General features: G+C 35.8%; 43 protein-coding genes and 4 pseudogenes (2 of these 47 cut by a window edge). 21 read left to right on the plus strand and 26 right to left on the minus strand.

Going from position 1 to position 57,671, the window contains the following annotated elements; translation table 11 throughout:
* The 11 genes and pseudogenes from IPH11_09320 to IPH11_09370 all read left to right on the plus strand — a co-directional run.
* Positions 1–342 carry the final stretch of a transferase gene (locus IPH11_09320; GenBank protein MBK6913844.1) on the plus strand. Its footprint begins 921 nt before the window's first position, so only the last 342 of its 1,263 coding nucleotides appear in the window; its start codon lies off the left edge, out of view; the stop codon is at positions 340–342.
* Positions 343–344: 2 nt separating this feature from the next.
* A pseudogene (rsmB, locus tag IPH11_09325) lies at positions 345–1,705 on the plus strand (16S rRNA (cytosine(967)-C(5))-methyltransferase RsmB).
* 18 nt (positions 1,706–1,723) lie between these two features.
* The gene (locus IPH11_09330; GenBank protein MBK6913845.1) at positions 1,724–2,605 is read left to right on the plus strand and encodes a DUF4115 domain-containing protein; all 882 of its coding nucleotides are present in this window, start codon (positions 1,724–1,726) and stop codon (positions 2,603–2,605) included.
* Positions 2,602–4,635 (plus strand): NAD-dependent DNA ligase LigA, encoded by a 2,034-nt coding sequence (ligA, locus tag IPH11_09335; GenBank protein ID MBK6913846.1) that lies wholly within the window; start codon positions 2,602–2,604, stop codon positions 4,633–4,635. Before IPH11_09330 ends, ligA begins: the two co-directional genes overlap by 4 nt.
* Positions 4,632–5,162 (plus strand): hypothetical protein, encoded by a 531-nt coding sequence (locus IPH11_09340; GenBank protein ID MBK6913847.1) that lies wholly within the window; start codon positions 4,632–4,634, stop codon positions 5,160–5,162. Before ligA ends, IPH11_09340 begins: the two co-directional genes overlap by 4 nt.
* A 9-nt stretch (positions 5,163–5,171) precedes the next feature.
* Entirely contained in the window at positions 5,172–5,525 is a 354-nt protein-coding gene (locus IPH11_09345; GenBank protein ID MBK6913848.1) for an STAS domain-containing protein, read from the plus strand.
* A gap of 131 nt (positions 5,526–5,656) precedes the next feature.
* Complete coding sequence (locus tag IPH11_09350; protein MBK6913849.1) at positions 5,657–7,417, plus strand: ABC transporter ATP-binding protein; 1,761 nt, start codon at positions 5,657–5,659, stop codon at positions 7,415–7,417.
* Between the two features lie 99 nt (positions 7,418–7,516).
* Positions 7,517–9,292, plus strand: a complete 1,776-nt coding sequence (locus IPH11_09355; GenBank protein ID MBK6913850.1) for a hypothetical protein — start codon at positions 7,517–7,519, stop codon at positions 9,290–9,292.
* Positions 9,293–9,300: 8 nt separating this feature from the next.
* Positions 9,301–9,894, plus strand: a complete 594-nt coding sequence (locus IPH11_09360) for an alpha-glucosidase C-terminal domain-containing protein (protein ID MBK6913851.1) — start codon at positions 9,301–9,303, stop codon at positions 9,892–9,894.
* Between the two features lie 144 nt (positions 9,895–10,038).
* A complete protein-coding gene (locus tag IPH11_09365; GenBank protein MBK6913852.1) occupies positions 10,039–11,265 on the plus strand; it encodes a hypothetical protein in 1,227 nt (408 codons plus the stop codon).
* Positions 11,266–11,279: 14 nt separating this feature from the next.
* Complete coding sequence (locus IPH11_09370) at positions 11,280–12,416, plus strand: AI-2E family transporter (GenBank protein MBK6913853.1); 1,137 nt, start codon at positions 11,280–11,282, stop codon at positions 12,414–12,416.
* On the opposite strand, the gene IPH11_09375 is transcribed toward IPH11_09370, so the two are convergent.
* The 13 genes from IPH11_09375 to IPH11_09435 form a co-directional block, all read right to left on the minus strand.
* Positions 12,417–13,415 (minus strand): DUF4922 domain-containing protein, encoded by a 999-nt coding sequence (locus IPH11_09375; GenBank protein MBK6913854.1) that lies wholly within the window; start codon positions 13,413–13,415, stop codon positions 12,417–12,419.
* A 211-nt stretch (positions 13,416–13,626) separates the two neighbouring features.
* Positions 13,627–13,896: a hypothetical protein gene (locus tag IPH11_09380; protein MBK6913855.1), complete on the minus strand. Its 270-nt coding sequence runs from the start codon at positions 13,894–13,896 to the stop codon at positions 13,627–13,629.
* A gap of 172 nt (positions 13,897–14,068) precedes the next feature.
* The gene (locus tag IPH11_09385; GenBank protein MBK6913856.1) at positions 14,069–14,707 is read right to left on the minus strand and encodes a response regulator transcription factor; all 639 of its coding nucleotides are present in this window, start codon (positions 14,705–14,707) and stop codon (positions 14,069–14,071) included.
* Between the two features lie 79 nt (positions 14,708–14,786).
* Positions 14,787–18,029 (minus strand): hypothetical protein, encoded by a 3,243-nt coding sequence (locus tag IPH11_09390; GenBank protein ID MBK6913857.1) that lies wholly within the window; start codon positions 18,027–18,029, stop codon positions 14,787–14,789.
* Positions 18,030–18,165: 136 nt separating this feature from the next.
* On the minus strand, positions 18,166–18,807 hold the full coding sequence (locus tag IPH11_09395) for a response regulator transcription factor (protein MBK6913858.1): 642 nt from the start codon (positions 18,805–18,807) through the stop codon (positions 18,166–18,168).
* Complete coding sequence (locus IPH11_09400; protein ID MBK6913859.1) at positions 18,800–20,257, minus strand: PAS domain S-box protein; 1,458 nt, start codon at positions 20,255–20,257, stop codon at positions 18,800–18,802. The genes IPH11_09395 and IPH11_09400 overlap by 8 nt, the downstream gene beginning before the upstream one ends.
* Before the next feature lie 46 nt (positions 20,258–20,303).
* On the minus strand, positions 20,304–21,911 hold the full coding sequence (locus tag IPH11_09405; protein ID MBK6913860.1) for an MFS transporter: 1,608 nt from the start codon (positions 21,909–21,911) through the stop codon (positions 20,304–20,306).
* A 140-nt stretch (positions 21,912–22,051) separates the two neighbouring features.
* Positions 22,052–23,935, minus strand: coding sequence for a PAS domain S-box protein (locus IPH11_09410; GenBank protein ID MBK6913861.1), 1,884 nt, complete (start codon positions 23,933–23,935; stop codon positions 22,052–22,054).
* On the minus strand, positions 23,932–26,568 hold the full coding sequence (locus IPH11_09415) for a PAS domain S-box protein (protein ID MBK6913862.1): 2,637 nt from the start codon (positions 26,566–26,568) through the stop codon (positions 23,932–23,934). The genes IPH11_09410 and IPH11_09415 overlap by 4 nt, the downstream gene beginning before the upstream one ends.
* A gap of 56 nt (positions 26,569–26,624) precedes the next feature.
* A complete protein-coding gene (locus IPH11_09420; protein ID MBK6913863.1) occupies positions 26,625–27,575 on the minus strand; it encodes a 1-aminocyclopropane-1-carboxylate deaminase/D-cysteine desulfhydrase in 951 nt (316 codons plus the stop codon).
* Positions 27,576–27,614: 39 nt separating this feature from the next.
* Entirely contained in the window at positions 27,615–28,070 is a 456-nt protein-coding gene (locus tag IPH11_09425) for a hypothetical protein (protein MBK6913864.1), read from the minus strand.
* Between the two features lie 12 nt (positions 28,071–28,082).
* Positions 28,083–28,439 carry an MmcQ/YjbR family DNA-binding protein gene (locus IPH11_09430; protein MBK6913865.1) on the minus strand — a complete coding sequence of 119 codons (357 nt, stop codon included), beginning with the start codon at positions 28,437–28,439 and terminating at the stop codon, positions 28,083–28,085.
* 9 nt (positions 28,440–28,448) lie between these two features.
* Positions 28,449–29,213 carry an FKBP-type peptidyl-prolyl cis-trans isomerase gene (locus tag IPH11_09435; GenBank protein ID MBK6913866.1) on the minus strand — a complete coding sequence of 255 codons (765 nt, stop codon included), beginning with the start codon at positions 29,211–29,213 and terminating at the stop codon, positions 28,449–28,451.
* Positions 29,214–29,297: 84 nt separating this feature from the next.
* On the opposite strand from IPH11_09435, the gene IPH11_09440 reads away from it, so the two are divergent.
* The gene (locus tag IPH11_09440; GenBank protein ID MBK6913867.1) at positions 29,298–31,607 is read left to right on the plus strand and encodes a DNA polymerase II; all 2,310 of its coding nucleotides are present in this window, start codon (positions 29,298–29,300) and stop codon (positions 31,605–31,607) included.
* Positions 31,608–32,133: 526 nt separating this feature from the next.
* On the opposite strand, the gene IPH11_09445 is transcribed toward IPH11_09440, so the two are convergent.
* The 5 genes from IPH11_09445 to IPH11_09465 form a co-directional block, all read right to left on the minus strand.
* Positions 32,134–33,117: a T9SS type A sorting domain-containing protein gene (locus tag IPH11_09445; GenBank protein MBK6913868.1), complete on the minus strand. Its 984-nt coding sequence runs from the start codon at positions 33,115–33,117 to the stop codon at positions 32,134–32,136.
* Between the two features lie 728 nt (positions 33,118–33,845).
* Positions 33,846–35,531, minus strand: a complete 1,686-nt coding sequence (locus IPH11_09450; protein ID MBK6913869.1) for a T9SS type A sorting domain-containing protein — start codon at positions 35,529–35,531, stop codon at positions 33,846–33,848.
* 611 nt (positions 35,532–36,142) lie between these two features.
* Positions 36,143–36,712 (minus strand): outer membrane beta-barrel protein, encoded by a 570-nt coding sequence (locus IPH11_09455; protein MBK6913870.1) that lies wholly within the window; start codon positions 36,710–36,712, stop codon positions 36,143–36,145.
* Positions 36,713–36,747: 35 nt separating this feature from the next.
* Positions 36,748–36,948, minus strand: a complete 201-nt coding sequence (locus tag IPH11_09460) for a hypothetical protein (protein MBK6913871.1) — start codon at positions 36,946–36,948, stop codon at positions 36,748–36,750.
* Positions 36,949–37,091: 143 nt separating this feature from the next.
* A complete protein-coding gene (locus IPH11_09465) occupies positions 37,092–38,828 on the minus strand; it encodes a sigma-54-dependent Fis family transcriptional regulator (protein MBK6913872.1) in 1,737 nt (578 codons plus the stop codon).
* 149 nt (positions 38,829–38,977) lie between these two features.
* On the opposite strand from IPH11_09465, the pseudogene IPH11_09470 reads away from it, so the two are divergent.
* The 5 genes and pseudogenes from IPH11_09470 (at position 38,978) to IPH11_09490 (ending at position 43,230) form a co-directional block, all read left to right on the plus strand.
* Positions 38,978–39,590 (plus strand): annotated as a pseudogene (locus IPH11_09470) (DedA family protein).
* A gap of 38 nt (positions 39,591–39,628) precedes the next feature.
* Positions 39,629–40,117, plus strand: coding sequence for a thioredoxin family protein (locus IPH11_09475; protein ID MBK6913873.1), 489 nt, complete (start codon positions 39,629–39,631; stop codon positions 40,115–40,117).
* Between the two features lie 18 nt (positions 40,118–40,135).
* Positions 40,136–41,137, plus strand: a complete 1,002-nt coding sequence (locus IPH11_09480; GenBank protein MBK6913874.1) for a radical SAM protein — start codon at positions 40,136–40,138, stop codon at positions 41,135–41,137.
* Positions 41,138–41,192: 55 nt separating this feature from the next.
* Positions 41,193–41,693, plus strand: a complete 501-nt coding sequence (locus tag IPH11_09485) for a DUF456 domain-containing protein (GenBank protein ID MBK6913875.1) — start codon at positions 41,193–41,195, stop codon at positions 41,691–41,693.
* A 55-nt stretch (positions 41,694–41,748) separates the two neighbouring features.
* Positions 41,749–43,230 (plus strand): M20/M25/M40 family metallo-hydrolase, encoded by a 1,482-nt coding sequence (locus tag IPH11_09490; GenBank protein MBK6913876.1) that lies wholly within the window; start codon positions 41,749–41,751, stop codon positions 43,228–43,230.
* 3 nt (positions 43,231–43,233) lie between these two features.
* On the opposite strand, the gene IPH11_09495 is transcribed toward IPH11_09490, so the two are convergent.
* On the minus strand, positions 43,234–44,196 hold the full coding sequence (locus IPH11_09495; protein ID MBK6913877.1) for a lytic transglycosylase domain-containing protein: 963 nt from the start codon (positions 44,194–44,196) through the stop codon (positions 43,234–43,236).
* A 158-nt stretch (positions 44,197–44,354) separates the two neighbouring features.
* Here IPH11_09495 and IPH11_09500 point away from each other — a divergent pair, with 158 nt between their 5' ends.
* Both IPH11_09500 and IPH11_09505 read left to right on the plus strand, forming a co-directional pair.
* Complete coding sequence (locus tag IPH11_09500; GenBank protein MBK6913878.1) at positions 44,355–45,275, plus strand: cation transporter; 921 nt, start codon at positions 44,355–44,357, stop codon at positions 45,273–45,275.
* Between the two features lie 111 nt (positions 45,276–45,386).
* Positions 45,387–45,593: a DUF2892 domain-containing protein gene (locus IPH11_09505; protein ID MBK6913879.1), complete on the plus strand. Its 207-nt coding sequence runs from the start codon at positions 45,387–45,389 to the stop codon at positions 45,591–45,593.
* Between the two features lie 759 nt (positions 45,594–46,352).
* Here the strand turns inward: IPH11_09505 and IPH11_09510 are convergent.
* The 6 genes and pseudogenes from IPH11_09510 to hydF all read right to left on the minus strand — a co-directional run bounded on the left by IPH11_09510 (position 46,353) and on the right by hydF (position 54,633).
* Complete coding sequence (locus tag IPH11_09510; protein ID MBK6913880.1) at positions 46,353–46,820, minus strand: T9SS type A sorting domain-containing protein; 468 nt, start codon at positions 46,818–46,820, stop codon at positions 46,353–46,355.
* 974 nt (positions 46,821–47,794) lie between these two features.
* Entirely contained in the window at positions 47,795–49,069 is a 1,275-nt protein-coding gene (locus IPH11_09515; GenBank protein MBK6913881.1) for a PQQ-like beta-propeller repeat protein, read from the minus strand.
* Between the two features lie 122 nt (positions 49,070–49,191).
* Entirely contained in the window at positions 49,192–51,108 is a 1,917-nt protein-coding gene (locus IPH11_09520; GenBank protein MBK6913882.1) for an iron hydrogenase small subunit, read from the minus strand.
* Positions 51,095–52,787, minus strand: a pseudogene (locus tag IPH11_09525) (NAD(P)H-dependent oxidoreductase subunit E). Before IPH11_09525 ends, IPH11_09520 begins: the two are co-directional and overlap by 14 nt.
* 2 nt (positions 52,788–52,789) lie before the next feature.
* Positions 52,790–53,172, minus strand: a pseudogene (locus tag IPH11_09530) (response regulator).
* Between the two features lie 231 nt (positions 53,173–53,403).
* Entirely contained in the window at positions 53,404–54,633 is a 1,230-nt protein-coding gene (gene hydF / locus IPH11_09535; GenBank protein MBK6913883.1) for a [FeFe] hydrogenase H-cluster maturation GTPase HydF, read from the minus strand.
* 448 nt (positions 54,634–55,081) lie between these two features.
* Between hydF and hydG the strand changes: the two genes are divergently transcribed.
* Both hydG and hydE read left to right on the plus strand, forming a co-directional pair.
* The gene (gene hydG, locus IPH11_09540) at positions 55,082–56,473 is read left to right on the plus strand and encodes a [FeFe] hydrogenase H-cluster radical SAM maturase HydG (protein ID MBK6913884.1); all 1,392 of its coding nucleotides are present in this window, start codon (positions 55,082–55,084) and stop codon (positions 56,471–56,473) included.
* A gap of 11 nt (positions 56,474–56,484) precedes the next feature.
* Positions 56,485–57,540: a [FeFe] hydrogenase H-cluster radical SAM maturase HydE gene (hydE, locus tag IPH11_09545; GenBank protein MBK6913885.1), complete on the plus strand. Its 1,056-nt coding sequence runs from the start codon at positions 56,485–56,487 to the stop codon at positions 57,538–57,540.
* A 39-nt stretch (positions 57,541–57,579) separates the two neighbouring features.
* Here the strand turns inward: hydE and IPH11_09550 are convergent, their stop codons facing one another.
* A protein-coding gene (locus IPH11_09550; GenBank protein MBK6913886.1) for a protein kinase crosses the window boundary here: on the minus strand, positions 57,580–57,671 show its end. The gene runs 3,538 nt beyond the window's last position; 92 of the gene's 3,630 nt are visible here — the last part of the coding sequence; the start codon falls outside the window, past its right edge — the gene reads right to left on this strand; its stop codon occupies positions 57,580–57,582.

Below are 57,671 nucleotides of genomic sequence, written 5' to 3' on the forward strand. Positions count from 1 at the left end.
GTGAAAATAAATAATGAACCTGTTGATACAGGATTGCAGTTCGTCGGACTAATTATGGGTGACCACTCCAAAACGGGCATTAACACAATGCTGAATACCGGAACAATAACTGGATTCTGCAGCAACATTTTCGGCGCCGGATTCCCCGCAAAATTTATCCCGTCGTTTTCTTGGGGCGGGGGTGATTCTTTTGTTGAATATGAAATCAGTAAAGCAATTGAAACTTTCAAAATTGTTTGCAAGCGTAGAAACGTGACTTTAACAAATACCGATGAAATTATGACTAGAAAAATATTCGAACTAACTGCTCAAGAAAGAATTAATTTGAAAGTGAAGGTTTAAAAGTGCTGCTTGAAGAACATAAAGTTGAACATCTCTACGAAGGTGTACGTGGGTTGGCAGTAAAAATTCTTAATAAGGTCGAAAGAACTGATTCCTACCTTGAGCGATTACTTGACAATGAAATGCGCAATTCCGAATTAGGCGGGGCAGATAAAGCCTTGCTCTATGAAATTACTCACGGAGTAACAAGGTGGATGGGAAGGCTTGATTGGATATTAAATGGGTTTTACAAAGGACAATTCTCTAAAGCAATTCCCAATCTTAAGAATGGTTTAAGAGTTGCGCTTTATCAGATACTGTTTCTCGACAGAATCCCTGATCACGCTGCTGTGAATGAAGCAGTTGAGTTTGTTAAAAAATTGCAGGGACAAAAGCCTGCTGACTTCACCAATGCTATTTTAAGAAATATTATCCGAAGTAAAACTGCCATTAGATATCCTGACCCGGAGGAAGACCTCGTTGGGTATTTTACAGCTTACTTATCCCACCCCTCCTGGATGGTAAAAAGATATATTCAACGATTTGGTAGAGAAGATACCGAAAAACTTCTAAATGCTAATAATGAAAAACCATATCTAACTCTCAGGATTAATGCACTCAAAGCTACGCCCGAAGAATTTGCTTTACTCATGAATTCTGTTAATCTAAAATTTTCTCAGGGAAATTATCTACCTGAATTTTTTAAACTTCAGAATCTAACAAATATAACCGGTTGGGAATATTTTACTAAAGGATATTTTAATATTCAGGATGAAAGCGCGGGGCTTGCCTGCCGGCTGCTTGATGTAAGTGAAGATATGAGAGTGCTTGATCTATGTGCTGCACCCGGGGGTAAAACTGCTTATCTCGCATCCATTATGAAAGATAAAGGCGAAATTGTTGCAATAGATAAATATGAAAGCAGATTAAATTTGGTCAGAAAGAATTTGACAAGACTCGAAGTTAAATCAGTTAGAACTGTTGAAGCCGATGCACTCGAATTTGCTGATCAGCAATTTGACCGTGTCCTGGCAGATGTCCCTTGCTCTGGAACCGGGACACTCTCTAAAAAACCGGATATTAAATGGAAAAAAAATATTTTTGATATAAGAGCCAATACAGAGCTACAATACAATATTCTCCTGAAAGCTGCTTCGCTGGTTAAGGTGGGTGGTGTTGTTGTTTACAGCACCTGTTCTATTGAACCGGAAGAGAACTTTGATTTGGTAAAGCGGTTCTTAGAAAATAATCCTGATTTCGAATTTGAATCTGCAAAAGATAGATTTCCCCGGAACTCGTTGATGCGAATGGCTGCATACAAACTCTACCCCATATTCATCAACTAGATGGGGCTTTTGCAGCAAAATTAATTAGAAGAAATTAAAAATTATCAAGTAGATATATGCTTACTAAATTTGCCGAAGAATTAAAACAAGTCAGATTAAATAGCAATGTCACTCTACAGCAAATGGCTAATAAAACAAAAATTGATTTCAAATTTCTTGAAGCAATTGATGAAGGCAACTTTGCCTTTCTTCCAGATCTTTACATCCGCGCATTTATTAAAGAGTATGCATCATTTATTGGTCTTAATCCCGACAGTACAATTAAAAAATTTGAGGCTGCTAAAAAAGGAGAATATCCCGCTGAAGGAACTGATAAACCATTCTTACAGTCAATTATAGAAAATGAACAATCCGAACAAAAGAAATTACCTTTATCCACTAGACCTCTTATTTCCTATTCTGATATTAGAGAGAATGAAACACGTAATTCTTCGGATCAAAAAAGGGCTCAGATTCTTTTTGCACTAATCGCCGGGATAACAATTATTCTAAGTGCTGTTATTTATTTTCTATTTTTTAACGGCGGCGATAAAATTATTATTTCAGAAAGACCCTACGAAGAAAGTATTGAAGAAAACTCCAGATATGTTGAACAACCCGTATTGGATACCTCAAAAATTGAATCATCAGATAGTGTTCTAACAATAGTATCAGGGGATAGTCTTTTGTTAAAAATAACCAGCACAAATCAATGCTGGGTAAATGTAATTAAAGATGATAATTCGGAAATAGAGTTTACACTTCCCCCTGCTTCTTCTAAAATTATTAAAGCAGCTAATAGCTTTAAGTTAATACTGGGAAACTCGGGCGGAATACAATTATCGGTAAATAATAAGCCGCTGCAGTTTGAAGGAATCCCTGGTGCAGTTCGCTATGTAAAAATCACTACTGCCGGAGTGGAGTATCTGACTACCCGCCCCTTAGTCAATCCTCAATGAAGTCTATATCGGCTAAAGACAGAATAGAATATCTTCGTGTGCAAATAAGAGAACACGAACACAAGTATTATATTCTTGCTGAACCATCAATAAGTGATTACGAATACGATTTATTAGTTAGTGAATTGGAACGGCTTGAAAAAGAAAACCCGGAATTAATCACCCCAGATTCCCCGACTCAAAGAGTAGGAAAAGACCTCACTAAAGAATTCAAATCCATACAACACAAAGTTCCTATGTTGAGTCTATCTAATACTTACAGTGAAGGAGAACTTTTAGAGTTTGATAGAAGGGTGCGGGAGGGGTTGCCCGAAAATGAAAAAATCGAATATGTAGTTGAATTTAAAATTGACGGCGCTTCTGTTAGTTTGAATTATACTGATGGAATACTAAGAACAGCAGCAACTCGAGGGGATGGGATCGTTGGTGAAGAAATTACGGCAAATGTTAAAACAATAAAATCAATTCCGCTTAAAATAAATATTCCTAAAAATTTTCATTATAAGCTGCGCAGTATCGAAGTTCGCGGCGAAATATTTATGAAGATTTCCGATTTCATAAATCTAAACAATCAAAGAGCCGGGCAAGGAGAAAAACTTTTTGCGAATCCAAGAAACTCTTCTGCTGGAACTTTAAAAATTCAGGACCCGAAGATAGTTGCAAAACGACCGTTGAATATTTTCACTTATTTTTTAATAAGTACTGAGGAAGAATTTAAATCGCAATCTGAAAATCTTGAGATATTAAAAATACTTGGTTTTAATGTTAATCCGGCTTATAGAGTTTGCAAAAACATACAAGAGGTAATTCGGGTTTGCAGGGAATTTGAAGCGCAAAGAAATTCACTCGAATATGAAATTGACGGCGCTGTTATAAAAGTTAATTCAATTCGTCATCAAAAAATATTAGGCAGCATCGCTAAATCACCTCGATGGGCAGTCGCCTTTAAGTTTAAAGCTAAGCAGGCATTTACACTAATAAATAATATTACATGGCAGGTGGGGAGAACCGGCGCAATAACTCCAGTAGCAGAATTAGAACCGGTGCACCTGGCAGGTTCAACTATCAGCCGTGCTACTTTACACAACTATGACGAAATTGTGAGAAAAGATATCCGAGTTGGCGATAAGGTTGTAATTGAAAAGGGTGGTGATGTAATTCCTAAAGTTGTTGCCGTAGTTCTAAGCGAAAGGAAAAGTGAAATATCGCCTGTAGTAGCTCCTGAATATTGTCCTGTGTGTAAATCAACTGTTATTAAACCTGAAAACGAAGTTGCCATTTATTGTGATAATTCTGAATGCCCCGCACAAATTAAAGGCAGGCTCGAACATTTTGCTTCACGCGGGGCAATGGATATAGAAGGGCTCGGAGAAGCATTAGTAGATTTATTCGTAGAAAAGAAATTTCTAAAAACCTATGCTGATATTTTTCAGTTAAAACAAAAAAGAGAAAATCTGATAAGCATTGAAAGGCTGGGTGAAAAAAGTGTAGACAACCTTCTCAAAGCGATTGAGGAAAGTAAAAAACAGCCGTTTGAGAAAGTACTATTTGCTCTCGGGATAAGGTATGTCGGGGCAGGTGCTGCAAAAAAACTTGCTTCTCATTTTTTAACCATTAATAATCTTTCGAACGCATCGGAGGAAGAGATTATATCGGTTCCCGAAATTGGTCCAAGCATAGCAAAAAGTGTTGTACAATTTTTTTCAAACAAGGGCAATCAGCATATAATAGAACTACTAAAAGAAGCTGGCATCAATTTTAAAACCGCTAAGAAAAAGATAGAAGACAATTTTTTCACAAATAACACTTTTGTTTTAACCGGCACGTTAAAAAAATTTTCAAGGGAAGAGGCAGCAGATAAAATATCAGCGCTTGGAGGGAAGGTTACTTCTTCGGTAAGTTCTAAAACGAATTACGTAATCGCAGGCGAAAACGCAGGATCAAAATTAACTAAAGCTGAATCTATCGGTGTAGCTGTGCTTACTGAAGAGGAGTTTCTTCAAAAGCTTTATGAAGCAGGAAATAAATGATCAAACTATTTAAGGATATTGCTGCGAAGGTTGTCCTGAAAAAAATTTCAAAACAGACAAAGCTTCCTGAACAGCGATTTAATTTGTTCTTTCAAAAATCTTATTCGTTTTTATTAGTAATGCCCGAAAATGAAGATGATTTCACTAACTCGTTTTTAATTTTGGAATATCTGGAAAAAAACAAGAAAAATATTTCAATCCTAACTTATGATTATCGTGTTAGTAAGCTTCCTGTAAAGTTTAAATCAAGGGTGATTGATCACGGTGTAAAAGATATGAATAAATTTGACCTGCCGGTAAAAGATTTCACAAATAGACTTAATGAAAAAAAATTCGATGTGGTTCTTGATTTAAGCAAAGATGGAAATTATTTTCACAAAATTTTGGTTTGTAAAATTAAATCATTATTAAAAGTTGGATTTGAAAAACCTAATGGCGATAAATTTTATAACGTTATGATTAGAATTGAGGAAAACAATTCTGAAAATTCTTATCAAAATTTCTTAAATTGCCTTCGAATGTTTTAAGGATTTACAATGAATTATGAGATAAAAAAAGTAGAAGATATCACTATCTTTAAATTGAATGAAAAGCGGCTTGACACAAATATTTCTGGGCTGTTAAAAGGGGAGTTTACAATTTTATTAAAAGTTGAAGGAGTAAAAAAATTAATCCTTGATTTAGCTGAAGTAGAATCCTGTGACAGTTCGGGTTTGAGTGCAATACTTGTTGGTAATCGGATTATTCATTCGAACGAGGGAAGTATGCGTATAGCTTCTCCTTCCGAAAAAGTGTTATCCTTAATCAAAATTACTCAGCTTGATCGTGTGCTGCCGGTTTGTTCTACTGTTGATGATGCGATGACAGAACTGCGTGACGAGCAGGATTGATTAACAGCACTCGAGCTTGTCGGTAAATTTTTATTACTAATAGCCCTTCCTTCTATTTACTCAGATATAAGTTGAATCATTAATCTACTACTTTTATTTGAGGGGTATTTCTAAATCATTAATTATTATCAATGAAACTACTTTACAAATACTTAAAGAACTATAACAAGCTGATTCTAATTGCATTATTGCTTGCTTCGATAAATCAGATTTTCTCCATGCTTGATCCCTGGATTTACAGAATTGTAATTGATAATTATGCAACAAAGTTTGAACACTACACAGTAAGTGAATTTATTAGTGGTGTGTTATTATTACTCGCAGCGGCTGTTGGTGTTGCATTTGTTTCCCGTGTGGCAAAAAATTTTCAAGATTACTATTTGAATGTAATAACGCAAAAACTCGGTGCAAAAATTTATTCTGATGGAATAAAGCACTCCCTCCTTTTGCCTTATTCTGAGTTTGAAGACCAGCGAAGTGGGACCACACTTGGCGTTTTACAAAAAGTTAGAACTGATGTTGAGAAATTAATTTCTGCCTCTGTAAATACTTTATTTACAACTCTTGTTGGTGTGGTGTTCGTTACCGTTTATTCAATCAATGTTCACTGGGTTATTGCGCCGGTTTTCTTTTCAGCAATACCAATACTTGGTTTTATTAGCTCTGTTTTGAGTAAAAAAATTAAGGAGATTCAAAAAATTATTGTTGGTGAAACAACAGCACTCGCAGGCTCTACTACTGAATCATTACGAAATATCGAACTTGTAAAAAGCCTCGGTCTCGGAAATCAGGAAATCAACAGACTAAACTTAACAACTGAAAAAATACTTGGCTTGGAGTTAAAGAAAGTCAAATATATTCGAACACTTAGTTTTATCCAGGGTACGGTTGTCAACTTCATCCGAACTTCGATAATATTTTTGTTGTTGTATTTAATTTTTGTAAAAGAAATTTCTGTCGGTGAATTCTTTTCATTATTCATTTACTCATTTTTTCTATTTGGACCTTTGCAAAGTTTGGGTGAGATAATAAATATCTATCGTGAAGCAGAAGTATCCTTAAATAATTTTGAAGAATTATTAAATAAACCAATCGAGTCAAAACCACAGAAGCCTGTAAAACTTGGTGAAATTAAAGCTCTGCAATTCGATAGAGTTTCATTTAAACATCAATCCTCCAATCGAAATGCTATTAATAGTATTTCTTTTTCTGTTAAAAAAGGAGAAACTATTGCTTTCGTTGGTCCATCCGGCTCCGGGAAAACAACATTGGTGAAATTACTGGTGGGACTTTACTCCCCTTTGCAAGGAAAAATATTTTATAATAATTTCTCCGGTGATCAGATTGACTTTGATGAATTCAGAGAACGAATTGGTTTTGTAACACAAGATACCCAATTGTTTTCCGGAACGATAAGAGAAAATCTTTTATTTGTTAATCCGATTGCAAGCGATAATGATTGCTTGCAAGTATTAGAAAAAGCCGCCGCACAAGGATTATTGAGCAGAGCAGAAAAAGGATTGGATACTCTAATCGGCGAAGGTGGAGTTAAAGTTTCCGGCGGCGAAAAACAAAGACTTTCAATTGCACGTGCACTATTGCGTCGCCCCAATCTGCTTGTGTTTGACGAAGCTACATCGGCACTCGATTCTTTAACAGAAGAAGAAATCAGCAAAACAATTAGAGAAATTTCACATAGTAAAGATCTAATAACAATATTGATAGCGCACAGACTTTCTACAGTAATGCACTCGGATAATATCTTTGTTCTCGAAAGAGGTAAAATTATTGAGTCAGGGAATCATGAAGAACTATTAGAATTGAAAGGATTGTATTTTGCAATGTGGCGTCAGCAAATCGGAGAAGCTGAAAGTTTATTTAATAATTACTAAAACTAAATGTTAATAATTCGACTAATCAATTGTTAATTTTAAAAACGATTTTCATGTTACCATAAAAATAATTATCACGAATTATTTATTTGAATAGAAATGAAAAAAATAATCTTCTTATTAATACTTTTGGCTTGTTCCTTCGGCGAGGCACAATCAATCAGAGATTTGATTCAACCAATAAGCCTTGAAGAAGGAAAGACAAGCATTTTTGTACTTAGTGATTTGTTTTATACTGATGATTACAAAATCAATTTATTGCCAAATGAAAACGTTGCTGCAGCTTTAAATAAAGTAGGAGATACAATTTCGTTCACTCCTAATTTAGGTTTCACCGGGCTGGATATTATTTCCTTTAAATTAAAAGATGAAGTACTCCAAATCCCTGTCAAACTTGATAAAAAGGAAAAATATCTTTTTACTTATAAACCAGATAGCAAAGCAAGCAGCGTAAATTTATTCGGACAGTTTAATGGATGGGACCGAAACAATCTTCCTATGAAGGACGAGAACAATGATGGAACTTATGAGCTAATGATTCCGCTTGACGCCGGGAGATACGAGTACAAATTTTTTGTGGATGGAAAAGAACTTGTTGATTCACAAAACTCAATAAAAGTTCCAAACGGAATGGGCGATTATAATTCAGTTCGAATAATTGAACCACTCATAAAAGAAAAATTTTATTTGCATATTCTTGATTATCAAAAGAACACGAATTCAATTTCCCTCTCCTTCTTTTGTGAAAAGATTAATAAAAAATCTTTACTCAAAAATGAAGTAGTTGCTTTATTGGATAACAAAATAATTGACCCGAGTAATGTTGAGATCGCAGGCAGCAAAATAATTTTGACGTTGAACCAATCACTATTAGCCGACAGACATACTGTTCGCGTGGCGGTTAATGAAAATGGCAGAGCCACAAATATTCAAACTATATTTATTGAAAATGGAATTCCTTGCGGCAAAGAGAAATTTCAAAATTGGAATGATGCCGTTATTTATTCTTTGATGGTGGATAGATTTTATGATGGGGACAAGTCAAACAGCACTCTAATCATTCATCCTGAACTTTCTGAAAAAGCTAATTACAATGGGGGAGATCTGCAGGGGATAATTGACAAGATTGAGGAAGGATATTTTGAGCATCTCGGAGTAAATACTTTGTGGCTGACTCCTGTGGTTGATAATACAGACAGCGCTTATAAAGAGTATCCTCCCCCCCAGCGGTATTATACCGGTTATCACGGTTATTGGCCTGTTGCTTCTGGAAAAGTTGAAGAAAAATTTGGAAGCATGGCTTTATTGAAAATACTTACTGATACAGCACACGAGCATGGAATAAAAATCCTGCTCGATTTTGTTGCCCACCATGTTCACATCGAAAATCCATTATGGGATGAACATCGCAATTGGTTCGGTAAACTTGAATTACCTGACGGTAGACTGAATCTTCGACTCTGGGATGAATACAGGTTAACAACCTGGTTTGAACCCTACATGCCTTCATTCGATTTTGTGAACTCGACTGAAGCAAGAGAATTTATGACCGACAATGCTTTATGGTGGTTAAAAGAAAGTGGCGCTGATGGATTTCGTCACGACGCTGTTAAGCATGTTCCAAATGAATTCTGGCGCTTGCTCACAAAAAAAATTAAACAGCAAATTGAATTACCCCAAAACAAAACGGTTTATCCAATTGGTGAAACATTCGGGAGTTTTGACCTAATAAGTTCGTACGTTAATAATGGACAACTCAATGCGCAATTTAATTTTAATCTGTACGACACAGCAATAAATGTTTTTCTTGATTCAACAAGCTCCTTTTCGTTGCTGAATTATCAACTGCAAAAACATTTTCTGTTTATGGCGTAAATAATTTGATGGCAAATATTATGGACAGCCATGATAAAATTCGCTACATGGCTTATGCCGATGGCGATCTTCAAATTAACGATAGCCGTGCAAGCGAGATTGGATGGACTAATCCCCCCACGGTTGACAATGAATCAAGTTACGATAAACTAAAACTTTATCTCGCTTATGAGATGACAGTTCCCGGCATACCGATACTTTACTATGGTGATGAAATTGGAATGACCGGGGCTTCCGATCCCGACAACAGAAGAATGATGAGATTTGATAATGGGCTTTCAAACTTTGAAAAGGAAACCTTTAGTCAAATTAGTAAGCTTGTCGAAATTAGAAATAATAATTCTGCTTTAAGATACGGCGATTTTTTAACTTTACTTGCAGATGAAAATATTTTTGCATACTTCCGTTCCGATATGAATCAACGTGTACTTGTAATCCTTAATAAAAGCAATAAAAACAAGACAGTTGAAATTGAGTTACCTCCAAATTATAATTTATCTGAAGCAATAGATCTTTTAAATGGTGAAACAAAGAAAATAAATAATAATCGTTTGGTCTGTAACGTTAATTCTATTGGTTACCTTATATTCAAAATGAAGTAATCAATTATATTACAATACACATTGAAAATCATGAAGCTATTTTATAATAAATTATTTTTAATAATCTTTACAGTTTTACCGGTTGTTTATACCTCTTGTAATCAAAATACATCACCGGTTAACACAGATAAATTGGAATTTAAAATGAACACAATAGCTGAATCTTATGTAAAACTTGTTTTAAAAGTTGGACAGTTTGACCCCAATTATGTTGATGCTTATTATGGTCCTGAAGATTGGAAACCGAAAGAAAATCTAACAGAAAACACTTCTGCGCTTCAATCATTATTTAATGAATCCGATGCAATACTTGATCCTTTGGACGCCCTTTCAAAGTATGACTCCGACGAATTACTTACACTAAGATTTAGATTTCTTTACAAGCAAATTCTTGCAGTTAAAGCTAAAATATTTTTACTGCAAGGCGGAGTGTTGTCTTTTGATGAAGAAGCCAAATCACTTTACGATGCGGCGCCGCCTGTTTATGATAATCAACATTTCCAAAATATCATAAGCGAACTTGATAAAATTTTGCCCGGCAGTGGAAATGTTTCGGACAGACTCGATACATTTAGAAATAAATTTATTATCCCTAAAGATAAACTTGATACTGTATTTACAGCGGCGATAAATGAATGCAGAAAACTAACTCTCGAGAACATTAAACTTCCTGCTGAGGAAAATTTCAAAATTGAATATGTTACGGGAAAATCCTGGGGCGCCTACAATTGGTACAAAGGAAATAGCTTCAGTATAATTCAAGTTAACACTGATCTGCCAATTTATATTGATCGTGCAGTTGATCTTGCTGCCCACGAAGGCTATCCCGGGCATCATGTTTATAATACACTGCTTGAAAAAAATCTCTTTAAACAAAAAGGTTGGGTGGAGTTTTCAGTTTATCCTCTCTTCAGTCCTCAATCATTGATAGCCGAAGGAACTGCTAATTATGGTATTCATGTTGTGCTTCCCGGTGAGAGCAGAATTAATTTTGAAAAAAAAGTATTGTTCCCGCTTGCAGGATTAGATTCTTCTTTAGCGGATGAATACTATAAAGTACTCGAACTCATGAGCAAGATGAATTACTCATCAAATGAAGCAGCAAGGAATTATCTTGATGGGAAGTGGACGAGAGAACAAACAATAAACTGGCTTATTAAATTTGGACTGCGTTCGAAAGAACGAGCGGAACAAAATTTAAAGTTTATCGAAACATACAGAAGTTACGTCATCAACTATAACTTAGGCGAGGATATCGTAAAAAATTATATCCAAAAAAACGGCGGTACTGAAAATCATCCTGATGTAAGATGGAGACTTTTTGAGCGGCTGCTTTCTTTACCTCAAACTCCTTCCGGAATAATCAAATGAGTTAAGAAAAACAAATGCAACAAAAAATAAACATAGATTCTTCAATAAAATTTTTTATTTCTGTAATCGGAATTATCGCAATTGTTTTAACATTAAAAGAACTTAGTCATATCTTTATTCCGTTTGTAATTGCATATTTTTTATTTTTCATATTTTCTCCACTTAATAATTTTTTAGCACGTAAATGGCTACCTGAAGCAGCTATCATATTAATAGATATCTTAATAACAGGATTTGTAATCTGGGGGATATTCAAATTAATCATTGATTCGTTTATCCATTTTACAGAAGGATTGCCAATATATTTAAATAAACTTGACAGAATAATCAGCGAATCTGCTGTATCATTTGGAATAAGCGATCCAAACTTTACAAATTTTTCGATTCAAAATTTTATTAAATCAATTGATTTATCAAAAATTGCCGGCGGTCTGTTTGAATCAACATTTTCTTTTTTTGGAAGTGTATTTTTTATCCTTTTCTTTTTTGTATTTATTGTCCCTGGGCATAAAATAATTTATGAAGCAATAAAAAGACGCTACCTAAAGTCTGATAAGACTGACCGGAGAAGTGAGTCATTAAATTACCCCGACCTTAATGAAGGTAAAATCTATTTAGGTGAAAAATCAAATAAAGAAAACAACATTAAAGAAGAAAAATTAGCTTCGGCGTTCAATTTGATTACTGAGCAGATTCAAAAATATATAATTACTAAAATTGGATTAAACCTTGCGTGCGGTGTTGCAGTAACGATATTACTTTCACTGCTTGGTGTAGATTTCCCTATTGTTTGGGGTTTGTTCACGTTTCTTTTCAATTTTATTCCAACAATTGGATCAGCAGCCTCATTAGTACTTCCAGCATTAATGGCACTTGTTCAGTTTGAATCAGTTAGCTTTATGCTGCTTGTTGCTGTAACGATGGGGTCGCTGCAAACATTGTTCTTTAATCTTTTTGAACCTGCAATCATTGGGCGAAAATTAAATCTAAATCCATTGCTGGTTTTAATTTCGCTGCTTATCTGGGGCTATATTTGGGGAATAGTCGGCATGCTTCTTTCTGTACCGCTTACTGCAATTATAAAAATAATTCTGAATAATTCTGATTCTCCGAATATGAAATTCATCAGCGATTTGATGAGTAACGAATGATCAGGCTATCGCTGAAATTATTTTATTAAATTCAATCTCTCGTGGAAATATTTCAGAAAATATTTCTTTAATGGATTCAGTACCAATCTTCGCATAGTCTTCTTCACGGGGGAAAATGCATATTCCTCCCAAATCTACTGATGCGGGGCTTATTACTATTTTACTCTCTCCACTATTAAAATAATGAGATGATCTGTGTTGTGATCGTGAAAAGACTAAAACAGTCCATCCGGTATCTCCATTATACGTGCAGAGAATATTCAACATCGGTTCATAATTCTCGTCATCGTTTTTATTTAACACAGTGTAAATTTTATGAAAATAATTTTCGATCAATTGCATATTTAATGATTGCAGTAAAATAAATTTTCTTAAGCCGTCATCAATCGAATGCACGGAAATATTTGGTTGGCTTTTATGAAGTTTGCCAAACTTATTTTTAATAAGATTTAATTGATCGAAGATTGGTAAACATTTTTTTTCCACAGTTTGAAAATGTAAATGATCAGGAGCAGAAGCGCCGCATTGAGGTCCGTTGTAAAACACTGCAAAACGATCATTCATTTTTTTTGCAAGAGACAATAAATCCAAAAAATGATTATTAATTAATTGAGGCTGATGTTCGGTATAAATAATTGTAAAATGATGATTAAAAATTGGAAATGGATTGCAGAGCAAAATGAATTTATCTTCAATTAAAATTCCTTTTTGTTCTTCAGGAAGATTATTTAGACATAAAAAACATTTTCTGCTTTTGATTGCCCTATCTGAAACATCCGTTGTGCTTGAAAGCAGCCTTTGCGGATTAAACTGAAAATGGATTTTATAGCCATTAAACTGAATAGATCTCTGCTTTACATTTTTGAGGGCGCTGGAATTATCTGAAAATATTTTCCATTCTTTCTTTTGAAGAAGGTTCAGTTTAATCGCTGCATCGCTATAACGATTTGCATTTAATAAAGCATTTATCTTTGAGTCGGAAATGATTTTATTCTTCAATTGGGTCTTCATCAGCAAAATCAGATATTAATTCTTTGCTAAGATAGGATTATTATTTTAATATCTTAAGGGGGGTTTGACCAGAAAAGTAAAAGAAGAGTTGGGGCATAGCCTTTCATCTTTTATCGCATAACAAATGTAATCAACAAAAATAATTATAGAGCGCTATTACACTTGGCTAATTGACAACTCTTCTTTTAATATAAATATATTATGCGCTGCAAGAATATTTAGGCGGATTGTGAACGATTTTTCTAATCGTATCAAACTGTAGATATGGGTATTCTGACTGCAGAGATTCAATTGCATCACCCGTGCGGATTTTCTGCTCGCGAAGTCTTTTAAACTTTTTCCTAATATGATAATCACGGACGGAGCGCTCATCAATTAATCCATGTTGATTAAGCAGGTTATAAATATCATCACTGATAAGTTCTGCAAGCGGATTGCTCAATTCAGTTTCGATTATTTTATCTTGCATTTTGTTCTCCTTTCGGATAAGTAATTATTAAGTCTTGCTTCCGGTGCTAAAATGAATCAAGATCATTACTAAATCAACCGCACAAGTATGCTGTTTTTATTTCAGAAATGTGGGAAAAGTGGCTTTTGTAGCAGAATTATGCGGGGGAGGTAATAAATAGAAAAGATTAGTACTAAATTATTTTTTTTCTAATCGCTTTTGCAACAGCTTCTGATTGAGAATGGACGTGTAATTTTTTATAAATATTTCTAATGTGATGCCGGATTGTATCAACACTAATAAAAAGTGCATCCGCTATTTCTTGATAATTATTTCCCTCAGCTAACTGAAATAGTACTTCCTTCTCTCTTGATGAAAGCGCAGCAGCTTCTTCATCGGTGACAGCGGGGCGACCTGCCTGGAAAGTTGAAATAACTTTACGGGCAATATTAGAACTCATCGGTGAGCCGCCTTCGTGAGCATCTTTAATGGCTTCGAGGAGCCGGGTTGGGGGGGTCTTCTTCACGAGGTAACCGCAAGCTCCGGCACAAAGTGCTTCGAATATAATTTCACTTTCTTCGTAAATGGTCAGCATCAAAATGTCAACTTCTGTATTAATAAACTTTGCTTTTTTAACTGCTTCAATACCGTTCATACCCGGCAAGCCAATATCCATAAGTATAACATCGAAATTATTTGATTTTAATTCAGCAAGAAACGATTCAGCGTTTTGATATGCCGCTGCGCATTTATAACCGTCTGTCGCATCTATTAAAGCTGCCAACCCGTTCCTTATTGTATTATTATCTTCTACTATTGCTACGTTAATCATTTAACAAAATTATTTTTATTATGGTGGCATAATGAATGGAAAAAATAGTTCAATTTCAAACACAAAAATTTTGACAATATTATTTGTTAAAGAAAGAAAGCAGCCTTGATTGATTTGATATTTTACCTATAAACTTTACTGTTGTGCCTTTATTCAAAACCGATTTCATTTTAATTTTGCCCCCGATTGCCTCCGCACGATTGCTCATATTTGTCAATCCATTTCCGTTTGAAACGGCTTGCATGTCAAAGCCGATTCCATTATCAACCAAATTTATCTCCAAAACATCGCTGTGAAAATTTACATCTAAAAAGATGTTCGAGCACTTACTGTGTTTGATCGCATTATTTATTGATTCTTTAAATATCAGAAATAAATTTTGCCTGTATTCCATTTGAAGTTTTATGTCTTTTATTTTTTCAAGATTACTTGTTTTAAAAGAAATCCCCAAATTGTACAGCGGCTCTTTGTAAGTATCTTTTAACCTAAGAATTAAATCATAGAGCGAATCGCGTTTTGGATTTACCATCCAGACTATATCACTCTCATATTTGTCAACGAGTGTTCTTGCTGTATCACTAATAAGTTGAAGTTCTTCAGAAAGGTTGACGGAATTCTTCAAGTTGTTTTTTGCAGCAACTTCACTAAGAATTGAAATCTCAGTCAAACCTGATCCAACATTATCATGAAGATCTGCAGCAAGTTTTGATTTTAATTTTTCGATAGCTAAAAGATTATTAACCCTAATCGTGCTTACATAATAGATGGCTGCAGCAGCAGTAATAATTAATAGCAAAGAGAACCACCATGTCCGCCAAAAGGGAGGAGTAATAATTATGCTTATTGTGGCGGTATTCTCGCTCCATACATTATCGTTGTTTGAACCTTTAACTTCAAATGTATATTTCCCTGGAGGAAGATTGGTATAGTTAGCAAATCTCATTGAGGCATCAACAGAATTCCATTCTTCTTCCAGCCCTTGCAATCTGTATTGATAATTATTATCAGAGGGATTGGTATAATCAAGAGATGCAAATTCAAATGTGAGGAAATTCTCGTTATATTTTAATTGCAGTGATTTTTTTTCGCCTTTAACAAGCTTATTCAAAATTCTTACTGAGGTAATTACAATCGGGGGTTTATACGGGTTATCTTTAATACTATCCGGGAAAAAATAATTTACTCCGTTGATTCCACCAAAAAACATTTCGCCAAGCTTGCTTTCATAATACGCCCCCCCGCTAAATTCCATACTTTGCAGTCCATCCTGAAGATCATAATGTGAAAAGAACTGATCACGAATTCCAAATTTATAAATACCATCATCAGTACTCATCCATAAATTGGAATGATTATCTTCAAGAATGCCATAAACTACAGAGCTGTTCAGACCTTCATCTTTCGAGAAATTAAAAAACTTCCCGCTCTTCCTATCGAATTTATTTAAGCCGCCTCCAAATGTTCCTATCCAGAGATTGCCATCTTCATCTTCGTAAATGGACATAACCCTGTCATCACTCAATGAATTTTTGTCAGCCTGATTGTGCTGGAAATGATAAAATTTTTCACTAACAGGATCGAATTTATTTAGACCCCCACCAAATGTAGCTATCCAAAAAATACCTTGTTTGTCTTTGTATATTTTATAAATACGGTTATCACTTATACTAAATTGATTATTCGGATCGTGTATGTATCTTTTAAAAAAGACACCGCTTCGCCCCTCACCCTGTTGTACAATTAATTTATTCAAGCCGCCGCCAAAGGTCCCAATCCAGATAACAGAATTGTTATCGTATAAAATATCCTGCACTTGATTTGAACCTATTGAAGTTTCTTCTTCAGGGTTATTCTTAAAAGCTGTGAATGTTTTAGTTTTCTTGTTGAACTTCACCAATCCGCCGGAATAAGTTCCAATCCAAAGATTATCAGCATCATCTTCTTCGAGCGAGCGAATATGATTATCACTTAGTGAATTAGAATTATGTTCGTCAAATAAGTAATGCGAAAATTTATTTTCAGACCGGTGATAATAATTCAATCCACCGCGATATGTTCCGAACCAAAAATTATTATTTCTATCTTCATGAATTGCCCAAATTACATTATCGTTTAGGCTGTTCATTTCACCGGGTTTATTTCTAAGTATATTAAACTTTGCGTTATTCATTTCAAGTCTGCTAATACCTTCACCGACATGAGTCCCAATCCATAGTATCCCTGACCTATCCTGATAAAGAGAGATAACATCATTATCAACTAAAGAATTATCATTATTAGGATCATTTACAAAGTGCCTGAAACTATTTGAAGAAAAATCAAATCTATCAAGTCCCCCCCCAAGTGTTCCAAACCAGTAATAGTTATCAGAGGTTTGGGTGATTGCCATTACAGTATTATTGCAAAGGCAATTGGAAGTATTCTCTTCTAATCGAAAGTGTTTGAAAGAAATGTTACGAGAATCAGAAATTTTTAATGATGCAGAGAGAAAATTAACACCTCCGAAATAAGTACCGATCCAAAGATTATCTTTATTATCAAGGTAGAGGGAAATTATTTTATCATCAGAAATGGAATTTATATTTTGTTTTGAATGTTGGAAGGAGGAAAATTCATAGCCGCCGTTATTATCAGGAATAATTTTATTTAATCCGCCGCCAAATGTTGCGATCCAAATTGAATTGTTCTCATCAACTACGATTTTAGTAATTCTATTATGGGAAAGCGTTCCTTTATTATTTTCCTGAAAAAAGAAGTGCTGCTTCTCACCGGTTTTTTTATTGAATCGAAAAACACCCTTCCCCCACGTGCCAATCCATAAGTAGTTACTATTATCTTCTGCAATAGATGTAATCGTGTTGGTCAGGTTTCGAGAAAACACTATCGGGTATTCATAATAATCATTTAAACCTGAAGCCGGCAGCTCATTTTTATCTGTAATAAAAAATCGTTTAAATGTTTCATTATCTCTATTCAACAGATTAATATTACCGTCAACTGTCCCCACCCAAAGTTCGCCGCTTCTTCCTTCCATCATTGAAGTAATTCCGCTGCTCGAAATAGAATTTTTATCATTTGGATTATTAGAATAAACAGTAAAATTATAACCATCATATTTATTTAAACCATTCACGGTTGCAAACCAGATGTATCCTATTTTATCTTGAAGAATTTCAACAATTGTGCTCTGCGAAAGCCCGTCTTCAATTTTAAGCTGCTTGAAAATATAATCACCCATGGAATTACTTTTGGGTGAATATGCAAAGCAAATTCCGAAGACAGAAATTATTAGTGCGGCTAATATGTTTGAGAAGAATTTCATTTTGATAGTTCGTAAAGCTGATTTTGATTTGCTTCAAAGATATGATTGATAGCGCTTCTTATCAAGCATAATAATTATAGCATAAAAGAGTAATTATTATTAGAAATTTATAATCCATAGAGATTTACCAACTAAACTAAAAATCAATAAGTTTGTTCTGAATTACGTATTGAGTTAATTCAACATTGGATTTAAGATTGATCTTTTCAAACACACGGTTTCGGTAGGAATAGACTGTGTGAATACTAATGCTTAACTCTTCAGAAATCTCCTCAGCACTTTTACCTGCTGCTATCATGCACATAATTTGGAATTCCCTATCAGAGAGATTTTCGTGAGGCAGGGGTTTAGATTTGTGCGTGATATCAATAGCGAGTTTTGCGGCAAGAGCATCGTTAATATATTTATTGCCCGAAACAATTTTCCGGATTGCAATTACTAATTCTGCCGGAGCACTAACTTTTTTTAAATACCCATCAGCTCCGGCTTTTATCGCGCGAAGTCCATATTGTTCCTCGCTGAACATACTTAAAATTAATACCGGTAGATCAGGATAAAAACTTTTTAAAATTTTTAAAACTTCTAACCCGTTTTTACCTGGCATATTTATATCTAAAATGATAATACTGAAATTATTTTTTTTAACTCTTAAGATTTCAAGCAGTTCGGTGCCATCTTTTGCTTCGGCAGAGACGCACATATCTTTCTCTTCTGCCACTATTTGCTTAAGCCCTTCCCGTACAATGGCATGATCATCGGCAATGAGAATGTTAATCATTTTTATTTTCCAGTTTGCTGTAAGGTATTTCAACTCTTACTTTTGTGCCCTTTCCGGGAAAGCCTTCAATATAAACAGAACCGCCGAAAAGCATTGCACGTTCTTTCATTCCCAAAATTCCCAGCGATTGAACAGCATTTAATTGAGTTTCAGAAATCCCTCCGCCATTATCAATGATTTCAAGAATAAGATTTGATTTTTCAATTTTTAAAATGATATGAACAATCGAAGCATTAGCATGCCTTGCAACATTGGTTAAAGCTTCCTGAAAAATTCTAAATACTGCAGTAGATTTTTCATTGTCAAGAATAATTTCATCTGAAGGAAAAATAAATTCACTTTGAATCCCCATCCTTTCGCTGAGTTCCTGGCTTTGCCATTCAATCGCCGCAACAAGTCCAAGCTCATCTAATATTCCGGGTCTAAGTTTCGCACAAATTTTTTGCACGGTCTCAACCGTTTGATCAATCAGGATCGAGACTGAATCAAACTTATCTTTTAATGGTTGTTGATCCTCGTTTAATTTTTTTGAAAGAAGAGAAATCTGAATTTTGAGCACAGTCAACACTTGTCCGAGTTCGTCATGAATTTCTCTTGCAATCATTGTTCTTTCTTCTTCGCGAACAGATTGAAGATGAGAGGCGAGGTCTCTTAATGTTTTGCTTGTTCGCTTAAGTTTTTCATCAGCTATTTTTCTTTCAGTAATATCTCTGGCAACAGAAAGGATAGTTTGTTTGGAATTATACTGAAACAGATGTGCGCTTATTTCAACAGGAAAAGTTCGTCTGTCCTTTGCACGATGCACCAGTTCAAAGATTACATCTTTAACAGAAAAAAGTTTTTCCATTACAGAAGTATATTCATTTATAATTTGCGGCGGGATAATTGCCGAAGGACTTAGCATCAAGAATTCCTCACGCTGGTAGCCGAGCCTTTCGCAGGCGACATCGTTAACTTCAATAAATCTTCCATAAGAACTTCCCTGCTCAAGTTGAATGACAAACACGGCATCGTTTGTGTTGTTAAAAAGCATCCGGTAACGTTTTTCACTTTCCTTGATTTCCAATTCTGTTTTTTTTCGTGCGGTAACATTCTTAATGATGCTGAGAGTTACTTTATCTCCATCGGGTAATTGCAGAAAAGAATTGGAAAAATCGAACCATACCTTATCGTTGTTTAGAAGGGTATTCTCTCGTTCAAAATGAGTGCGCATTTTATTATTAATAAAATCTTCACGATAAACTTTAAGAACATCTTCTCTTTCCGACGGGTGATAAACATCGGAAAATAATTTACCGATAAGATATTCTTTTTCAAGATTTACCATTTTGCAGTATGGCTGATTAACCATAATAATATTTCCATGCCCATCAATCAGCCGCAATCCATCTACCGAGCATTCCCAAATCAAGTCTAATAGTTCGGTGGATTTATTAATCAGCTCATTCATTTTATTTTTGCTCAAGAATGGTTTCAACAATTACTTCTTTAAAAATTTATTCGCCATCTTTTAATTTGAAACCTTTCATCATCCATTTCCTTGCAAGTATTAATCCGATTGGAGAAGTAATAGCAATAAGACCATAAATCAACCACATAAATTCAGTATTCATTTTAGATGGGTCAACATCTTTCGGGCAATATTGAGTAAGCACCCACCCTGAATAAAAGCCTGTAAGGACTTTTGTAAGGAACCACGGAAATTGTCCCACACCCATATAAAGCCCGGTCATATTTTTAGGAGCTACTTCGGCGATCCATTGCAGGAATCGCGGCTGCCACATTGATTCACCAATTGTCATTATTAAAACATAGAGCAAAAACAGGTACATGTTCGGACCAACTGTAAGCAGAAATGTTGGCACTGACATAACTATTGTACCATAAATCATCATCTTATAAACGTTCGCTTTCGAAGTTAAGCCCGCAACAATGGGTGCAAGAATAAAAACTAAAATTGGATTTAGGTTAGAAAATATTTCAAAGTAATCACTCACCACCGAGCCTTTAAATGCACGATCAAGATAGTAAGGAATTGTAAGCCAGTTGTGTGCGAATAAGGTTTGCACCGGTATAAGCATGAAGATAAAAAATGCAAATCTTTTATCTCGAAATGGATGCTCGGGTCTTTTCCTGAGAAATTCAATAACTGCTAAAACAAATGCGAGTAAAGAAAGGACAAAAAAGAAATCAATATTTACGGCTAATCCCAAAAGATTAAAACTAAAAAAGAAATTTGCCGGATTGTTAAAACCAAAGCCGGACAGAAGAAATAATCCAAGTGTAATTAAAGCGTAAATAATTAATGGCAGATTATTTATTTTCAATTTTTCCTGTTTCGCTTCATTTTCACTAGGTTGATTTGCTTCTGCTTTTATTGATGCCACTGCATCCTGATCATTTTTTTTACTCAACAACAAAGCAGTTATGATGAGCGATATAGCGGTTAATCCAACATAAACCCAAAAAACTGCAGTCAAGCCGTTCGGGGGAAATGAAGATTCAAAAGTTTGGCGTGTAAAAGATGAAATAAATCCTGAAAGGAATGCGCCAAGATTCATCAGTCCGTAAATTACTGCATAACCCATTGCTGCGGTTTGAGGAGTTGTGTAGCGTTTAACTCCGGCATAAGCAGCAGGCTGATACAAACCATAGAACATCACCATGACAAATAATCCACCGATCATTGAGAAAAACATTGGCGACCACAAACCATTTGAGAGGGGGAGAGTTCCGGAAAGGGAGATTAAAACACGTCCAACAAGCATTCCGACAAATGCAAGCAGCAAAGAATTTCTTACACCAAGTTTATCGGAGAAACCACCAAATAGCAGCATCGAAAAAGTAATCCCTCCTGTTACAAAACTATAAACAAGACTTGATTGTGTGTCAATTAAATCCACATTTTCAGAACCAAACTTTCCAAGTATCGTCAATATTCCAAAGTAAACTAATCCTTCGATAATGTATGGAATGTTAACTCCCCAAAGTGCTCTCGGTGCTTTAACAAATGCTATGAAAGTTTCTTTTAATTCTTTGAATGATTCTTTGATTACTTCAGAGAATGACTTTTTAACATGCTCTTCAGGGTTTGTTGACGGCATAATACGAGTTCCTTTTTTGATGAATATTATTTAGTGATGAAATAGTTATCAAGGTAAGAAAATAAATTTGATTGACTTAGTTCAACTTCATAATTAAACAAGAAGTAAAATATTTGATTTTAACTTACAGAATAAATTTATTATTCTGCAAACGGAACTGTGAAGGTAAAATTACTTCCGATTCCTAATTGACTTTCAACCTGAATTTTTCCACCATTCTTCTCAACAAATTCTTTTGAAAGAATTAATCCCAATCCCGTGCCTCTCTCTCCATCAGTGCCTTCACCGCGGACTTGAGCATCAAGTCTGAAAAGTTTTATTAAATCCTCCGCACTCATACCTTTGCCTGTATCAGCAATACTAACAGCAGCCGAGCCGTTGTGGATACTCACGCTTATGGTGATGGTTCCATTATCAGGTGTAAATTTAATTGAATTATACAAAAGGTTTCGAAGAACAGTCTCTATCATATTAGCATCTGCGTATAAAGATTTATCAACAGAAATATTTTTAATAATATTTAATTTTTTCTTTTTGATAGCTTCGGCATAAAGATTTAAAACATTCTGCAAAGGATAGTCAATCTTAAAAATATTTTTATTCACAGTTAGTCTTCCGGTTTGAAGCCTTGCCCAATCAAGAAGGTTAGTCAAAAGATTATAAACATTTTTAGCAGATCGGTGCAAACCACCCAACACTTCTTTAACTTCATCTTCGCTTAGTTCATCGTATGATTCGGAAAGATATTCGGAAAGCCCGAGCAATGAATTGAAAGGGCTGCGAAGATCGTGGGAAATGATTGAGAAGAATTTATCTTTTGAAGCATTAAGCAGGCGAAGATTTTCTGCCAGTGCAGCAAGTTTTGACTCAGCTTCTTTTCTTGCCGTAATATCCTGAAATTGTACAATAAAAAATGATTGAGAATCTTGCATTTTAATTAGCGAAATACTCGTGACACACCAAACAACTTTTTTTTGACTATTCAAATATCTGCATTCATAATTAAGATATTCTCCCTTTTCTAAAGTAAGCAGTTCATAGAATGATTTTTCAATCAAATCTCTATCTTTTTCAAAAGTTAGGTTCAGTAAATTAGATTGTAGTATTTCCGTTGAAGAATATAAAAGAGTATCACAAAAAGATTTATTTATTCGAATGAATGAGCCGTTAGGCTTAAGCATTGCCATGCCAATTCCCGCATTATCAAATGTCTTTCTGAAAATCTCTTCACTTTTCTTAATTGTTTCCTCATTGAGTTTACGGTTTGTAATATCTACAGCGGTCCCAAGGTAAAAGAAAGAATTATCCTTTGTGGAAATTTGTTTTTTAGATGCACACGAAACCCAAATTATGCTTCCATCTTTTTTTAAAACTTTAAGTTCGAACTCATCTCCCTCGTTATAAATTGGAACCTGGGAATTTATTATTTCTAATACCTTATTACGATCATCGGGATGAACTAACGAAAGAAAATCTTCAACACTGTTTAAGGATTCTAAATCTGAATAACCTAATAGATGTTTCAAGCTGTCATCTGCAAAAAGCCTTTTTTCAGAAGGGTAAAATTCCCATATCCCCGTTTTGCCTGCACGAACAGCAAGCGCAAGACGCTGCTCACTTTGTTTTATTTTTAATTCCATTGCGTGCTTGAATAATGCAAGCTCCACAGTTCGCTCGAGTTCTTTGCTTTCGAAAGGCTTAATTAAATAACCAAAAGGCATAATTGCTTTCGCTTTCTGAAAAGTATTTTCGTCTGCATAAGACGTGAGGAAAATAACCGGTATATTTATTTTGCCTTGAATTTTTTCAGCCGCTTCAATGCCATCTGTTTTGCCTTTAAGTTTGATGTCCATCAAAACAATATCGGGTTTTAATTCTGAGGCAAACTTGAAAGCATCATCTGCATTATTAACAATTCTATTAACAATATAACCGCAGCTCTCAAGGCGTTTTTTAATATTATTAGCAACGATTGTTTCATCTTCAACAACAAGAATATTTATCTTGTCTTTTAAATTATTCATTTCAGGTTCTCATCTTTCCAAATTATTCTAAATCCAGTTCCTAAGTCATTTGCTCTTGTCAATTTGCCGTTTAAGTTTTGAGTAAGCATACCAATTAGTTGAAGCCCGAGCGATTGAGAGTTTTCTATATCGTAATCTTTTGGAATACCGATGCCATTATCACTAATATTAAGTTCAAATTCATTTAGGTTCGTCATTTTTAATTTCAAAATGATTTTTGGTTTTTCAATTTTGCCTGAGGCGGGAAATGCATATTTCAATGAGTTTGAAATTAGTTCGCTTATTATCATTCCGCAAGGGATGGCGCTGTCTATCGGCAGTTTAATATCTTCCACGTCAATTTCAAATTCAGGTTCGCCGGAATATTTTATGTAAGAATTATAAAGATAATCTACCAACGTTGTGATATAATCTTTCATGTCAATCTGGCTGAAGTCGCCCGTTTGATAAAGTTTTTCATGAATGAGTGCCATCGAACGAACTCTATCTTTGAGATTCTGAAAGAACTTAATCAACTCTTTATTCTCTACTGAGTCTAATTGCAGATCTAGCAGGCTGTAGATAATCTGAAGATTATTTTTTACACGATGATGAATCTCTCTTAATAATACTTCTTTTTCGTGCAAAGATTTTTGTAATGCTTCTTCAGCAGTTTTGGTTTCAGTAATATCAATAACAGCAGCAAAAATATTTTCTTGTTTATCTCCCAGCAGGATAAAGCCAATCAGTACCCAAACTTTGCTGCCATCTTTTCTGATATATTGTTTTTGGTAAGGAGTGCATCTTCCTTTTCGTTGTGCCTCTAAAATTTTTCCCATTTCAATTGTATGAAATTCGTCAGGAGTAATCAATCTGCAATTGAAATATGGTGATCCGACATCACTTCTATCGAAACCAGTGATGTTTAAGAAAGCATCATTTACTTCAAGAATATTTCCATGTCGGTCGGACATCATTGTTCCCAAAATACCAGACTGAATTAAAGCGCGAAGCTTTTCTTCAGTTTTAAATAAAGCATCTTCGGCTAATTTTGTTTCGGTAACATCTTTTGCTATTGAAAGAATTCCCGTTTCCCCATTTTCAAGTTGAATAACAGTTTCTATTAATTCGAGGAAGCAAATGCTTCCATCTTTGCGGATATTCTTAACAAGATGCTGTAATTGTTTGTGTTCAATAATCTTTCCAATATTTGATTCAATTGATTGAAGTGTTTTATCGAATGAAAGCATCTGTACATTTTTACCAATTAATTCTTCTTTGGTGTATCCTAATATCTGACATATCGCTTCGTTGGCTTCGAGAATTTTTCCATTAACATCAATAAATAAAATACCTGTTGGAAGCAAGCTGAATAAAGTTCGATACAACGATTCACTTTTTTTCAGCTTATCCACTGCAAATTTCCGAAGGCTGATATCTCTTAAATAATAAATACCATAATCTTCATCACTAATTTTAATCCTTGAATAATCTGCTTCAACAGAAAAAACCGATTTATCTTTTCTGATTCCCTCGAATTCAAATATTCTGTGAGCCAAGTCTTGGGTGGATTGATTTTCTAAAGCACTAAAAAATTCTTCTGATTTATCCACGCTTAATACTGCAGGAGACTTCCCTGTCAATTCGCTGATTGAATGAATTAAGAAATCTTTTCGCAGTGATTCATTCGCATATAATATTTTGTTACTTTTTACAATTATAATTCCATCGCGAGAAGTCTTAAACACGGCATTAAACCATTCCCTGCTAATCCATAGCTCTTCTTTCTGAGATATTTGTTTCTCTAAATTTTCAATTAAAGAAGCTGAGAGTTTTAAATTTTCATAATCGTTCTTCGAAGGTTTAAAATCTTTTGTAAATACTGCACACAGCGTTCCGATATGCTTGCCTTCAAGATTTATCGCTTTACCGAAATAAGTCTTAAGTTGAAACTTACTAACCGCAGGATCGGATAAATGATATTTTGTCGAAGGTAAATTCCTTATCAACACGCACTTGTCATTTATTGAATTAATCACATCAAAACAAATATGTCCTTTCGCAATATCAACCGGGACAAAATCATCAGGCAGATTCCATTTGCCAACGGAGTAAAGAAGATCATTATTTAGCCGGTTATAAAAAGCTGCGGATGCATTAATCGCTTTGCCGAATCCTTCTACTAAAAGAGTAATATTTCTTATTGGATCAAGTTCAAACCGTTCGATTGATTTTCGGATAAGCGATAACCCTTCAGCATTGTTTTTTGATTCATCATCACCTTGGGATTTAGTTTGAAATTTATCTATGGCATTTTTTATTTCAGTTACCTTAAATGGCGACAAAATAATTTCGGAGTTGAAGCCCGATAAGTTTGTTTCTTCAATTTTGATTTTGCGATCGGCAATAAAAATAATCGGATTATTTTTTGCAGCTCTGAATTGTGAAATTGTTCTAATCATCTCGTTATGATTTGATGATGTTAGTTCACACAGAATTATTACCTGCTTTTTATTATTGAGTTTGGGAAAGCTTTTGCTTCGGTATGAAATTACGCTTGCGGGACTATCAATGATTTTCTCGATTTTAACTCTAAGCCCGTTTCCAGACTTAATCGTATCCGAAAGTATTATAATGTTTTTTTTAGTTTCCATCTCTTTAATGTAGAGATTTCAAATTTTTATCACCAAATAAAAATTGCTTAAAAAAATCAACCTCGAACAGGGTTATAGATTTCGAACAAAGACGGATAACGCATTTTCATTCCTTTCAATCCTTGCAAGCCGCCAGTGTGTATTGCGGCAATAACAGAGTTTGTTTCGAAAAATTTTTTCCTGATCAGATCGGCTATGCCAAACAACATTTTGCCTGTATAAATTGGTTCAAGTTCAATTTTGTTTAACTTCTCAAATTCGAAAATGAATTGAGTGAGCGAACTATTAACCTTGGCATAACCTTCAAAATGATATTCTGTTTGAAGTTTCCAATTGCTAAAATATTGTCCGCTGAAGTTATAAACAAGTTCAGAAATGTCTTTATGAAGAAACAAACCGCCCTTTAAAACCGGAAATCCAATTATTTTTTTAGAATTATTCAATCCGCAAATAAGCCCGGCAAGAGTTCCGCCGGTTCCGCAGGGGGCACAAATATAATCGAAATCACTTTCAATTGATTTTACAATTTCGGAACAGCCTTTTACGGCAAGTGCATTTGATCCGCCTTCTGGAATCGGATAAAATTTGCCAAATATTTTTTTTAATGATTCGATAATTTCATCAGTATTTTTTCTTCGATAAGAATTTCGATCGAGATAGTGAAGTGTCATTCCATTTTTAGAAGCAGATTGCAGAGTAGGATTTAGCGGTTGATGTACTTCGCCTCGAATAACTCCGATAGTTTTAAACCCAAATAATTTTCCTGCGGCTGCAAGTGCATGAATATGGTTTGAATAAGCCCCCCCAAAAGAAAGTAAAGTGTCGTATCCATTTTCCCTGGCAAAGAGCAAATTGTATTTCAGCTTGTACCACTTGTTCCCGGATATTTGAGGATGGATTAAATCTAATCGCTTAAATAATATAGTCACCTCAGAGGAATCAACACCTGGAAGTTTAATTTCTTGCAGCGGCGTAATTGGATTTTCGGATAATAAATCTATCGTCATTTAGTGCGCTTAACTTTTAACCACATTGTATAAAAGAAATTAATAATTAAGCAGTTTAAATCGAAGACGCATCACTCCATTTTCATATGAAGAAGAAATAATTTTGAATTGTCCGATTTCTTCTGTTGATTTAACATGCATTCCGCTGCAAGGGCAAGAGTCATAATGACCGATTTTAATTATGCGGATTACTTCACCTGCGGTTTGCGGCAATCTTTCTAAATTAAAAATAGATTTAACTTTTTCTCTTTCAACAAATTCTTCAGTTATTAAACTATTCGATTTTATAACAGCATTTACCCGGGATTCAATTTCAGATATTTCTTCAGCAGTTAAATTTCTTTCGAAGTGATAATCGCATTTCGATTTTTTCTTTTCAATATGATTGCTGAAAGATCGTTCGCACTTAAACATTCTAACCATAGTCTGATTTAGAATGTGCTCGGCTGAATGCATTTTCGGATCATAATCTTTATTAGAAATTATTTCATCCATAAAAATTATTTTCTATAATTTTTCAAGTTTTTCTTTGTCTGCTTTTTTTAATCCGCTTACAACCAAATCATACGAATGCTTTATTAGCTCTTCGATAAACTCACGGTTTAATGAACCATCAAGCACGATTGTATTCCAGTGTGACTTATTCATATGATAACCGGGCTGAATGCAATCATACTGTTCGCGAAGTTCAACAGCCTTTTCGGGATCACATTTTAAGTTTAATTGTAAAGGAATTTTCTCAAGCGAAGCAAGCAAAAATATTTTTCCCATTACCTTGAAAGTCAAAGTTTCTTCATCGAAAGGATAATCTTCAACTACTCCTTTTAATTTTAAACAAAAGTTACGGATCAGCTCGATATTCATTTTTAATAATCATTCTTCCGCATTCAATTTTTCAAGCATCTGTTTTGCATTAGCATTGTCAGGATTTAACTCAAGCGCCTTTTCATAATACTCAATTGCCAGATCCTTATCGCCTGCAACAGAGTAAGCTTCTGCAAGGCTGTCATAAACGTTTGATGATTCAGGATATGCTTCAACATTCAGCTTGAAAATAGTAATTGCTTCATTCGCCATTCCTGATTTAAGCAGTTCATATCCCAGAGTGTTTAATTCGCTTTCATCAAAATTATATTCGTTAGAAAAATTTTCTTTCAGATAGTAATATTTTTTTACAGCATTGTCAATTCCATTTTCAAATAAAGTAATAAGCAAAGTATCGCCAAGAGCAAGCTTTGGTTCTGAAACACTTAAAAGTTCAACATCAAAAATCAAAGTTGCTTTTGGAGGAATTGGTCCGCGTCCGGTTTCGCCATATGCAAGTTGATATGGAATTATCAATGTGTATTTATCACCGACATTCATCAGAGCAATACCTTCATCCCATCCTTTGATTACTCTGCCTGCGCCAAGTATAAATTTAATCGGCTCGTCTCTTTCCACCGACGAATCGAAAACCTTTCCGTCTAAAAATTTTCCTGTATAGTGAACAGCAACTTCTTTCCCCACCTCCGCACGAACACCATCACTCTTTTGTTGAATAACATATTTTAATCCGCTGGTTGTTGTAAGTGTATCCTGTGCGCTGTTTGTTTGGTTAAAAAACAGAACTAAAAAAAATGTGATTACTAATTTCATTAAATACCATCCTTAGTTTATTTATTTTCGTTTTAAAGATAAATCATTTTTATAAATTTTAATATTCATAAGTTATACTCAAAAGTGACCGAGTTAAAAATTTTCATATTAACAGGCGAATGGATAGACACACGCGGGCAAAATGTGCTTCGTTTTGTTGGTAAATCTCCAGAGGAAAAATTACCTATCGAAGTTGTAATCACAAACAACAAGCCTGTTTTCTTTGTGGAAAATTCAAGTGAGCTTCCCAATACCAATTTGTCGTTTAATAGAAAACAATTGAGCTTTAAAACATTTTCCGGACAGTTAGTTGATGCGCTTTATTTTAATTCTCAAAATGAACTGAAGCAATTTTCGGAAAAGTGTGACGAGCAAAATATCTTAACCTATGAATCTGATGTTGATCCTGTAAAAAGATTTTTAATGGAAAAGTTTGTTAACGCTCAGATTAAACTCAGCGGAGAGTCGCAAGTCAAAGATGATGTTATTAAGTTTATCAATCCCAAAGTTGAACCTTGCGAAGTTAATCCCGATTTCACTATCTGCTCGCTCGATATTGAAACAGGAATGAAAAATAATCTTCTCTATTCAATAGCAGTTCACCTTACTTCAAAAGGTAGTGAGGAAAAAAAAGTTTTCATGATTGGTGATCAATCTAAAAGGAAACCTGCTCACATTTTATTTTACGAAGACGAAAAAATTCTTCTGACAGAATTTCTTAATTGGTTCAGAAATGCCGATCCCGATATTATTATTGGCTGGCACGTTATCGGTTTTGATCTTTTATTCATAGAAAATAAATGCAAAGAAAATTTTATTCCTTTCGATATTGCACGCTGCAAAGGCAAAGCTGTGATACGCAAAAGAAAGGCTGGGGGATATTTTGCTTCCGTCACAGGAAGAATTATTATTGATGGACCTCCTACCTTGCGGGCTTCGTTTTTCAATTTTGAAGATTACAAACTCGAAACCGTTGCGCAGGAAATTTTAAAAGAAGGGAAAACTATTACTCCCGATCAAAATAAAGTAGCTGAAATTGAAAGGTTGTTCAAAGAAGACAAACTAACACTTGCAGAATACAACCTTAACGACTGCATGCTTGTTACAAATATTTTTCAACAAACAGGATTGATTGAACTGAGCATCAAGCGTGCACAGCTTTCCGGGCTTTTAATGGATCAATTGGGAATGATGACTCAGGCATTCGATCATTTTTATTTGCCGCATTTGCATCGTGCAGGATATGTTGCCCCGAATGTAAAGGATTTGCAAACATCAGATCACGCTGCCGGCGGTTATGTGCTTGACCCCACCCCGGGAATTTATGAAAATGTAGTTGTGCTTGATTTTAAAAGCCTGTACCCTTCAATAATCCTTACATTCAAAATTGATCCGCTTAGCAGATTGCTTTCTGATATTGACACTATCGAAACGCCAAACAGAATAAAATTTTCTTCAACAAAATATTTGCTTCCTCAATTTATTGAACAGCTAATGAAGCAGAGAACTTTTGCGAAGAAAAAAAATGATGCACAGCTTTCGCAGGCAATAAAAATTTTAATGAATAGTTTTTACGGGGTAATGGGTTCTTACGGCTGCCGCTTCTACCACCCCGATTTGCCAACCGCAATCACAGGGACGGGGCAGTATCTGTTGCTCCAGAGTAAAAAATTTCTTGAACAAAATGATTACAAAGTGGTCTATGGCGATACAGATTCTTTGTTTGTCAAACTAAAAAACAACGAAGGTGATGAGGGTGAAGCAAGCGGAAAAAAGATTACAACTCTTCTTAACAAATTCTGGAAGCAAAAACTAAAGGACGAATTTAATGTTGAATCCCATCTTGAAATAGAATATGAAAAATTCTATAAAAAATTTATTATCACACCCGCAAGAGGCAGTGAAGCCGGCGCAAAAAAAAGATATGCCGGGCTAATTGAAAAAAATGGTAATCAGCAAGTTGATTTTGTCGGCTTAGAATCTGTGCGTTCGGATTGGACACGACTTGCAAAGGATTTTCAACTTGAACTTTACAATCGTGTTTTCAATAATATTGAAATTGAAAATTGGCTTAGAGAAATTGTTCAGAAAGTTTACACCGGCGAGTATGATACCAAACTTGTTTACAGGAAACGTTTAAGAAAAGATGTTGTGGATTACACAAAAAACATTCCGCAGCATGTACGAGCCGCACGCCTGATTGATCAAAGCAGCGGAACGGTTTATTATGTTATAACTAAAAGAGGTCCGGTACCGATAGAACTAAAGCACACCGATATTGATTATCAGCACTACATCGAAAAACAATTAAAGCCGATCGCTGATTCAATACTTTCGTTACTCGGTAAATCATTCGACAATATTGTGCAGTCAGGTCAGCTTAGTTTCTTTTGATAAAATAAAAAGTCCCGCTTTGTTGGCGGGACTTTTTTTCATTTAATTATTTACAGGCAGGGGTGTAAACACACAATTAGAACATAGATATTATACAACAATCGCTGCATTTACGACAAGCCATGGCGCCCCCGCGAACCGTGAGGGTACGCTGGCGATCCGGCATGGCACGCTCACGAATCGTGAGGGCACATTTTTGAATCGGCATGGCACCCTCACGCTCTGTAAATGCACATTTTAAAGCTGTATAACACATTCACGCACCGTGAGCGTACATTTTCGGACCTCCATGGCACGCTCACGCACCGTGAGGGCACATTTTGGGACCTGCAGGGCGCCCTCAGCCATTTAAAATGCACGTGTGAGCATTTAAAATGTGCGAAAATGAGCGATTTCAGAGGTTTAAGGCGATTTTAGGGGGAATTATTGTGGGAGTAAACGGTTAGAGAGTAGAAAAATTTGCAAATAAGAAAAACCTCCGATAGCATTGCCATCGGAGGTTTAAGAACAAGGATTTTATCCTGAATTACTTTATTAAAAGCATCTGCTTAGATTCATTGAAAAGAATTTTTCCATCCTTCATTGCAGAGATTCTGTAAATGTAAACACCACTTGAAAGGCTGCTTGCTTCAAATGTCTTTTCGAAGTTTCCTGTTTCGAGTTCTTCGTTTACGAGTTCAACCACTTCTCTTCCTAGCATATCGTAAACTTTAAGTGTTACAAAACTCTTTTCAGGAATCGAGAAAGTTATTGTTGTGGTTGGATTGAAAGGGTTGGGATAGTTTCCTGAAAGTTCGAAAGACTTTGAATTATCCCCAGCCGATATTTTATTTAATCCATAATAACTGAAGCTTACTTCTTCAGTGTACCCTGATAAATGATTGCCCCAATCCTTTGTTTGAACTTTATATTTAACTGTACCATTAGCGAGCAAGCCAATCTGTACACCATTATCAACATAATAATTGTTAGTCGTTGTGGTGTACAGTACCCAGGGATTGCTATCTAACTTTCGCCATACTTCAAAATATTGAATATCTGGTTCAAGTTGATCCCAGGTTATTTTTGGATGGTTTTGATACACAACACCTGTAAAGTTTGTTGGAATTATGGGAGTGGCATCAAACTGTTTATACTGCAATACACTAAGATTAGTTGTTTTCCAAATTACAAACAAATCATTTGAAACAGCATTAAAGCCAAAGCGAGCATTATCTTGTAAATTATCTGTAGTTATTGTAGTCGGTGAGCTAAATGATGTTCCATCAAAGTATTGATATTTTAAATATGGACTATCATCATAAGCGAAATTCAAATTATTATTCACAGAAACAGCGGTACCTAATCCAGATGTAATTTCGACTTTATCCAAATTAAGACTAGTACTTGTATATGAATTATCGTCAAAATTTCTGTAGCTCAATTTTAAATCGTAATGTGCATTTGGAGAAGTCTGATATAACAAATAAAATGCATATAGTTTATTATCTCTTATAATTACTTTTTGCATCCCTGTGTTATAAGATATTGTATGAAAAAAATTCCAAATACCATTTATTCTGTCCCGATCAGCAGAATGACCAAAGTGATTAATATTGGGGTTCTGTTGATCTGTTAATGTATAACCAACAAAGACTCTTTGTGGTGCAAATGCAATTGATGGGAATCCTCCTAGTTCGAGCCCAAAATCAGTAACTTGTTTCCAATCTCCTGGCCGTAACTGGTCAAATAATGTGTAGCTAATATAGTAAGTCTCGTAATATCCCTGATCATCATCCGCAGTTGCCCAGGTTATATGAAGACCATATGTTGGATCGAAATCCGTATCTATTCCATTACAGGTATTTCCAGAAGTGTTTTGTGATTGAGCTGTTTGTGTCCATGTATTACCAAAATCATAAGAATATTTTGTAACAATAGAACTCCCTGATAAATAGGTAATATAAAGTCTTTCGTTACTTCCAGTTATACTGGGAAATTGTCCATCCGTTGTTATTGTTTTTGGAAATCCGGAGAAGACATTTCCTTTTGAGTCAACCTTATAGACACGCACGTCATTGTATATATCTACCACTGTTAAATATATTGCTTTATTATTTGTGAACATATCCATCATAACTAAATTGGTTTCGACAATACCGGGTATCGGGATTTGATCTCCCCAGCCTTGTGAGAACAATTTTAATGACGTTAATAAGAGAATTACATATAATTTTTTCATTTTAAAACCTTTATTTTTTATTTCAACAAAATTGTCTTGATAGCTGAAATACTACCTCCTGAATTTAATATGATAAAATATAAACCCGAAGGAAGATATTTACTTTGTTTATTTTTGCCTTCCCAGTTTAATTCATACGAACCGGGAGAAAGAAATTTATCCAACAATGTGTTCACTTCTTCGCCAAGTGAATTATAAATTTTGATTGTAACTTCTACACTTTCAACAACACCAAATCTTATAACAGTGCTTATGTTAAAAGGGTTTGGGTAGTTTACCAGATACATTGAAGATGTTTGTATTTTATCAGCACCAACAGAAGTAAGTGTGTCATCTGATGCTATATAAATTTCGGTATAATCCGTTCGCGGGTTATACTTAAAGAATGAAATCAGCAATTCATTTTTATGGCTTATTCCTAAAGGATACATAACAGCATTCTGGAAAAAAAACTCTTCGTTTATCTTTTTTAAATAATAAACGGAATAATTATGATTGTTTTGTGATCCGGTGAATTTTAAAATAATAACATACCCGAAAACAGTGATGACAATTTCTTCGGTACCATCTTCATCAATATCAATTGATTGGAGATTTCCCGCATTAAAGGACACAACTCCATAAAGGTCGACGATTCCAACTGCTTGATATTCATTATCTCCTGAAGCTTCAAAGATTGTAATAGTCGTAATACCAAGAGACGTGTGACCCATTACCCAAAATTCTGGTTTCCCATTTTTATCAATATCGTTGGTTTGTGTATGAAAATAAGCATTAAAAGTGTTTACACTTCCAGACCAGGTTGTATCGTAGGTATTGTCATCACTATTCTCTATAACCAGAATTTTACCGAACAGATCTCCCGCAACTAATTCAGTCTTTCTATCCTGATCAAAATCTCCGATACCGTATCCAAGAAGATTCGTATAGTTTGGCCATTGATAGGTTAGGTTATAAACTGTATCGAAATTGACTTTTTGTGGATTATATTCAACAATCCATATCTCACCCTGTGAATATACCATATCAGTCAACGAGTCCCCATCAAAGTCTCCCAAGAAAGATTGATCGGTTGAGCCAAAAGATCTAAATGTAAAAAGTAAATCTACAGCTAAGGAATCCTTTTTTGGTTTCGAGTAAAATCTTAACTTATGCTCAGAAAAATTATCACTTATTATCGCTACTTCAGTATTGCCATCACGATTAATATCATATACGTTTTCCACGATGTAGTTGCTTTCTGGATAATTATAAATTATTTCAAAGTAATCTGCTTCATTTTTCTCAAATACTACAGTCGGATAAAATGTATCATCAATATATTGGAATCCGTAAAGCTCTTGTAAACCATTCCTATTAACATCACCTGATTTAATAGATTTATACTCAAAATTAGTCAAGTATAATTGCTGCCAAAACCTGTACTTCCAGAAAAAAGGGATAGTATCGGTATTGGGGATATCAATTACTGTGTAACCAATTCCTTCAGGTATTTTCCTATCAGTGTATGGTGCTATGTTTTCTAATCGTTCCGTTCCATCCGGGTAAGTAACTTTAATAATTCCATCCCTTACCTGTTCAACAGATAATTCAGGATAATCAATTTTTATTTTACTTACAACCGAGTCAGTAAATGACTGACCAGGAATCACGCTTTGAATAACAAGTAGTAATAATAACATCAGCTTATTTTTATGTAACATCGAATCACCTTAAAATAAATTTGGCGAAGAAAGAAAATTGTTGGATGAAAGAAATGAGCTTTTTAAGCTATGTAAAACCAGTTGGATAAAAAAGTGGAATGTATAAATTATAATTAGGGTTGAAAGAAATAATTTGTATGATTGTATTGCTTGGAAGAGAACAAACAGAGGCTTCATACAAAAATGTGAGAGCATATAATAATATTTCCAATCTCATTTCTCTCCTCGCAATGCAGAGAGAGAGAGAGCTAAATATCGTGCCAAACTATTTTTAACTTTGGCTGTCAAAAAGATTTTACTCCTATAATTATTCCTTCGGGCATTAACGTAAGTAAAAAATATTTTAAAGTAAAGATATTTTTTAAATATAGATTTAAAATAAAACTCTCCCTGCTCAAGCATTCCAAAACAGTAAAAGTAATTTTCAATCAGCCAAATGGATTTGGGTTGGGTGGGGGTTTTCCCCATTCTTTTAAATCAAAAAAAAAAAAAAAAAAAAACCCCCGCCACCCGTTAACCAACGGATCAGGATGTTTTATTGGTTACCATAAATGTTTTAAAATAAAAAAAGCGGCGCATAAAAACGCCGCTTAATAAAAGGTCAATAAGAATTAAAGTGCAATAGCTACACCGGCATTTATACCGATATAACTGGAAGAAGAATTGGTAGTACTTATATTATCAAAACCAGCATTAACGTCAAGATTCATTTTGTCACTTAACTGATAGAGAAATCCCAATCCTGCGCCAAATCCAAAGAAGGAATCAGAGGCAGAAACAGTTCCACCGCCAACAGTAATTCCGCCGACTGTATAGGAAGGAACATCAACCTCGCTGGAGACGAAGTGCATTCCGAGTTGAGCAAATCCGTAAGGCATAAACTTACCGCCGCCGCCAAACATATATCTTGCACCAACAAGAACAGGAATTGAACTGAAAGTAGCTCCATCTAATGCATCTTTGCCGCTCCAGGTAAGATAACCAGCACTGCCGGTGACAGCAAGGTTGGGGTTAACCATATACATATAAGTAACAGTTCCGCCAAAACCTAAACCATATCCATCACCAAAATCGCCCATTGGAAGAGCGAATGTGCCCTGAATACCGACTTTACTTTGTGCATTTATGCTTAAGCTAAATGCAAGAACAAAAAGAACAAGAACAGTGGACAAGTTTTTCATTTTTTACTCCTTTGTTTATAAATGATTGATTACAATTATTTTTCCCTCTCAGGAAAAACAAAATCTAATATTGATGCTTTACTAAGAACAAATTCAAATTTAATGTGCCGGCTTAATTGAGATGCTGTTTCTTTATCGCTTGCTGTGATAATATTATATCCTTCGCGGGTAAGGATCTCTCTCAGTTTCCGAAGCTCTTTGGTATCGTCGTCCATTACAAGTATAGAGTTTTTCATATCGTTTTTTTAACGAGTTGTTACCAAACAGAATGCCAATGAACAATCAACTATTACACACGTAATATTTCAAAAGAACGGACAAAACTTACTATGTCCGACAGACCGAAGCAAATTATTGTCGGAAATAAACGACAAAAAATCTAAGTATCTATTCCGAGTTGTGTAAGCAGTTTGTAAAAATGAGTACGGTTGATGCCTAATAGTTGAGCGGCTTCTGCTTTGGTCTTTACGCGGCGAAGCGTTCGAATAATGAACATTCTTCTGAATTCTGTTTCGGCGTCTAATAGTGTTTTGCCGTCTTCAATTCGCTCTTCCAATTCGGTTTTATCAATCAACTCAGGTGGGAGATCGGACGGTTCAATCATATCACTTTTGGCTAAGACAACACATCTTAGAATAACATTTTCGAGTTCACGAATATTTCCGGGCCAATTATATTCCTCAAGAATTTGAAGTGCTTCTTCCGAAATGGAAAAAGTCTTTCCACCTTGCGTATGTTTTTTTAGGAAAAAGTTTGACAGCTCGAAAATATCTTCTTTTCTTTCACGAAGAGGGGGCAGTGTAAGTTCGATGACTTTCAATCGGTAATAAAGATCTTCTCTAAACCGACCTTTCGAAATCATTTCGGAAATATTTTTATTAGTTGCACAGAGAATTCTTACGTCAATTTTTTTTGTTTGAACTGACCCCAGCCTTTCAAGTTCTTTAGTTTGAATAATGCGTAAAAGTTTCGCCTGAAGATTTATGCTCATCTCTCCTATCTCATCAAAAAAGATTGTACCGCCATCAGCGATTTCCAATTTGCCGGGTTTAGATTTTGTTGCGCCGGTGAATGCACCGCTTTCATAACCGAACAATTCCGATTCAAGCAGATCAGCAGGGATTGAGCTGCAATCAATGGTGACAAATGGTTTATCTTTTCTACGGCTGTTTTCGTGAATAGCACGCGCAAGCAAATCTTTTCCAGTTCCATTTTCGCCAAGAATAATGACAGAAGCATCGGTGGGGGAAATCTTTGCAGCAATTTTTAGAAGTTCAAATAATTTTTTATTTGAACCAATTATTTTTTCACACTTAAATTCTTTCCTGAAGTCTTCAAAGTTTTGCACGGCATCTGTTAAAAGTTTCTTTTCCAAAGAAGAAATTTCCATAGAGACTTGCAGCCCTCTTATAATTTGCTTAGCAAATGACAGCAGATAAAGCAAATCTGAATGAGTGAAAGGATTTTCTTTCTTCCTTCGATCAAGATACACTGCCCCCAAAGTTTTTGAGCCGGCGATTAATGGTACGCAAAGGACAGCAGAAATTCCAAGTTTTATCACACTTGATTTTCCGGCAAGCTCATCATCTTCGGATGTCTTATCAATTCTTACAGGCGAAGAAATTTGTAATGTATTCTTTACTACAGTTGAGCTGAGATTTAGCGCTTCCGGATTTTCTTGCGGGTTCATATTTTTTGCAAAGACTGATTCTATGCTGCCAAAATCATCAGTCAAAATTATAAATCCTGAATCAGCTATTAACTCCTTTACAACAGTTTCAATTGCTGATTCCATTAGTGCTTTCATTTCTGTTTCGGAAGAAAAAACAATGCCTGTAGAATAAAGTACCTGAAGTTTTCGGTTTTCTTCTTTTAAATTTTCGAGATGCCTAAGAATTTTTTCGTTCTGATTAAGAAAGGAATTCAGTTCGTTCGTAAAAAATTGATTGGATTCAAGAATCAATTTAAATAGCTTATCAATTTTTGAGTTAAGTTCAGACGAATCTGCTGTTGTTTTTATCTTATCAGAAATTTCGAGAAAAGCTTTTGATATCGTGCCAAAGTTTTCGGTTTGTCTTTGTTGGAAATTTTGTTTTAAGTCAGAATTACTAATCATTTGGCTCTGTACATTACATTAATTATTACGGTTGAAAAATTACTAAAGTCTGCGCCTTAATTAAAGAGTGAAATAGTATTTTCAATAATTTTTTTCAGCTAAGATTCCGCGAAAAATGCTAAGTTTACATTTCAATAAAATTAGGTGACATGAAATATTTACGAAAACTTTACGATTGGGTGCTTCACTGGGCGGAAACACCTTACGGCGCGATTGCACTTTTTATATTAGCTTTTGCTGAGTCATCTTTCTTCCCCATCCCTCCTGATGCACTGCTTATAGCGCTTGTGCTTGGTGCAAGAAGCAAAGCATTTAAATTTGCATCTACCTGTACAATTGCTTCGGTAACAGGCGCGCTTACCGGTTACGCAATCGGACATTTTCTGTGGTGGTCATCGCCAAATGAATTTTCGGGAATCGCGATTTTCTTTTTTAATAACATTCCCTCTTTTACTCAACAGTCTTTTTTGAAATACAAAAATGTATTCGCAATATGATTTCTGGATTGTATTCACGGCAGGTTTTACACCCATTCCTTATAAATTGATTACAATTTCTTCAGGTGCATTTAACATTAGCTTGCCAATGTTTGTAATTGCTTCCGTGATAAGTAGAGGGGCAAGATTTTTTCTTGTAGCATTTTTAATCTGGAAATTCGGTCCGCAGATTAAAACTTTTATTGATAAATATTTTAACTGGCTCGCGATTGCTTTTACAGTTTTGTTGATCGGCGGCTTTGTTGTGATAGATTATTTTTTATAGAATTTTTATAATAATTTTTTTAATATAATGGAGAAAAAATGAATACCGGTTACATTTCAAAAGTTGCAGCATTCATATTTGTGCTTACCATTTCGATATTTTCGCAGACAGAAAATCCTTCTGTATCGTTAGATAATTTCGATCCGCAAAGAGATCCTTCAACAGATTTGAAACTTGCGGTGAATTTTGCTGAGCCAAATAATAAAAGAATAATACTTGATGTTGGCGGTGAGTGGTGTATCTGGTGCCATCGGTTAGATGCGTTTATTCAAAGTCATGAGCGAATTAAAAATTTAATTGATCAAAATTTTGTTTGGGTGAAAATAAATTACAGCAAAGAAAACAAGAATGAAAAATTTCTTTCCGCGTATCCTGAAATCCCCGGCTTCCCTCATTTATTTGTGCTTGAGCAGGGCGGAGCGTTTTTGCATTCACAAGACACCGGAGTTTTAGAGCAGGATAAAGATTACAGCGAAGAAAAAATTCTTACGTTCCTGAACGAATGGCTGCCAAACAGAGAAAAATAGTTTTCGAGTAATACGAAAATGAATTTTGTGCCATCATACTTAAAGCTAATTTCTTCAAGCGAGTTTGAAAGTCGCATTTCTGCTGCGGATGCAATCCTAAAAAACTGCACAAGCTGTCCGCGCAATTGTTATGTTGATAGAACTAACGGTGAATTAGGAACCTGCCAAAGCGGCGATCAACCGATTGTTTCATCCTACACCCCCCATTTCGGTGAGGAACCTGTTTTATCCGGAACAAGGGGGGCGGGAAATATATTCTTTGGAAACTGCAATTTGCGATGCGACTATTGTCAAAACTTTGTGATCAGTCAAAACCCAAATGTCGAAAGTAAAAATCAAACATCGGTTGAACGGCTTGCCGGGATCATGATTGAGCTGCAAAATAAAAGTTGCCACAACATTGGTTTGGTTTCTCCGACTCACTTTGCTGTGCCGATATTAAAAGCTATTTATCTGGCTGTAAAACAAGGGTTGAACCTGCCTATCATCTATAATACAAATGGATACGATTCTGTTGAAGTATTAAAATTATATAAGGATGTGGTTGATATTTATCTTCCCGACTTCAAGTACGGCACAGATGAAAACGGAAGACGATATTCTAAGGCTCCGGATTATTTTGAAAAAACAAAAGCAGCAATTGCTGAAATGTATAATCAAGTTGGCAGTGAATTGGTTTACAAGGATGGTGTAATTGTGCGCGGATTAATAATTCGTCATCTCGTTCTGCCCAACGGTTTATCGGAATCTGAGGAAGTATTTAAGTTTATTAGTTCGCTTGATCCGAAAATCCATGTTTCGCTTATGTCACAATACTTTCCTGTAAACCGTGCTTCAAAAAATATTTTGCTAAATAGATGCATCAGTCAAACGGAATACTATCGCGCAGTTGAGCTGCTTAATAAATATGGTTTAGAGAATGGCTGGATGCAGGAAATAGAAAGCAATGATTTCTACCGCCCATTCTTCGATGAAGATAGAATTGATCCTTTTAAGAATGAAATATTAATTAAGCAATAAAAATTTCATCAGCAAAACCACAGCAGCATTTTTATTAAAATAATTTATTGAAACAATGTTAGAAATAATTTTAGTTACGCTTGGAATCATTCTGACCATAGCCGGAATTATTGGCTGTATTGTGCCTGGATTACCCGGACCGCCGCTAAATTTTATCGCATTAATTTTTGTGAAATTAACTTACCCTGATTCAATAAGCTGGCTTTTAATTTTGGTCTTTGCAGTTCTCACTATTGCGATAACAATCTTTGATTATGTTGTTCCAACTTACGGCGCAAAATATTTCGGAGTTTCTAAATCTGGTATTTGGGGTTCCGTAATAGGTATGATCGCCGGAATATTTTTCTTTCCGCCATTTGGAATGTTTATCGGAATAATTGCCGGTGCTGCTGCAGGTGAATTAATTGGCGGTAAAAGTCATTGGCAGGCAATGAAAGCTGGCACGGCAACTTTCTTTCTAAATCTATTTATGATGGGACTAAAATTAATTCTTTCAATAATAATGTCTTTAGTCTTTTTCTTTGTTATGGCTGATCCATTTTTTAAGTTTAGTTGAAACGAATTTAAAACAATGCAGCAGTGCAAATAATTTAATAATCGAAGTCAAAAACATGAAAAATATATTAATAACTCTTTCGCTGATTCTAATTTTAAGTAACACGATTCAAAGTCAGGATGATTTTTCTTCATTGCAGAATCTGATTAAAAAAGAAAACCTTCTCAACACAGTCACTTTGCTTTCTTCAAAAGAATTTGACGGCAGATTAGCCGGAAGCGAAGGGTACAATCGTGCATCTGAATTTATGGCTGGTGAATTTTCTAAACTTGGGCTAAAACCTTTAGGAAGCGATTCATATTTTCAGCATTTAACTGTTGAGTATAATAAAATAGATACTCCTGTTGTATTTAATTTGTGGCAGGATGGGGTTGTTAAACAATATGAACTTGGAAAGGATTTTATTTTCAGGGGATTCTCCGGGTCTGGCAATCTTAAATCAAAAGTGGTTTTTTGCGGCTACGGCATTACGGATAAGGAATCCGGCTACGATGACTATAAAGAGATAAATGTAAAAGGAAAAATCGTTATCGTTTTCAAACAAAGTCCTCACTGGACAATTGACAATAAAGGCTGGGTTAAAACTCTCCCGAGAGAAAAATCAATTGTAGCTGCTAATCACGGCGCAAAAGGAATTTTGTTTGTCTCGCTTCCTAATGACGATAAACCCCAACCTCTGATTGGAAGTATTCTTCATGGGGAAGGCGAACAGCTATTAGATTTTCCGCAGCTTCAAATCAGTATTGAAACCGCTGATGAATTGCTGGCTGGAACTGGCTATACACTTCATGAAGTTCAGAGTAAAATTGATTCGCTCCAAAAACCTTTCTCATTCAATCTGCATTCAAAAGTACAGGTTGAGGTGACAGCTTACTATAATAAATCCGCACGTACTCAAAACGTAATAGGAATGATTGAAGGGACTGATTCATTGCTTCGGAATGAATTTATTGTTATTGGCGGACATTTAGATCACGTTGGCTCGCAGGGTAATTTGGTTTTATTTCCGGGCGCAAATGACAATGCTTCAGGTTCAGCGGGCGTTCTTGAAATTGCCCGTGCATTTGCAAACGGGAAAATCAAAACAAAGCGCTCTGTTATTTTTGTTTTATTTGCAAGTGAAGAGCAGGGATTATTCGGCTCGAAATTTTTTGTGGATAATCCGCCGGTTCCATTAAAAAACATTACAGCTATGTTGAATCTTGATTGTGTTGGCTACGGTGACAGCATTCAAGTCGGTAATGGAAAAAGCTCCCCCAACCTTTGGCAGATTGCCCGCGGATTAGACAAAGATTTTACGAAGATGATGATTGAAAACACATGGAACGGGGGCGGTGCCGATGCTGCTCCGTTTCACGAAAAGGGAATTCCTGCTTTATACTTTGTCACTAAGAACAGTTACGCTCATTTGCATTTACCAACTGATAAGGTTGAAACTTTAAATGGCGATCTTTATGAACGAACTGTCAACCTTGCTTTTCTAACAGCAGTTAAAGTTGCAAATGGAGTTTATAAAAGAGAGACTGTTCAACCGTAACCTTTATTCACGTATTAAATTAATGCTTCCTTCTTCGGGAAGTTTGATATAATAAGTTTTCCCGATTTTATTCGAAAGAGAAATATCTCTGAGCCATGGGTTGTAATACTTAAGTGTTTTATAATTAATATTTTGTGCAAAAGCAAACTCAGCTAAATCGGAGATAGAGGTATCAACAGTAATAGTTTTAAATTTTAGCGGCTGATAAATTTCTGAATCATTTAAATCGTAGCCATAATCAGTCGGTGATTTAAGTATTTCTTTGATGGCAACAATTCGGGCGATGTATCGTGAAGTTTCTTCTCCAAGCACGAGATTAAAATAGTTGTTTGTTTTTTGCCGTCCCCTTTGTTTTTCAACTCCATTCATTCCCATATTGTATGAAGCTGCTGCCATTGTCCAGCTTCCAAATTGTAAGTAAGCATCTTTCAAATAAGCGCAAGCGGCTTCGGTTGATTTTTCAACGTTGTATCTTTCATCAACCACGTCGTTAATTTCTAAGCCGTATTTTTTCCCGGTCTCTTCGATGAATTGCCAAAAGCCTTTTGCCCCGGCTGGTGAAACTGCATTATCAAGATTACTTTCTGCTACACATAAATATTTAAAGTCATCAGGAATTCCATTTCGTTTTAGAATCGGTTCGATAACGGGGAACCATCTGCCAGCACGTTTAATTGACATAATGGTTGCTGAGTGCAGATAGGTGTTTACAATCAGTTCCCGCTCTATTCTTTCTTTCACTTCAAAATTATCAAGCGGAATTTTCTCCCCGGCAAAATCAAGATTTGCTGGAACTTCGGGCGATACGATTCGATACTTTTGCGGAAACTCTTCTATATTTTTTACAACTTTTCCATCTGTAAAAAAGAAGGATAGAAATAAAAATAGAATAAACAGTGTTGCAGTAATGCCTAAGCTGAAATACAAAGATTTCGAAGCAGGCTTAAAAAATTGGTTTAATCTCATAGCATCATTTCCTTTCGATTATCTGTTTGCTTATTGTATAATGATAATTACATACTCAATTTAATTTTTCAGAGCGGTTTTTCAATTAATTCTTTTTAAGATTTTTATATAAATAAAAAAATCATTCTCTATTTTTGGCTAACTATTAATCTAAATTGATGAAACGACAATCACGGCTAAATTCTCAAAGCATTGCTTCCGCATCCAGGGGAACTAAATCTACCCTCATAGGAATTTTTGTAAGCATCGTGCTTGTTATTGTAAAAGGTACCGCCGGCATTATTGGGAATTCCTACGCATTAGTGGCTGATGCAATTGAATCAAGTTCTGATATTGTCACTTCGCTAATTGTAATTATTGGATTAAAGATTGCTTCTAAACCTGCCGATCAGGATCATCCGTATGGGCATGGCAAAGCTGAACCACTCGCGGCTGTTGCCGTTGCTTCGGGACTTTTTGTTGCTGCGATAATTATTGTAATTCAAAGCATCCACGAAATTATTACTCCCCACCATGCACCGGCTCCATTCACACTTATTGTTTTAGTTGCTGTTGTTATTGTTAAAGAATCTCTTTTCAGATATGTGATAAAAGTCGGTGACAGTGTTGAAAGTATCGCAGTTAAAAATGATGCATGGCACCACAGAAGCGATGCACTCACTTCAGCGGCGGCGTTCATCGGAATTTCTATTGCATTAATTGGCGGAGCAGGTTATGAAGAAGCTGATGACTATGCGGCACTTTTTGCGTCGGGAATTATACTATTTAATGCATATAGACTTTGGAAACCGGCACTTCTTGAAATAATGGATACAGCACCATCAGCAGAAAAAATAATCAAAGTCCGTGAAGCCGCTGTTAAAGTTGATGGCGTTTTATCATTAGACAAATGCTTTGTCCGCAAAATGGGATTTGAATATTATGTAGATATTCACGTAATCGTTGACGGCAATAAAACAGTCTTTGAAGGTCACGAAATTGCTCACAAAGTAAAAGATTCTTTGATCGAAGCTTATCCGAATATTTCAGATGTGCTTGTTCATATTGAGCCTTTCCGGGAAAAACATAAAACCGATTGAAAGTTACTATAATAATAATTTGTCTTCATGCCGTCTTTTGGTGAAACTAAAATGACTAAGTTAGCATCATACAAACAGACTATTTATTAATTAAAATAAAGGGAATGCAAAATGAAAGCGAACATTGGAAGTGCTGATAAAATCATCAGGATTATTCTTGGTGTGGTAATAATTGCACTTGGGTTTTATTATCAAACATGGTGGGGTGCAGTTGGTTTAGTGCCCTTGCTTACAGCCTCTATGAATTTCTGCCCTGCATACAATTTGATTGGAGTATCTACCAAGAAAAAAGTTGATACAGAAAAACTTAAAGTTTAGTTTGAATATGACTGCCCGCCTCACGAGGTGATTTCAACAAATGGCAGCCATGAAAAGCTAAGAAATAAAAAGTCCCGCTTTGTTAGCGGGACTTTTTTTGAAGCAGGCAGAAAACTATCCAACTGTTATTGTGAAAACACGGCAGAGACAACCAGAGCCTCAAACTGCTTAGGCAATTCTATAAATTAATGATTATTAATTCAACGGACTTTTCCGTACGGTCAAAAATTTCCCCTTTAATATTTGATCTTCTTTAAGAAAAGTATTGATCAGCTTAGTATAAATGAAATCCGGTGTACAGCGGATTGCATCAGGAATACGCCGGATGTCGCCAGAATGCGCCGGACGTTATCGGGGGTATTGCTGATTTCACCGGGGATACCGCTGATGACGCCAGGAGTACCGCGGATGTCATCGGGCGTACCGCTAGTGACGCCGGGATGCGCCGGATTCCAAACGGAGTACGCCGGATTGCGCGCGGGATACCCCACTTTTTAACAGGAGTACGCTCGGCGATACCGGGGATACCGCAGGTGATTCCCGGGGTATTGCGGATACTTTCCGGTGTACCGCCGATGGCTCACGGCGCACCGCGGATCTCATCTGCTGTGCGAATTTTGGCTATTTTCTAGGTTTGGGGTGATTTTTAGAGGAAATGATTGATGGTGGGAAGGGAATATAAAGTGAATATTATTCGAATTATAAAAACCTCCAATGGCAATGCCATCGGAGGTTTATGATCAAGTGTTTTATCCTGAATTATTTTATTAAAAGCATCCGCCTGGATTCATTGAAAAAAATTTTTCCATCCTTCATTGCAGTGATTCTGTAAATGTAAATTCCACTGGCAAGGTTATTAGCATCAAATGTTTTTTCGAAGCTGCCTGTTTCGAGTTCTTCATTTACAAGTTCTGCAACTTCTCTTCCAAGCATATCATAAACTTTAAGCGTTACAAAACTCCTCTCAGGAATTGAGAAACTGATTGTTGTAGTTGGGTTGAAAGGGTTGGGGTAGTTATCTGAAAGAAAATATTTTAGTTCTGATAATTCTTCGCCTTGCTGATTTTCTTTATGAGGATTATAATCTCCTATTGCTGTCACTGTATTTGTTGGATCCTCTTGTGTACCGTTTGTTGCTGCTACATAATACTGTATGGCACTTTCTTTCACGTTAAGATTTACTTCACCATCGGTGTATGTGAATGTGTTCGTACCTACCATACCCATATAATAAAATGCTTCATCTTCAACTTTTCTATAAATTTTATAACCCGTAAGATTTTGAATTGTATTATTGGGTACCCAAACCAATTTTGGATGATTTGCGTTTTTTGTAAGAATCAGTCCGTTGCTCCAGTCAAATTCAAAATCGTACTGTTGAGAAGCAATGTTTGTCGGAGTTGATTCAATTCCATTAAAAGAAGTTACTTTGTAAGAGACTGTCGAACTTCCATCTCCAGTAAAAAGAATAGATTTGTCTTTGTAGTCAAATGTTTGATTATTAAACTCGCCTATTTTTATAAAAGATTGGTTGTCAATTTTACGATATAAATAATATTTAGAAATATTAGATTGATCCGGATTGGGGCCCCAAACGAGTTTGACTGGTATATTCAGTTCTCTGATCAATATTAAACTGTTTATCCAGTATTCGTCTAAACCAGTTGTGTTCTGTATGGAAAACGGTCTAATAATGCTAAAGTTATCAACTTGATCAATACAAATATTTGGATTTACAGTACAATCACCCCAGTACAGAACATCATCGGAATAATCAAAAGTCAAGTGAATATCCAGCCAGTCAATCAAATCCGGAATAACAAAATGAGAAGTGTTTAAGCAAAAGATGGGTGATTTACCCAAAATACTTATTTTATAAAACGATAGCGCTATCAAATTTCCAAAGTCGTCATCTCCTTCAACATCAAAATAAGTTCTTGTATAAGGCCCGGGCGCCGAAATTGTAACAACGTCGAATTCTTCATCAAGTATAAGTTCACCATGAGGATAAACATAAAAAGGATTCCATTTTGCAGGGGCGATTTTTTCAGCAGTCAAAGAAACTGTATTATTTCCTTTGTTGATAAAATGTATAATTATTTCACCCTCAGTTAATAAATCTTGGGCTAAAATTCCATTGCTAAAAATAAAACAAAAGATAAGAATCAATGCATTTAATTGACTTTTCATAAAAGTATTCCTTACTTTATACAGTAAAAATATTTACGGCTATCTGAAATTGCTCCAAAGTATAACTTATTATTCGCAATAGTTAAAGATTCATAGGCTCTTCCAATATTTGGGATTTCCCAGATGACTTGTCCCTCGCTATCTATACATTTTAGGGTACCCAACCCATCCACAAAATATACCCTTCCATCTTTATCACAGCTTATAGAAGAACCATAAAATACATTAGTAAGCCGCCATCGAAGGTTTCCATTATAATCTAGCGATATAATGTCAGGCTCATTTGCTATATAGATATTACCGTTTCTATCCATTGTTGGATTAGCCCATACAAAAAACATGTCATCATAGGCATACCGAGTTATTGAATTCTTATCCATAGATAAAAATCCGTGTAATGAATCGGCGTCACTATAAAAATATATGTTTCCTTTTGAATCAATCAGGGGGGAGTGATATATAGCGCCAGATACTTCCGAGGTTTCCCATAGGAGCAAACCAGATTTACTTATAGCACTAATTCTATTAGTTGCAATATATATGGTATTACCGTCGGGTGAGCAACTTACAGAACTAGAATTACCAGCGAATGCATCAGGCAATTCCAATTCCCATATTACACTCCCTTCCTTTGAAATTGCATATACAAGACCAAATTGAGTTATACAATAAAGATACCCCTCTTTATCAACAACCATCTTGCCCAACACAATCCCATTCAATTTTACTTTCCATATCAATTTTCCTTCAGAGTTAATCGCATATACATTTCCTCTACGGTCAGCAGTATGAATTATTCCATCTGATTTCACAATTGCCGGAGTGCTATTTTCACCAGTAGGTTCATCATCATACGGAAGTGGGAATTTCCATTTAATATTTCCTGAAAAATTGATCGCATATAAAAAACTATAAGGATATTCGACATCATTAGAGGAAACAACATAGATGGTGGAATCAAATGAATTAACTGCGGATAAAAAAGTATCATCGCTCGAGCCATATCTTGGTATTTCTATTTTCCATTCAATTATGCCTTTCGAGGGTCCGCTGAATTGACTTCGTCCTGTATTCTGCGGATCGTGGTGTTCCATAGGCCAGGGGCTATCTGCAAGGCTGGGCCAGTAAATATCCTCCTGGTAACCGGGAGGTTTTGGCGGTTCGTTTGGGGCGGTGGGGTTTTGTTCGCAGCTTGTCAGCATCACTGCAAATACAACACAAGTAAGACTAAAGATAAAATACTTTAGGGGCTGGAAGTTTTTGAACAGAAACTTTTTTGCTGTCATTTTTTTATCCCTAAATATTTTTGTTCGAAACTTAAGCACAAAGAAATGAATTGTCAACTAATAAAAAAGGCTGCCCTTTTGAGACAGCCTCTTTATTAAAGAATAAATTACTTAATTGTTATCTATGAAATAAACTTCCCCCTTTTCGTGTAGTGTGTATGAAGAAGCTTATGCGATTTATGTCCGCAAGGTCCATCGATTAAAAACATTTCGTAAATATCAGTTACGTGTCTGTTCTCGTGTGATTTTCTTGTAGGCAAAGATTCTTCTTCTTTATAGATTGCCTCAGCGCGTTTCTTTCGTATTTCCGCAGTCGTTGGTATAGGCTGTCCGCCGCCGCCAATACAGCCTCCCGGGCAAGCCATAAATTCTATGAAGTGACATTCACTGAACTTACCCCCCGCTTTAATGTTCTCCATTATTTTTTTCGCATTGGCTGTTCCGTGTGCAACTGCAATTTTAAGAGTTACACCTTTAAGCCAGTTCCAATCAGGCACAAGATGCTGAAGTAATTTTGGAACCGGACCAACTTCAGTGATAGGAAGTTCGGCGTATCGTATTCCTTCAAACCCTCGTACTACCTCGATGTTGGCATTCTTAAAGACGTTTTCAACTTTAATTCCGGTTACAAGTTCAATTACAGTCCGCAATGCAGCTTCCATCACTCCCCCTGTTGCGCCAAAGATTAATCCTGCCCCTGAAGCTTCACCGAACGGATCATCAAAATGGGAGCGGGGCATTTCGGGCAGATAGATACCGGCTTCTTTTATCATCTGTGCAAGCTCTCTTGTTGTAAGCCCGTAATCCACATCTTTGAAACCGGAGTCAGTCATCTCGGGTCTGTTGCACTCAAATTTTTTTGCCGAGCATGGCATCACGGCAACTGAAACAATATTCTTCGGATCAATACCGGTTTTTTCTGCATAGAAAGTTTTAATAAGCGCACCAAACATTTGCTGCGGTGATTTTGCAGAGCTTAAATTGGGGATATATTCGGGATAAAAATGTTCAAGATATTTTACCCACCCCGGCGAGCAGGAAGTAAACTGCGGAATAACTACGGAATTATCTTTGAGGACTAAAGCTTTATAAATGCGCAAAAGCAATTCAGTACCTTCTTCGATGATTGTTAAATCGGCAGTAAAGTTCGTATCAAACACTTTGTCAAAGCCAATCCGCCGTAATGCAGTATTCATTTCACCGGTAAATGAGTGACCGGGTTCAATTCCAAACTCTTCACCAATTGCTGCACGCGGGGAGGGAGCAGTTTGAATTACGACGTGCTTTTCAGGGTTATCTATTGCTTCCCAAATTTCATCGCGCGGATCATTTGCACGCAAGGCTCCGGTTGGACAGCGGTTAATACACTGCCCGCAGTTAATGCAGATTACATCAGCAAGCGGTTTATTAAAAAACGTGCCGATCTTTGTTGCATCACCCCGATTGATCGCCTCAAGAACTCCCACCTCCTGCAGATCAATACAAGTTCTAACACATCGTTTGCACAAAATGCATTTGTCCATATCACGAACAACGGAAAAGGAGGAATTATCAATTTTATATCTTGGGTATTCTACATGCCCAAAGTTGTAGTGATCAATTCCATATTCTTTGGCGAGTGATTGGAGTTCACAATTATTATTTCTGAAGCAGGAATAACATTCACCGCAATGTTCACTCAGCAATAGTTCAATAATGTGTTTCCTTGCTTTACGGACTGCGTTTGTTGTTGTCTTAATTTTAATTGGGGCTGTAATAGGGAAAGCACAGGACGCCTGTAGAGTTTTCATTCCTTCAATTTCGACAACGCAGATCCTGCAAACACCGGCGACACACAAATCTTCGTGGTGGCAAAGGGTGGGTATATGAATTTGATTTTGCCTGCAGGCTTCCAGGATAGTTGTCCCTAACGGCACGTGAATTTTCTTCTCATTTATCTCAACAGAGACCGTTCCGCCGATATACTCCGGATGTTCCGGGATTTCAATTACATTAGCCTTCTGGCTTATGGGTGCTCGTGACGATTTATAGTTTCCCATTATTACCTCCGTTGTCATAATTAAAAACTTCGTCCTTGAAATTTTCTAAAATTGAAATAAATGAATTCGGACTTGATTGACCGAGCCCGCATTTTGAAGCCCCCTGCATTGTCTTACCGAGTTCTTTTAGTTTATTTATATATCCAAAAGTAAATTCGCCTTTCTCAATCATTTTAACTCCTTCAAGTAACTTCTTATTTCCAATTCTGCATGGAGTGCATTGACCGCAGGACTCTTCAACAAAAAATTCCATAAAATTCTTCAACACCTTTAACATGTTTCTTGATTTGTTAAAGATTATTACCGATCCGCCGGTAGGTATGTCTTCATAGGCAAGTTTGCGATCAAACTGTGAGGAGGGGACACAGTATCCGGAAGCGCCGCCAATTTGCACAGCTTTTGTATCAATTGCTCCGACAATTTCAAGCAGCTGCTTAATTGTTGTACCCCAGGGGAGTTCATAAACACCGGGTTTTTCGCAATCACCGGAAACGGAAAACAATTTTGAACCGCTTGATTTATCTGTTCCGTGATTCTGATACCAATTACCACCCTTAAGAATAATGTGTGGAATAGTAGTGAGTGTTTCAACATTGTTCACAGCAGTTGGGTAGCCGAGGTAACCGGTATTTACCGGATAGGGGGGTCTGTTTCTTGGTTCGCCTCTTTGACCTTCGAGTGACTCTATTAGTGCAGTTTCTTCTCCGCAAATATACGCGCCGGAGCCAAGAAAAATTTTTATATCGAAATTAAAATTTTCCTTACCGCATATATTTTTACCAAGTAAATTTTCTTTCCGCAGCTCAGCCATATAATCTTCAAGCGGTTTAAGCATGTATTCATATTCACCTCTTAAATAAATAATTCCCTGCTGTGCGCCGATTGTATAGCCGGCGATTACAAGTCCATCGAAAACTAATTCAGGGTACTCAAGCAAAAGCACTCTATCCTTAAAAGTTCCGGGTTCACCTTCGTCTGCATTGCAGATAATAAATTTTTTATCAGCTTTTGCCGCAGCAACAAACATCCACTTGGTTGAAGTCGGGAAACCAGCACCACCCCGCCCTTTCAGTTTTGATTCCTTCAATTCAAATAGAATATCTTCACGATGCATTGATAGAGCCTTCCTGATGCCATCCCCTCTGTTATAGCCGGAAAATATTACTGTGCCGTTTCTTTTTTGTTTAATAGTTTCCATAGCTGCCTCATTTAACTTTACTTAAAAGTTCAACTGCTTTTTCAGGAGTCAATTTAAAAAACACCCTGTCGTTAATAGCCATTGCAGGTCCTACATCGCACAGACCAAGGCAATTAGCACATTCAACAGTAAACTTATTGTCTTTGGTTGTTTCACCAATTTTAATTCCAAGTTCTCTTTCGATTGCTTTGATTATTGCATCTTTACCTTTCATCTCGCAGGTAACAGTCTGACAAATACGTACAATATTTCTTCCTTTTGGATGAGAGTTCAAGAAGGAGTAAAAAGAAATCACACTATAAACTTCAACAGGGTGAATATCGAGCAGCCTGGCTATCTCCTGTTGTGCAAACTCGGAAATATGTCTGTGCTTTATTTGAATTTCATGGAGAATAGTAAGAAGTGAGGCTCTATTGTTTCCATGAATTACCACTAGTTTTTCTATCTCTTCAGATAGTGCATTTTTTTCTTCAATTAACATTGTTAACTCTCCACTCGGTATAAGTTTAATAATTTATTAACCTTTCGAAGGAGTTCATCGGGTGAGATTGGTTTTCCACGTACTCGTCAACCGGAACAATTTCACTTACGCCAAACTCAATCCCAACGGTTTTAGAAACAGAAGTATAAAGAATTATGGGGGTGGTTATTTTTTCTCTTCTAAGTTTCTGCGCAAGGAAAAATCCATCGTCCGGTTCATTCATCATCACATCGAGAATAATAAGATCTGGATTTTCTTGTTTTATCATTTTATATCCAGACTCAGGATTATTTGAAGTAATAACCTCATAGCCCTTTGAATTAAGTACAATACTGCTTGCATCAAGTATGTCGGGATCATCATCAATTACAATTATTTTTGCCACTGGAAACCTCAAGTAATTTCTAAATTATTTTATTTTTACTGCAAATAGAATCTTATAGTCGTCATATTAAATGCCAGCGAAGAATGAAAATAAAATAAAATTATGGTTGAAAATTTGAGATGATTAAAAAACTTAACTAATATTTTTCTATGAAGTGAGAAATAGTTATTAGTTTTAAGAAAAAAATATTTTGCTGTTTACGAATTCTTCGCCATTGGCAAAGAGGATGGGTTAAGTTGAGATGAAACTCTTTTGCCATTCATTCGCAGCATCAGGGAAGGGCATTATGACTCTGGGCATAGCACCATGAATGTAGGAAATTAAAACACCATAATTTACAATAGGTACGTTTAGAAGTTTCGCTTCTTTTATTCTTGTCAACATTGTTTTACGGGTGAACATACAACCACCGCAATGTATAATTAGTTTATAATCGGAAAGGTTTTCTGGAAAATCCTCACCGCTCTTTATATCAATTATTAAATCTTTTTTTGTATGAAGCCTCAGCCACCGGGGGATTTTAATTCTACCGATATCATCTTCCTGTGCATGATGAGTACAGGATTCGGCGATTAAAATTTTATCCCCATCCTGTAACTCGTCAACTCTTTTTAATCCTTTCACAAAAGTAGGGAGATCTCCTTTGTGGCGAGCCATCAAAATAGAAAATGTTGTAAGTTTTATTTTTTCTTGAACATCCGCTGCAACCTTCTTAATTGCCTGGCTATCAGTGATTACCAAATCGGGTGATTGTTTTAAACTTGACAAAGCGGAAGGAAGTTCTTTATCCTTTGTGACAATGACTATTGTATCTTCATCAAGAGCCTCGCGAATAGTTTGTACCTGCGGAAGAATCAGCCTGCCTTTTGGTGCTCCATGATCAATTGGAACAACCAGTACAACAACGTCGCCCTGTCCAACAATATCACTTAATAATGGAGATTCAGATTCGGCAGGCAGCATCCTGATTATTTTTAATTTCAAATCATCAATGCCTGCATTTTCTTTACAAGAAATTTCAAAGTGAGTCAACCTCATCTCTTTTATTTCTGTAAGAAGAAGTGTATTAACTCCGAATTCGATTTTGTTTACAGCAATGATGAAGGATAAATTAATTTTATTAAGATAATCAATAAGTTCAAGCTCCTCTTCGGACAATACCTCGCGCGCATCCACAACCAATACAGCAAAGTCAGCCGAGCTAATAGCTTTAATTGTTTTACTAATTCTTTTTAAACCAAGCTCCCCCTTATCATCTATGCCGGCAGTATCGACAATCACTACTGGGCCATACGGTAAAAGTTCAATTGATTTCTTAACCGGATCGGTTGTCGTGCCTGCCGTAGGACTTACAATTGATATTTCCTGCCCTATCAATGCATTCACCAACGAAGATTTTCCGGCGTTTCTTCTTCCAATAATTGCAATATGCGGGCGTTCGGATTTTGGTGCGGATTTCATCTCAAACCCTGTTTCTTCCCGAAGGATAGTCATAATAGTTTTAATAATTTTTCTGTTAACTAAAAAGTCCCCTTACAAAAAAAGTAACAATTATGTCATTCCGCCCCGATGAATCGGAGTCGGAATCTGTTTTACAAAGATTTTAAGATGCTGAATGGCAATGCCATCAACATGACAACTGCGTAAGGTGATTTGATAAAACAAAAAGTATTCCAAGAATATTCGCTAGTAGATAAGATAATATTTGTACGAATTCTTGTCGAATATTGTTAATCATTGAAGTAATAGAAATAGTTGCGTATAATTTTATTCCATTTAAAAAAACAAAATTCTCTCTTTTAAGAATAAACAAAAAGTAATTCTGCATTTTCGCCCCGCATTTAGGATATCAATCGTTGGTATGTATGTTGAAAAACTTCTTGAAAATTTATATACAGATGGAATTACAATGGAATTTATTGACGAGAGATTAATCAATTCATTATTAGAAGATGAATCATTGGGCGATCAAAATTATCAACGAGCTATTATCGAAAAAGCTGGTGAAGCAAAAGGTCTTTCGCTTCGTGAAAGCGCGTCATTGTTGAATATTAACAACCCTGAAATTCTTGAAGAATTATTTCACAAGGCAAAAGAAGTAAAAGAAAAAATTTACGGCAACAGACTTGTTTTGTTCGCTCCTCTTTACATTACAAATCTTTGTGTTAACAATTGTCTTTACTGTGCATTTAGAAAAGATAACCTCGAACTGAAAAGAAGATCACTCGACCTAAATGAAATTGAGGAGGAGGCAAGATATCTTGTTCTACAGGGGCAGAAGAGGATACTGCTTGTTGCCGGCGAACATCCTAAAAAAGCAAGTGTTCATTTTATCGGGCAGGCAATCGAAAGAATTTATAGTGTAAACTTGAATGGAAATAATATCAGAAGGTTGAATGTAAATGCTGCTCCAATGTCACTTGATAATTTTAAAACATTAAAAAGTTTTGGGATAGGAACATATCAATGCTTTCAAGAGACTTATCACTTTAAAACCTATGAACAGATGCATACATCCGGTCCAAAGAGTGATTACGCCTACCGGCTTTATGCAATGGATAGAGCATTTCAAGCAGGTATTGATGATCTGGGGATAGGGGCGTTGTTTGGTTTGACTGATTATAAATTTGAAACTCTCGCATTACTTATGCACGCAGCATACCTTGATAGAGTTTATGGAGTTGGTCCACACACAATCTCAATGCCGAGGCTTGAGCCAGCATTAAATGCTCCGGCGGCACTTCAACCGCCGCATGCTGTTGATGATATTTCATTTAAAAAAATAATTGCAGCCATAAGGCTTTCTGTTCCCTATACAGGGATGATACTATCAACAAGGGAGAGGGCTGAATTACGAAGAGAATTATTTGCCGTTGGTATTTCGCAAATAAGTGCAGGCAGCAGAACTGCCCCCGGCAGCTATAAAGAATCTCAGGAAAGTTTAGACGATCATGAACTTGAACAATTTCAACTCGGTGATCACAGACCGCTGGACGAAGTCGTGCAGGATATTACACGACTTGGTTACATGCCAAGCTTCTGTACTGCCTGTTACAGAAGCAACCGAACAGGTGATAGATTTATGGAGCTTGCAAAATCCGGAAATATTGGGAAGATTTGTGTGCCGAACGCCCTTGCAACTTTTAAAGAATATCTGCTCGATTTTGCTTCACCCACAACCAGGGAGGTGGGAGAAGATTTTTTAAAAGAAGAATTGCTAAAAACCAACGATAAAACGAGGAAGAAAATTGATATGATGATAGATCGTGTAAGTTCAGGTGACAGAGATGTTTATTTATAATTGGATTATTTATGGTGCTTGATGATCTATTACATAAGTCTGACTTGAGTAAAGAAGAATTAGCCTTTCTGCTTCAACTTCAAAGCAAAGCTGATTTAGAAAAACTCATTACTCGTGCTGATGAAGTAAGAAAACAATATTGCGGTGATGAAGTACACTTACGAGGTATAATTGAGTTTTCAAATAACTGCGAACAGGAGTGCCTTTACTGTGGGTTGAGGAAGGGGAACTACGCACTAATCAGATACAGAATGAATGAAGAAGAAATTCTTCGAGCTGCTAAAGATATTATTGCTCTTGGCATTAAAACTATTGTGCTTCAATCAGGCGAAGATTTTTATTACTCGGGAAGTTACTTTGCCCGCGTAATTCGCGGGATTAAAAACATTGCCGACGTGGCAGTTACTCTAAGCGTGGGGGAAAGAGAATTTACCGATTACAAACTTTGGCGGCAAGCCGGCGCTGATCGCTATCTGTTAAAACACGAAACAGCAAATCCAAAACTTTATTCTATCTATCATCAGAGGCAAAAACTATTAGATAGAATTAAGCATCTTCGATTTCTCAAATCTATCGGTTTTCAAATTGGCAGCGGAAATATTATTGGTCTACCTCATCAAACATTAGAAGATATTGCCGATGATATTTTACTTTGTAAAGAATTGAATGTTGATATGGCTTCATTCAGTCCATTCATTCCTTCAGAAAATACTCCATACAGCAGTAAAGAACAATGTAGTGTTGAACTTGCTGTCAAAACTCTTGCTGTTACAAGAATCGTACTCCGTGATTCACACATACCTGCAACAACTGCACTTGCAACTATTCATCCGCACGGCAGGGAGTTGGCATTGCAAGCTGGTGCGAATATTATCATGCCAAATTTTACACCCCAGCCTTACAAAGGGAATTATTTAATATACGCTAATAAAAACCGCGCTGATGATGACGATGCCGGATATTTAGAACGGATAAAAAAAGTCATAACTTCTGCAGGAAGAAAAATTGGAGAGACACCGGGACATTCATTGAAAATGAAAAATGTACAATTAACAATTAAACAATAAAACTGAGAAAATTTAATACTAATCGTTTCGATATTACATCTAAAGTTTATTCAATTCTAAAATTAATTCTTGTACACTTTGGTACCTTTGTGCAGGATCCTTCTGCAAGCATTTCTCTGCAATCTCATCTT

Source organism: Ignavibacteriales bacterium (assembly GCA_016709155.1).
GTDB lineage: Bacteria > Bacteroidota > Ignavibacteria > Ignavibacteriales > Ignavibacteriaceae > JADJEI01.

What these genes read in the sequence shown, in the direction of transcription:
- IPH11_09360 (MBK6913851.1), top strand. Translation starts at nt 9,301, where the DNA reads ATGGCAAATATTATGGACAGCCATGATAAAATTCGCTACATGGCTTAT.
- hydE (MBK6913885.1), top strand. Translation starts at nt 56,485, where the DNA reads ATGGTGCTTGATGATCTATTACATAAGTCTGACTTGAGTAAAGAAGAA.
- IPH11_09505 (MBK6913879.1), top strand. Translation starts at nt 45,387, where the DNA reads ATGAAAGCGAACATTGGAAGTGCTGATAAAATCATCAGGATTATTCTT.
- IPH11_09395 (MBK6913858.1), bottom strand. Translation starts at nt 18,807, where the DNA reads ATGATTAACATTCTCATTGCCGATGATCATGCCATTGTACGGGAAGGG.
- IPH11_09520 (MBK6913882.1), bottom strand. Translation starts at nt 51,108, where the DNA reads ATGGGAAACTATAAATCGTCACGAGCACCCATAAGCCAGAAGGCTAAT.
- IPH11_09485 (MBK6913875.1), top strand. Translation starts at nt 41,193, where the DNA reads ATGTTAGAAATAATTTTAGTTACGCTTGGAATCATTCTGACCATAGCC.
- IPH11_09450 (MBK6913869.1), bottom strand. Translation starts at nt 35,531, where the DNA reads ATGTTACATAAAAATAAGCTGATGTTATTATTACTACTTGTTATTCAA.
- IPH11_09385 (MBK6913856.1), bottom strand. Translation starts at nt 14,707, where the DNA reads ATGATTAACGTAGCAATAGTAGAAGATAATAATACAATAAGGAACGGG.
- IPH11_09500 (MBK6913878.1), top strand. Translation starts at nt 44,355, where the DNA reads ATGAAACGACAATCACGGCTAAATTCTCAAAGCATTGCTTCCGCATCC.
- IPH11_09510 (MBK6913880.1), bottom strand. Translation starts at nt 46,820, where the DNA reads ATGGGTATGGTAGGTACGAACACATTCACATACACCGATGGTGAAGTA.
- IPH11_09405 (MBK6913860.1), bottom strand. Translation starts at nt 21,911, where the DNA reads ATGCCGTCAACAAACCCTGAAGAGCATGTTAAAAAGTCATTCTCTGAA.
- IPH11_09370 (MBK6913853.1), top strand. Translation starts at nt 11,280, where the DNA reads ATGCAACAAAAAATAAACATAGATTCTTCAATAAAATTTTTTATTTCT.
- IPH11_09400 (MBK6913859.1), bottom strand. Translation starts at nt 20,257, where the DNA reads ATGAATGAGCTGATTAATAAATCCACCGAACTATTAGACTTGATTTGG.
- IPH11_09425 (MBK6913864.1), bottom strand. Translation starts at nt 28,070, where the DNA reads ATGGATGAAATAATTTCTAATAAAGATTATGATCCGAAAATGCATTCA.
- IPH11_09350 (MBK6913849.1), top strand. Translation starts at nt 5,657, where the DNA reads ATGAAACTACTTTACAAATACTTAAAGAACTATAACAAGCTGATTCTA.
- IPH11_09380 (MBK6913855.1), bottom strand. Translation starts at nt 13,896, where the DNA reads ATGCAAGATAAAATAATCGAAACTGAATTGAGCAATCCGCTTGCAGAA.
- IPH11_09330 (MBK6913845.1), top strand. Translation starts at nt 1,724, where the DNA reads ATGCTTACTAAATTTGCCGAAGAATTAAAACAAGTCAGATTAAATAGC.
- IPH11_09415 (MBK6913862.1), bottom strand. Translation starts at nt 26,568, where the DNA reads ATGGAAACTAAAAAAAACATTATAATACTTTCGGATACGATTAAGTCT.
- IPH11_09365 (MBK6913852.1), top strand. Translation starts at nt 10,039, where the DNA reads ATGAACACAATAGCTGAATCTTATGTAAAACTTGTTTTAAAAGTTGGA.
- IPH11_09420 (MBK6913863.1), bottom strand. Translation starts at nt 27,575, where the DNA reads ATGACGATAGATTTATTATCCGAAAATCCAATTACGCCGCTGCAAGAA.
- IPH11_09455 (MBK6913870.1), bottom strand. Translation starts at nt 36,712, where the DNA reads ATGAAAAACTTGTCCACTGTTCTTGTTCTTTTTGTTCTTGCATTTAGC.
- IPH11_09340 (MBK6913847.1), top strand. Translation starts at nt 4,632, where the DNA reads ATGATCAAACTATTTAAGGATATTGCTGCGAAGGTTGTCCTGAAAAAA.
- IPH11_09345 (MBK6913848.1), top strand. Translation starts at nt 5,172, where the DNA reads ATGAATTATGAGATAAAAAAAGTAGAAGATATCACTATCTTTAAATTG.
- IPH11_09495 (MBK6913877.1), bottom strand. Translation starts at nt 44,196, where the DNA reads ATGAGATTAAACCAATTTTTTAAGCCTGCTTCGAAATCTTTGTATTTC.
- IPH11_09515 (MBK6913881.1), bottom strand. Translation starts at nt 49,069, where the DNA reads ATGACAGCAAAAAAGTTTCTGTTCAAAAACTTCCAGCCCCTAAAGTAT.
- IPH11_09435 (MBK6913866.1), bottom strand. Translation starts at nt 29,213, where the DNA reads ATGAAATTAGTAATCACATTTTTTTTAGTTCTGTTTTTTAACCAAACA.
- IPH11_09490 (MBK6913876.1), top strand. Translation starts at nt 41,749, where the DNA reads ATGAAAAATATATTAATAACTCTTTCGCTGATTCTAATTTTAAGTAAC.
- IPH11_09475 (MBK6913873.1), top strand. Translation starts at nt 39,629, where the DNA reads ATGAATACCGGTTACATTTCAAAAGTTGCAGCATTCATATTTGTGCTT.
- IPH11_09410 (MBK6913861.1), bottom strand. Translation starts at nt 23,935, where the DNA reads ATGAATAATTTAAAAGACAAGATAAATATTCTTGTTGTTGAAGATGAA.
- hydF (MBK6913883.1), bottom strand. Translation starts at nt 54,633, where the DNA reads ATGAAATCCGCACCAAAATCCGAACGCCCGCATATTGCAATTATTGGA.
- IPH11_09460 (MBK6913871.1), bottom strand. Translation starts at nt 36,948, where the DNA reads ATGAAAAACTCTATACTTGTAATGGACGACGATACCAAAGAGCTTCGG.
- IPH11_09465 (MBK6913872.1), bottom strand. Translation starts at nt 38,828, where the DNA reads ATGATTAGTAATTCTGACTTAAAACAAAATTTCCAACAAAGACAAACC.
- hydG (MBK6913884.1), top strand. Translation starts at nt 55,082, where the DNA reads ATGGAATTTATTGACGAGAGATTAATCAATTCATTATTAGAAGATGAA.
- IPH11_09480 (MBK6913874.1), top strand. Translation starts at nt 40,136, where the DNA reads ATGAATTTTGTGCCATCATACTTAAAGCTAATTTCTTCAAGCGAGTTT.
- IPH11_09390 (MBK6913857.1), bottom strand. Translation starts at nt 18,029, where the DNA reads ATGAAATTCTTCTCAAACATATTAGCCGCACTAATAATTTCTGTCTTC.
- IPH11_09355 (MBK6913850.1), top strand. Translation starts at nt 7,517, where the DNA reads ATGAAAAAAATAATCTTCTTATTAATACTTTTGGCTTGTTCCTTCGGC.
- IPH11_09430 (MBK6913865.1), bottom strand. Translation starts at nt 28,439, where the DNA reads ATGAATATCGAGCTGATCCGTAACTTTTGTTTAAAATTAAAAGGAGTA.
- ligA (MBK6913846.1), top strand. Translation starts at nt 2,602, where the DNA reads ATGAAGTCTATATCGGCTAAAGACAGAATAGAATATCTTCGTGTGCAA.
- IPH11_09445 (MBK6913868.1), bottom strand. Translation starts at nt 33,117, where the DNA reads ATGCAAAAAGTAATTATAAGAGATAATAAACTATATGCATTTTATTTG.